Consider the following 57,671-nt stretch of genomic DNA (forward strand, 5'->3'; position numbering starts at 1 on the left):
TTTATATAGGCTGATGTCGTGAATATTCAATTTGAATGGCCCGCGTCGCAGGAAGCGATGAGTATTTCCAGATATCTGACCGCTGACAATGCTGTCACGTTTGATGCGGTCAATGGACATTTTAACTCTCATAATAGTCACTTGGGTCATGATGCCGTTGTTTTCTACTGGCACATGGCCAGGCCCGTAATGCTGAGTTTGTGCGCGGTGCATGTCTGTTATCTGGATGGTATTGAGGTGTCATACGGAAGTGTCCATCCATTACGCGAGGCAAGTAAAATTCAGATTGGGCACTTTAAGTTAGTTATAGTCGGCGAGGGGAATGACGAAATCAATGATCAGCCGTTCATTCGGCTTATTTATCCCAATGATGTTTGGCAGACGAGCAATAAAATTCCTGAAGTTGAGAATATTCTTCCTAACGGTGGGAATTACGTCAATGACCTGCGCTACTTCAATGACGTCATACTCGCTCAGAATAAAGGCGACGACATTCTGAAAATGCTGGAATTGGAATATAAGCGACTCCTGATCTGGCAGGAGCAGGATAGCGGGTTCTTTGACGGAACGTCTCATCAGACTAATCACATTATTAAAACGGACTATCGTTTTGAGGAAACTAGAGAGCAGCTCAAAGATAAAACGCTGACTGAATGTGTTGTTGACCGGAATTTTATGATGGAGAAAGTATGGCCGGAGCTGGAGCAGGGTGAGCAGTGGGATGAACTCTTCGGAGAAGAAGAAAAAACCGATCTTCTCCGCTCTTTATCTCCTGAACACATTGTTGCGAAAAGTAAATATAAAGTTCCTGAACTGGTATTTCAGGACTTCTACAAAGTGGGTCTGGACACTTATTATTAATCGAAGGAATCGATACTATGCAAAATTTTACATCTCTTACTCAAATGCTCAAAACTTCATCGTTGAACGAGCTGCAGGAACAGATTCTGGAGCAAGTTAAATCGCAGCCCCAGGATCTGAAAGCGCGAGAAGTGCTGTTCAAACTCTATTGTGTTAATGGCGCCTGGGATAAAGCGTTACTGCAGCTTCAAACGCTGGCTCTGATAGATGATGGGTTAAAAAGACAGACTGAACTTTACAAAAACCTGGTATTCAGTGAAATGCAGCGTCAGCAGGTATTAACCGGCGGGCGTCTGGCCGCAACCTTGCAGAATGATATGCCAGCATGGATGTTAAAATTACATGAAGCGAACGTGGAGCATTATCAGGGCAACACGGAGCAGGCAGTTATATTGCGCGAAGAAGCGTTTGGACTGGCACCTGAAAGCGCCGGAAAAAGCGAAACCTTAGGGAATTTTTCATGGATAGCCGACAGTGATGGTCGTCTTGGTCCGATATGTGAGTTTATTTGTGCAGGTGGATACCGTTGGCTGCCTTACTCTTCCATCCAGCAATTGATCGTATCCAAACCTGAAGATCTTCTGGATTTACTATGGCTGCCTGCAACGATAAATGCAGATGGTGAAACATACTCCGGTTATATCCCGGCACGTTATCCCGTTGAAAACGCAGATCCTCAGGATAATAAATTAGGATTAAAAACGGAGTGGCGGCAGTGGTCTGAAGTACTTTCTACAGGGAGCGGCAGGAAAGTTGTCATTACCGATATCAGTGAGCACTCAATTATGGAAGTTGGCGAAATTGTATTCGGATAATAAACGACAATATCTTCCCATCTTACTGGAGCGTCTCCAGGATGATGAGCCCAGAAGTCCTCACGATCGTGTCAAACCAATTGATATCAGAAAGATGCGCAGCATTGTTCAAAAGGATATTACCGATCTGATTAACCATACTAATATTGAAGATACACTGAATAAACGCCAACATAAGTTAGTTATGGAGTCGGTACTCAATTATGGCGTTTCGCCTTTGATCGGTAACATGGAGAATCATCATAACTGGAATGTAATAGAGAAAACTATTCGTGATGCAATTTTACGTTTTGAGCCTCGGATAATTCCTGAGACTTTTCTTGTCCGCTCTTTACAGGACAAAGATGGGCTGGTCCGGCATGCTGTGGTTCTTTTTGAAATCAGAGCGATGATTTATTGGCAGCCCAGACCAATTGATCTATGTATGAATGGTCGTTATGACTTTGAGTCCGAAAAAGTAGATCTGAAATTGCTTTGAGTACTTTTTATTTTCTCTTTTATCAGAATATTTCTGAGTTTTGAGCGATGTGATTAAGATTCTTCTTGATTGTTCATTCCAAAATAATTCTGAACTATATCTTCAGGGGTGATATTCCGAAAGAGATTTTTTCGAAATACACCCTTTACTAAATTTTTAAATTAATTATATGCTTATTGTTTATTTTCTTGGTTATAGTTTAAGATATAGTTATTTTTTATGTATTTATTTTATATATATTTTATCGTTATATATATAAGATGTAAAATAAGAACTATTGGATAAAGTGCCAGGTAGTAACGGTAAAAATAAAGAGATATTTTAAGCCTTTTCTTATAGTGTTTCTTCATCTGTTTTCTTATAATTCTCCTCCGTCTGTTATATATCGTTTCTGACCGTCCATTTTTTGCTGACTGGCTTTTGCTCTGCATGGAGTATTTGCTGTGCATGGAGTAACTGCAAGTCAATGGAAATTATAACGCATGGGTGTGATGTATGTTAAATACACTATTGATGGATTGAAACTTTTATTAGATATCCTAATTGATTTCCTTAAGCTTTAACCAGTCTGATGATGATCGTAAAGGGATGATTATTTTTTTATTGTCGTCAGAGGAAAAAACGTGATATTAGGTGTATCATTTTTCGCAATAACATAGTGACAATTCGTCCTTTTAATAAAAGCACTGTCACAATCTGAATGTTGCTTATTTTATAATTTGTAATTTCCGCTTTTTTATTTTTCTGATATGTTCTATTACTTTCTATGCCAAATGTAAACAGAGGACTATTGGACAGAATGTCAGGTAGTGAGGGTGAGAATAAAGAGGGATTTTGAGCCTTTTCTTATGATTTTCTCCGTCTGTCTCAATGTAATTTATGTCTCGGGCTTATTTAATTCAGTAGGTATGTTTCTGTTTGATGCCATAGTTTACTTTAACTATTTTAATATGTATGGGCCGCCATCATTCGGGGGGGGTAATTTAAATGGCCATTATATCGTGACCAAAAGAAGTTACGTTTGAATGGTTTGACTTAATAATTCGTTTCTGTTTGTTTATTTTAGTTTGCACTGTCTGGTTTTGGCTGTACTTGAGTAATTGTAAGTGGGTTGAATTTACAACGCATGGATGTGATGTATGTTGAATATATTATTGATGGATTCAAACTTTTACCTGAAATCAGGATTGAGTGCCTTAATTTTCAACCAGTTCACCGAAGCCCATAAAGAGGAGGTTCTTTTTTTATTACCATCAGAAGAAAAAAATCGTGATATTGCGGATATTATTTTCCGCGATGACATGGTGACAATCCGGATTTTCAATCAAAGAAGTATCTGCGCTAGCCATGAATCAGGCCGGGAAGGGGATGAAGGGATGACAATTCACGTTCCATTTATAACCAAAAACCTGACCCTGGATGAAATTTCCATAAAGATCGGCAAAATAATTTCCATAGCCAGAGCCGATTATAACTTGTTGGTTAACAGGGAAGAGACGTACTGGAATTTTGGCTTAAAAAAATATGCTCAGCTTTCAGATACTGAAAATGATGTAATGATTTTGGTTGGCCGGGGTTACGACAGTACTGATATATCAAGAATTCTGAATCGTTCACGGAAAACAATCAGTACTCACTACCGTAATGCCAGCCGCAAGATGGGAGCGGTTAACCGGGCGGAGTTTTACCGCTATGCCTCATTTATTGCAAATTGCCGTCGGGATGAAAGAAATACGCTTTGCCTGTAGTTGAACAACTTAAAAGGAATGGACTATGAATAAGGAATTAAATAACAAACGGCATTTGTATCTATCTTTGCATCGCCAACTGTATATTTTACCAGTTTATCTTGTCTCATGTTCATATGTCTGGGCAGTGAATACCGATACAATTATCGCTAATGGGACTGTACGCAAAATTGAAAATTTAACCCTTGGCAATGGCACTAACGGCACTTTTATTATTCAGGCAAAAAACGGCGCAGATTTAACTGCCAAAAATCTTGAACTGAATAGTTCCGGCATTCACGGAGGCGGAGCCTGGATTGATAATAGCAAGCTCACGGCTCAAGGGTTGCAAATGAATGTCACCGGTTCTCGGGGGGCCGGATTATATCTGGCAAACAGCAGTGTCGCCGCGATTGATAATATGACCATCACAGGCCAGGGAAGCGCGGATGGACTGGTGCTTGATGGTAGCTGGTCTGGCATGGGTAGCCTGGCAAAGGCAGATGTCACTGATGGGACGATTAAGATCGATTCTGGCGAAGCCATTCGAGCCAGCGCGGGCGAACTGAACTTAAAGAATGTGTCGGCCAGTACCCAGGGCAATAGCAGCTATGCAGTCAATGTTAACTCAAATGCAAAAGTCGTTATTGAGGGAGGAGATTATTCTACGCAGGGCACATATAGCGATGCAGTTTGGGTCGCCTCATCGGATTCCTCCGTTACAGTGGACAGCGCTACCATTACTACTCAAGGTGACCGTTCTAGTGCGGTTAATGCTCAGCGAGGCACAGCAAGCGTCACGAATAGCACTCTTGAAGCGCAAGGTGAAAATGCCTACGGATTGTATACCGAAAACCAGATTCAGGGTGATGGACTGGCGGTCACAACTTCGGGAACAGGTGGTGCGGGGATGTTTACGGCGCTTGGAGGGCAAGGGAGGCTGAATAACAGCACAATTGCAACGTACGGTAAGCTGGCTCCCGGCCTGCTGGTATACCCTGGTTCAAAAATCACCGCCAATAATGTGGAGGTCAATACCGCAGGCGATGAAAGCTTTGGGGTGTGGAACTACGCCGGCACACTGGATATCAGCAATAGTTTCATCTCCACTTCTGGCTATAGGGCTAGTGGATTGTTTGTGAATGGCTATTCCTCATCGCTGAAAAACGATGTATCGCTGGATAATGTGACACTTCGCGCAGATCAGGCACAGGCGATTCAAGTTGATACCTCCAATCTGTCGCTGGAAGTAAAGCACTCCATACTGACAGGAGGGAATGGTCAATTGATGACGGTCAGTAATTATGAAGACGCGCTCGATCCTGCCAATAATCTCTATAGCAACGTAACCTTTAACGCAGTAAACAGCACGCTAAACGGCGATATCTCTGTGTCAGATCCGGGTAACGCTGTAGTGGTGAGTCTTACATCTGGCTCGGTGCTGACGGGAGCGGTTACTCATACAACTTCTCTCGGGCTTGATGACAGTAGCCGCTGGAACATGAGCAACAGCTCAAGCGTCGGACAACTGATCAATAACGGCACAATTACATTTTCTGACGTAAACAAGTTCGACACCCTTACCGTAACGGGCAATTACGCGGGTGATGGTGGTCTGCTGGTGATGAATAGTGTGTTAGGTGATGACGGTTCACCATCAAACAAACTGATTGTCGGTGGGGATGTTCTCCAGGGAACAACCCGCATTTCCATTAATAATCTTGGTGGAGGTGGCGCGAAAACCATTGAAGGTATTGAAATTGTTGATGTTGGCGGTACTTCCATCGGCAGCTTTGTTAAGTCGGGCCGTATTGTTGCAGGGGCATATGATTACGATCTCGTTCGTAAGGGGGAAAGCTGGTATCTGACCAGCCAGTTAACGCCGGCTGACCCCGCGCCGGCACCAGTTTCCGAGTCGCCGGCTGCTATTCGTCCGGAAGGCGGAAGCTACATCGCAAATCTGGCGGCGGGAAATACCCTGTTTATGATGACGCTGCACGATCGACTTGGGGAGCCGCAATTTAGCGATGCGCTCCTGAGTCAGAGGGAAGTCACCAGCCTGTGGCTACGGCAGGTCGGCGGGCATAACGTGTGGCGCGACGGTAGCGGGCAGTTAAAAACCCAAAGCAATCGTTATGTGGCACAGCTGGGAGGAGATGTCGCGCGCTGGAGTACCGATGGTGCAGATCGCTGGCATGTCGGGTTTATGACAGGCTATGCCAATAGCCACAGCACGACAGATAGCCGCGTAAAAGGTTATCACTCGAAGGGCTCAGTTGAAGGGTATAGCGTTGGGGGTTATGCCACATGGTATGCGAACAAAGAAAACCATACAGGGGCCTGGCTGGATAGCTGGTTGCAATATAGCTGGTTTAATAATGAAGTAAGCGGCGAAGAACTGGCGGCTGAAACTTATAAGTCGCACGGGTTCACCGCTTCGCTGGAAGGCGGTTACACCTGGAAGGCCGGTCAGTTCTCGGGCAGCCATGGCACACTTAATGAGTGGTTTGTTCAGCCGCAGGTTCAGGCGGTGTGGATGGGCGTACGGGCCGACAATCACCGGGAAGCAAATGGCACCCGGATACGGGGCGAGGGCGACGGGAACTGGATGACCCGAGTGGGCATTAAAACCTGGCTTAACGGTCACCATGTGCGCGATAACGGCAAGCAGCGTGAATTCCAGCCTTATCTCGCACTGAACTGGTTGCATAACACGCGAAACTTTGCCACGAAAATGGATGATGTCCGGGTAAGCCAGGATGGTGCGACAAATCTGGCTGAAGTTAAGGTCGGGTTGGAAGGGAAAATTAACCCGCGCATGAATGTCTGGGGTAATGTCGGCGTACAGATAGGCGATGCTGGCTATAGCGACACTGCCGCGCTATTTGGAATGAAATATAACTTTTAACAACCAGCTCTTGTCATGCAGCAGTTTGATGACGATGAAAGGCGGGGCTGTATTCGATTTGAACAAGCACTGTCACCGGCCTGGTACTGGCTACGCTCAGATAGACTGGAATGCGCCTGAATTAGCTGTTGCCTGTTCGTCCGGTGGATATTAACCAGGGCAAAGGCTAATCAATCTGATGTTGAAAGAGAGTAAGACCTACCGCTCAGAGCGTATTTAAACAGCGCTTGCGTTGGCCCGGGGAGGCGAATAATCGAATGCGTTCGATGAGGAGTTCGTACGTAGAAAAGCAAAAACCCGCCTTATGGGCGGGTTCTTTAAATAGTGGTGCCCGGACTCGGAATCGAACCAAGGACACGGGGATTTTCAATCCCCTGCTCTACCGACTGAGCTATCCGGGCAACGGGGCGCATTAAACCGTAAAGGCTGATAAGCGTCAACGGCTTTCTGTGAAAAAGTTACGGAAATGCGGTTGATCGCCTGCTTTTTACCCATCCTGGCGAAAAATTATTAAGTTAATGCGCCATTTCGACGACAAAGCGCGATATGCAGCACATCTTCCGCCAGCCGACGGGCGATAGCCACATCCTGTTGGTTGCGTTTCACCAGCAGTTTGCTCAGACAGCCTTCCAGCACCAGCTCCATCTGGTCGGCCACTAGCGTCGGATTATCGGTGCCCAACAGCGTCAGCAGTTCATGGGTATATTGCCAGGAGGCGCGCTTTTGCTGTTCAGCCAGCTGATGCACCGGATGATCCGGCTGCGGATAAAAACTGCAGGCGGCAATAAATAAACAGCCCGGAAAGCGACCGTTGCCGACCGACTCTTCCAGCACTTTATAACGCGCCAGCAGTTTTTCCTCGGCGCTAAGGGTGTCATCCAGCAGGAGCTGACGACGCCAGCTATCGATCTGTTGACCATGATAGCGCAGTGCGTCATACAGCAACGCCTCACGGTCGGGCCAGAAACGTTTTAGTTGATCATAAGGGACCGCAACCTGACCAGCCAGCTCCTCCAGCGAGACGGTGCCCGCGAGACCATTATGTTCCAGTACGTTTAGTGCGTGGTCGAGTACCTGTTCACGTTGCACGTAAAACCTCTCCTGTAAGCGTTTCTCTGTCGGTAAATCGGCAGTCACGTTCATTGAACCAGACTCCAGTGTCGTTTACCGCGCCAGTTTCTGCAAATGCGCCTGAAACGCGGCGGCGTCCAGATAACCTGTCACGCGCGAGCCAGGGATCTCTTTGCCCTGTGCATCAAAAAACAGAATAGTGGGCAGCCCCAGCACCTGTAAACGCTGCAACAGCGCGCTATCCTGCTGGCTGTTGGCGGTAACGTCCGCCTGCAGCAGCACCATCGACATCAACGCCTGCCGCACGCCGGCGTCGCTGAAGGTATACTTGCTGAACTCTTTACAGGCGACGCACCAGTCGGCATACAGATCCAGCATGGTTATTTTGCCCTGCGCCTGCCGTAGCCGGGCATCCAGCTGTGCGACGCTGCTCACGCGAGTGAAGTTCAGATCCATATGCGCAGCGGCAGGTGTCTGCGTGCCGAAGGCCCATTGCTGCAAAGGCTGTGCGCTGACCAGCGCCGCCGCCAGCAGCAGCACCTGCGCCACGCGTAACCAGCCACGCCGCGCCTGCAGGCTGATAATAAATGCCCAGGCAAAAAAGCTGACTGCCAGCAGGCTCCAGAGCCGCAGCCCCCAGCTATCGCCAAGGATACGCTCCAGCAGAAACACCGGCAGCGCCAGAATGACAAAGCCGAAGCCTTCTTTAACCGTCTGCATCCACGGGCCGCTTTTCGGCAGCAGGCGACTGCCACACAGCGTAACGGCAATCAGCGGCAGGCCCATCCCCAGGGCGTACAGCCACAGCGTACCTGCGCCCGCCAACATATTGCCGCTTTGGGCAATATAAAGCAGGATGGCGCTGAGCGGCGCAGTGGTGCAGGGAGAACAAATCAAGCCCGCCAGCGCGCCCATCAAAAATACGCCGGGCAGGGAACCGCCGCGTTGACGGTTGCTCCACAGCGTCAGGCGCGTTTGCAGGCTGGCAGGCAGCTGCAGAGTAAAGAGGCCGAACATCGAGAGCGCCAGCAGCACAAACAGCAGCGAGAGCGTGATCAGCACATACGGATGCTGCAGCGCCGCCTGAAAGCGTAAGCCTGCGGCAGCAACCACCACGCCCAATAGCGTATAGGTCAGCGCCATGCCCTGTACGTAGACCATCGACAGCGCCAGCAGGCGGCCGCTCGATAGCTGACGGTTGCCGCCAAGAATGATGCCGGAAATCAGTGGATACATCGGCAATACGCAGGGCGTAAAGGCAACGCCAATACCAATCAGCAACGCCCACAAGGGTGAGAAGGGCAGCGGCGTGCTCTCCGTTAGCGACGTCGTGGCGGCAGAAGAGGTAACCGGCGCTGCAGCGTCGAAAGCGGGAGCTGGCTTCGTGGATGCCGCCGCTACCGCCGTCAGTGGAATTTCACGCGTTTCCGGCGGGTAGCAAAAGCCCGCTGCGGCGCAACCCTGATAGCGCAGCGTCACGCTGGCATTATCGCCTGCTTCAGCAATGGTTACCGGGATGGTCAGATCATGCGGATAGATTTCGCTCCTGCCGTAAAACTCATCCTCATGCGGCTGGCCCGTCGGCAACTGCAGCGGAGCCAGCTTCGCCTGCTTTGCGGTCAGGCTGATTTGCTGGCGGTAGAGGTAATAGCCTGGTTTCACCTGCCAGCGCAGCGTTAAACGATCGCCTTGCTGACTGAAATCAAAGGAGAAGGCCTCATTAACCGGCACAAAGCCGCTTTGTGAACCTTTATCAAACAGCCCGGCCTGAGCGGGCAAACAAAGAAAGGCGCTAATGAACAATAATATTATCGAAGCGATGCGCTGAGCCATGACAGGTAATCACTCTCTCCATGTTGTACCGGTAATACCAGCAGTTCAGGCGTATCGTAAGGGTGTTCCACTTTTAACAGGTCGATTAACGCCTGCTGATGGGTGACATCGCTTTTAAGCAGCATCTGCACTTCGCTGGCGCTTTCACGCTCTCCTTGCCATACATAGTATGAAGTGGCTCCCGGTAACACGGTTACGCAGGCGGCAAGCCGCGCCGAGAGCGCTTTATCGGCCAGCTGTTCGGCGGTGGCGCTGTCGGGGGCGGTACAAAGAACAATGACGGCGGTAGATAAAGTCATGGCTCGCTCCTGAGACTAAAAAAGCAATCATAGCATGGGGTGATGCGGATATTTTTGACTGGTGGTAAGCAGAGGTAACCCGGCCTGGGCCAGGTTACCGGGGACGCTACAAAAACAGCTGTCCGAACAGGAAACCAAACGCCACCGACAGCACAATCGCGAGCGTGCCGGGGATCAGAAACGAGTGGTTAAAAACAAACTTGCCGATGCGCGTGGAGCCGGTGTCATCCATCTCAACCGCTGCCAGCAGGGTTGGGTAGGTGGGCAGCACAAACAGCGCGGAAACGGCAGCGAAAGAGGCCACGGCGGTGACCGGCGAGACGCCCAGCATCAGCGCAGCAGGCATCAGAGCTTTCGTGGTTGCCGCCTGGGAATAGAGCAGGGTGGAAGCAAAAAACAGCACCAGCGCCAGCATCCACGGATGATTATTCAGCAGCTCTCCGGCCAGCATCTGAATATCATTAATATGCCCTTTTACAAAGGTATCCCCCAGCCAGGCGACGCCCATCACACAGATACAGGCGCTCATGCCCGATTTAAACGTGCTGGCGCTGAGGATAGCGCTGGTATCCACTTTACAGCTCAGGCAGATCAGCGTGGCGATGGTCAGCATAAACACCACAATCGCTTCGTTGCGCGGCAGCAGCGGATTCTGGATCAGGCCGACATTTTCGCTGATTGCGGTGGCATAAAGCATGACGGCCACAATACCGATTAGAAACAGTAGCACCGAGCGTTTTGCGCCCGGCTTCTCTTCAAAAACCTGCGAGCCGCGCAACGTCACTTCCCCTTTTGCCAGACGCGCCTGATAAATCGGATCGTCCTGCAGCTCTTTGCCGAGAAAGTTTGTTACCAGCGCCGCCACGAAAATCGCCGCCATGGTAGAAGGAATTGCCACGCCCAACAGCGCCAGATAGCCGATACCGCGTGGCTCAAGAATCCCGGCGAAATAGACCACGGCGGCGGAAATCGGTGAGGCGGTAATGGCAATCTGCGACGCGACAACAGCGATAGATAGCGGGCGTGACGGACGCACGCCTTGCTCTTTGGCGACCTCGGCGATAACCGGCAGCGTAGAGAACGCGGTATGGCCGGTACCTGCCAGCAGCGTCATACAATAGGTCACCAGCGGCGCGAGAAAAGTAACGTAGCGGGGATGCTTACGCAGCAGCCGCTCAGCAAGGCTCACCAGGTAATTCATACCGCCCGCTACCTGCATGGCGGCAATAGCGGAAATCACGGCCATAATAATTTCGATGACATCGAAAGGAATGGCCCCCGGCTTCATTTGGCACAATAGCGCCAATACCAGCACGCCCAGACCGCCCGCAAAGCCGATGCCGATACCCCCCAGCCTGGCGCCCAGATAGATCGCCAGCAGGACGATAACCAGCTCTACTCCCACCATAATATGACCCCTTATAAAGATGATAAAAATAATAAAAAAAAGTTAAAAATTTGTATGCTGCGGCAATAAAAAAGGCACGTTGTTCAGCGAACAGACGTGCCTGCAATGCGTTAAGAGTCGGGCTTAATTTTCATTTTCATCGGTATAGCGTTTTGCTTTATAAACAGGACGCATCAGGTTAGGAACGGAAAAGATATCGTCCAGTTCGGCTTCGGTCAGCAGACCGCGCTCCAGCACCACATCTCTGACGCTTTTGCCGGTTTCAGCACAGATTTTACCGACAATATCACCGTTATGGTGACCAATATAAGGGTTGAGATAGGTCACGATACCGATAGAGTTAAACACGTACGCTTCACAAACCGCTTTATTGGCGGTAATGCCGTCAACGCATTTTTCCAGTAGGTTATAGCAGGCATTGGTCAGGATCTGAATAGATTCAAACATCGCCTGGCCGATTACCGGTTCCATCACGTTAAGCTGAAGCTGACCCGCCTCGGAGGCCATGGTCACGGTGGTGTCATTGCCGATCACTTTAAAGCAAACCTGGTTTACTACTTCCGGCACCACCGGGTTCACTTTGGCTGGCATAATAGAAGAACCGGCCTGCAGCTCCGGCAGATTGATTTCATTCAGGCCGGCGCGCGGACCCGAAGAGAGCAGGCGTAAATCGTTGCAGATTTTCGACAGCTTGACCGCCAGGCGTTTCAACGCGGAATGCACCATCACATAGGCGCCGCAGTCGGACGTTGCTTCGATCAGATCCTCAGCGGGCGTAACCGGCAGATTAGTGACCTCGGCCAGTTTTTCTACCGCCAGTTGCTGGTAGCCCTCCGGCGTATTCAGACGCGTGCCGATGGCCGTGGCGCCAAGGTTAACCTCCAGCAGCAGCTCGGCGGTGCGGGTAATGTTTTTAATCTCTTCTTTCAGCAGGACGTTAAAGGCGTGGAATTCCTGACCCAACGTCATCGGCACGGCATCCTGTAGCTGCGTGCGGCCCATCTTCAGAATCGTTTCAAACTCAACGGCTTTACGCTCAAAACCGTCGCCTAACTGAGCGATCGCATCCAGCAGTTTCAGAATGGAAGCGTAAACCGCGATACGAAAGCCGGTAGGATAAGCGTCGTTGGTGGACTGGCATTTATTGACGTGGTCATTCGGGTTCAGAAACTGATATTCCCCTTTCTGGTGCCCCATCAGTTCAAGCCCGATATTAGCCAGCACCTCGTTGGTGTTCATATTTACCGAGGTGCCTGCGCCCCCCTGATAGACATCAACCGGAAACTGGTCCATGCATTTGCCGTTATTCAATACCTCATCACACGCCTGGATAATGGTATTGGCAATATGACGAGGGATGGTCTGCAGCTCTTTATTGGCCAGCGCTGCCGCTTTCTTCACCATTACCATGCCGCGCACAAACTCAGGAATGTCGCTGATTTTATGGCTGCTGATACAGAAATTCTCAATCGCACGCAAAGTATGAACGCCGTAATACGCATCCGCCGGAACTTCACGCATGCCTAACAGGTCTTCTTCGATACGAATGTTATTTGCCATGGGAACCTTCTTGTTAGAGCTACCGGTTACATCGTTACAGGTGATGTGGTTATCGTGTCGAATTAAGCCCGGCAGATAAATTGTCCCTTATCGGCCTGGCCGCACAATCATAGGCTTAAGCGACACAAATATCTGAGTCCAGATCGCGATTCGAAGAAAAGCTGACGCAGAGCCAGCTTTCGGCTGTGATCATAATCCCAAAATCGTCGCAGGTGGGAAAAATCCAGCACCCTGGTTGAAAATTAACGTATGCGCACCCATCTCTGTAGCTTATCTGCGCCATAGTTTGCTATGACGTTAACGCGACAACGCAGGTTGATCGCGTTTGAACCGAAGAATATCGCCGCTGCGCCGCAGGCGTGGCAGCCCGACTAAAGGAGAATACGGTGCGCTGGTTACCGTTATTAATACTGTTTTTATTCGCCTGGATTGAGATCACCCTGTTTATTCAGGTGGCGCACGTAATGGGCGTCTTGCTGACGATGCTGCTGGTGATCTTTACCTCTGCCATCGGCGTGTCGCTGGTAAAAAATCAGGGCGTGAAGAACTTTCTGCTAATGCAGCAGAAGCTGGCGCAGGGCGAGAGCCCGGCGGAAGAGATGATCAAAAGCGTTTCGCTGATTATCGCCGGTTTCCTGCTGCTGTTGCCGGGATTTTTTACCGACTTCCTTGGCCTGCTGTTACTGCTGCCGCCGGTACAAAAACATCTGACCCTGAAGCTGATGCCGCACCTGCGCGTCTGGCGCGGGCCGGGGGCTGGCCCGGACAGCGGCTACACCATGGAAGGCGAATACGAGCGTAAAGACAGCGATCGTATTGGTCACGATAAAGATCGTCAGGATCGTTAAAATTTTACTCTGAAGATGGCGGCAATGAGCCGCCATGTTTTTTTCTGCAGCCGCTTAGCCGGGTCGGCAAATTGATCCCAAACAAAAATTTTTTTTTGTATTGCCCCTTGAAAGCGATGACGGCTGTCCCTATCTCTTGAGCCACGAGGCCGGAAGCCCATAAGCCCGGCATTCATCCCTAAAATGACTGATTGGACTTCTCAAAGGAGAGCTATCAAATGAACATTCGTCCATTGCACGATCGCGTAATCGTCAAGCGTAAAGAAGTTGAATCCAAATCTGCTGGCGGCATCGTTCTGACCGGCTCCGCTGCGGCTAAATCTACCCGTGGCGAAGTGTTGGCTGTGGGCAATGGTCGCATCCTGGAAAACGGCAGCGTGAAGCCGCTGGATGTGAAAGTGGGCGACGTTGTGATTTTTAACGAAGGTTACGGCGCGAAAACCGAGAAGATCGATAACGAAGACGTGTTGATCATCTCTGAAAGCGACATTCTGGCAATCGTTGAAGCCTGATTAGGCAAAAACCACATCGAACATACGAATTTAAGGGAAATTTCAAATGGCAGCTAAAGACGTAAAATTCGGTAATGACGCGCGTGTAAAAATGCTGCGCGGCGTGAACATCCTGGCAGACGCAGTTAAAGTTACTCTGGGCCCGAAAGGCCGTAACGTAGTGCTGGATAAATCTTTCGGTTCGCCGACCATCACTAAAGATGGCGTCTCCGTTGCACGTGAAATCGAACTGGAAGACAAGTTCGAGAATATGGGCGCGCAGATGGTGAAAGAAGTCGCCTCTAAAGCGAATGACACCGCAGGTGACGGTACCACCACCGCAACCGTACTGGCTCAGTCTATCGTTAACGAAGGCCTGAAAGCGGTTGCTGCTGGCATGAACCCGATGGACCTGAAACGCGGTATCGATAAAGCTGTTATCGCCGCTGTTGAAGAGCTGAAAGCACTGTCCGTACCTTGCTCTGACTCTAAAGCTATTGCTCAGGTTGGTACCATCTCCGCGAACTCTGATGAGTCTGTCGGTACCCTGATTGCTCAGGCAATGGAAAAAGTGGGTAAAGAAGGCGTTATCACCGTTGAAGAAGGCACCGGTCTGCAGGACGAGCTGGACGTGGTTGAAGGTATGCAGTTCGATCGCGGCTACCTCTCTCCTTACTTCATCAACAAGCCGGAAACTGGCGCAGTAGAACTGGACAGCCCGTTCATCCTGCTGGTTGATAAGAAAGTCTCTAACATTCGTGAACTGCTGCCGGTACTGGAAGCAGTAGCGAAAGCCAGCAAGCCGCTGCTGATCGTTGCTGAAGACGTTGAAGGCGAAGCGCTGGCTACGCTGGTGGTGAACACCATGCGCGGCATCGTGAAAGTAGCTGCGGTGAAAGCGCCGGGCTTCGGCGACCGTCGTAAAGCGATGCTGCAGGATATCGCTATCCTGACTGGCGGTACCGTTATCTCTGAAGAGATCGGTATGGAGCTGGAAAAAGCAACGCTGGAAGACCTGGGTCAGGCTAAACGCGTTGTGATCAACAAAGACACCACCACCATCATCGATGGCGTGGGTGAAGAAGGCGCTATCCAGGGCCGCGTTTCTCAGATCCGTCAGCAGATCGAAGAAGCAACCTCTGACTACGATAAAGAAAAACTGCAGGAGCGCGTAGCGAAACTGGCAGGCGGCGTAGCCGTACTGAAAGTTGGCGCAGCAACTGAAGTTGAAATGAAAGAGAAAAAAGCACGCGTTGAAGATGCCCTGCACGCAACCCGTGCTGCGGTGGAAGAAGGCGTGGTAGCTGGCGGTGGTGTTGCTCTGGTTCGCGTTGCAGCGAAACTGTCTGAGCTGACTGGCCAGAACGAAGACCAGAACGTGGGTATCAAAGTTGCGCTGCGCGCAATGGAAGCTCCGCTGCGTCAGATCGTTTCCAACGCCGGTGAAGAGCCGTCCGTTGTGGCTAACATGGTTAAAGCTGGCGACGGTAACTACGGTTACAACGCGGCTACCGAAGAGTACGGCAACATGATCGACTTCGGTATCCTGGATCCGACCAAAGTAACCCGTTCTGCGCTGCAGTACGCGGCTTCTGTCGCTGGTCTGATGATCACCACCGAATGTATGGTGACTGACCTGCCGAAAGACGACAAAGGCGACTTAGGTGCTGCTGGTGGTATGGGCGGCATGGGCGGTATGGGCGGCATGATGTAATTGCCCCCAACGGCTTAGGTTGTCTAAACCCCCTGTCAGAAATGGCAGGGGGTTTTTCTTTTGCCGCTGAAAAAGGTATAAGTAAACGCGCAGGTTTATACTGAACGTTTGTGGCAAGGGATGTTTAAGAAAACGCTCTCTTTTCTGATACGCTCAGACCGGATGATACTGACGATAATAAATGAGGAATCACATGCGGATTAAAGTCTTGCTGGGGCTTTCTGCAGCAGCGTTGCTGCTGGCGGGTTGTAGCACCTCCAAAGATCTAAGTGCGGCTGGCCAGCGCGTCACCTTTACCGATCAGCAACCGGGCAGTACCTGCCAGCTCCTGGGTGAACTCACCGGTAGCCAGAGCAACTGGCTGAGCGGCGCTGGTGGTGAAAACAGTTCTCTGCGCGGCGCGGCAAATGATTTACGCAACCGGGCGGCGGAGATGGGCGGCAATGTGATTTATGGCGCAACCAGCCCTACGCAAAATATCTGGTCCAGCTTCGCTCCGCTCGATAGCAAAATGACCGGCCAGGTCTACAAGTGCCCGTAAGCCTTTTTTACCAGCCATAATCTGTAGCGTTAAGCCGGTGCCTGCTGTGATATTTCCGGTTTAACGCTGTTATAAGATTATTTCTTCAGAGCCGCCCGTTCAGCACGTGCCTGTGCCAGTTCTTGCTCAATTTCCCGCAGGTCAGCCTGTTTTTCTTTTAGCTTGCGCTGATATTTTTTTACCTTATCCTGTCGGCCTGATGCCTGCGCTTCATGTAAATCCGTCTGCACTTCTCGCAGCTCATCCTGTTTTTTAGCCCACTTTTTCTCCAGTTTGGCAACATCCTTTTGCGCACTGGCGATAACCCTGTCATGGGTACAGTGGGCTTGAACTTCTGCCAGCGCCTGTTTCAGGCCGTTCACTTTATGGGTATTACCATAATGCCGGGCAATGCCGATCTCCTTCTCAAGTACCGCACGTTTAGTGGCACAGTCATTGTTGCTGGCATAGGCGAAATGAGCCATGCCGGTGAGAATAATGGCGGAAAATAGCGCAAGTTTTTTCATCGTAACTCCTTGTAAAAAATTATTATCCAGAATTTTTCTTTATATTCACAAACAGCAGTAGATTAAACAGTAAATAAATAAGGTAAAATCCGGCAGTGCCTTATCTTCCCGAATAACAGCGTTTATCCTGAACATCTGGCGCTATTTACATAATTATCAGCAAAGATTATTTATCCCTAGAAAGGAAAGGCCCGGCTATTGTCGATTAAAGACAGCTGCGCTGGCTATTTAATTTTCTTTATAGGTTCTTTTATTGAGATTTATCTTTTTCGGCTACAGATAGAACTGGTATTTATTAATATTTTCATTACTTATTTAATAAATAAGTAAAATAGCATTAAATAAGACAGAGTTATTGTCCTTAAAAAAGGTGAGCGACAGTCACATTACTTTTGGCCAGAGAAATATTGTCCGGTAATAAGATCATTACCGGACGTCCAGTCAGGATTGTCTGAGCTGTAAATCAAGCGGTGTTTTGCTCGGCTCGCCACCGATTTCCCTTGCCAGTTTCGGCACCAGATAACCGGAGACCAGCGCCAGCAGCTGTCGCATAATGGCGCGGGCCGTCTCGTCCGGAACATAGAAATGCGCTGCGCCCTGCACTTTATCCAGCACGTGCAGGTAATAAGGCAGTACGCCAGCATCAAACAGCGCATTGCTGAGCGCCGCCAGCGTGTGTGCGTCATCATTGATGCCGCGCAGTAAGACGCTTTGATTAAGCATGGTTACGCCAGCGCGCTTCAGCATGGCGATACCGTGGCGTAGCGCGTCATCAATCTCCTGCGCATGGTTGATATGGGTCACCATAAGCACCTGCAGACGCGAGCTTGCCAGACGCTGGCACAAACTCTCCGTGATCCGTGCCGGGATCACTACCGGCAAACGACTGTGAATACGCAGACGCTTTAAATGCGGGATCGCTTCCAGTTCGCCGATCAGCCAGTCCAGCTCATGATCCTTTGCCATCAGCGGATCGCCGCCGGAGAAAATGATCTCATCCAGCTCCTGATGATCGCGGATATAGTCCAGCGCGCGCTGCCAGTTGCGCTTGTTGCCCTGATTATCCTGATAGGGAAAATGACGGCGGAAGCAGTAGCGGCAGTTCACCGCACAGCCGCCTTTTACCAGCAACAGCGCCCGATTTCTGTATTTATGCAGCAGCCCAGGCACAACGCTGCTCTGCTCATCCAGCGGATCGGTACTGTAGCCGGGCGCATCAATAAACTCCTGGCGATCGGTGATCACCTGCAGCAGCAGGGGATCGTTGGGATCGCCTTTTTTCATGCGTTGCGCAAAGGCACGCGGCACGCGCAGGGCAAAAAGCCGACGAGCATCCTCTCCGGCAGTCAGATGTGGATGGTGATCCAACGCTAAAAAGCGTAGTAATTCATGGGGTTCAGTGATGACGTCTGCAAGTTGTTGCAACCAATCTTCTCTGGATGGGGTATTTAGGGTTACAATGTGTGCCATTTTTTTGGCTAAGTACCAGTATTAATTGTAGAGGGCCTTTATGGCGACTTATTCTAGCAACGATTTTCGCAACGGTCTCAAAATCATGTTCGAAGGCGAGCCTTACGCTATCGAATCCAGTGAGTTTGTTAAACCGGGCAAAGGGCAGGCGTTCGCACGCGTTAAGATGCGTCGTCTGCTGACCGGCAAGCTGATCGAAAAAACTTTTAAATCTACCGACTCCGCCGAAGGCGCTGACGTGGTAGATATGAACCTGACTTACCTCTATAACGACGGTGAGTTCTGGCACTTCATGAACAATGAAACCTTCGAACAGCTGGCTGCTGATGCGAAAGCCGTAGGTGAAAATGCGAAATGGCTGCTGGATCAGGCCGAGTGCATCGTGACCCTGTGGAACGGTAGCCCGATTGCCGTTACGCCGCCGAACTTTGTTGAGTTAGAAATCGTTGATACCGATCCGGGCCTGAAAGGCGATACCGCAGGTACTGGCGGCAAACCGGCCACCCTGACCACCGGCGCGGTGGTAAAAGTTCCGTTATTTGTGCAGATCGGCGAAGTGATCAAAGTCGATACGCGCTCTGGCGAATACGTATCTCGCGTAAAATAAGCTTTTATCAGGCGCATCTCCCGGATGCGCTTTTTTATTGCGGGTCATTTCCTTTGCGGTTACGGGCAAGCTGTTAATTTCCGGCTATGCTTTAGTTGCTGTACTTTCAACTGTAACCAACAAGGAAATGGCTATGTCTAAGAAAAGTATTGTTGCTATCTTTTCCGCTCTGATTCTTACTACTCTGCTCTCCGCTTGTAATACTACGCGCGGCGTAGGCGAAGATGTTGAAGCTGGCGGTGAGGCGATTCAGCGCGGCGCCCAGTAAATTGAACGGTGCGGAACGCTGTTCCGTACCGGCATTTAAGCCTGCCCGCACCGTTAATCTTTGCTCACCACTCTGCTCTAATCACCTGTTTACGGTGCCGTCACGCCGTCCTGTTTTACCCATATCAGCTTATCCACCGGAAAACCGGCCGTGCGCGCCTGTGTGGTGAGCTGCTGTTTAACGGACTCATCCAGTTGCGGAGTTCGCGACAGGATCCACAGATAATTATGGTTCGGCCCGCAGACCAGCGCATAGCGATAGTCGCTGTCGAGCGCAATCACGTTATAACCAGCATAAAAAGGGCCAAAGAAAGAGACTTTCAGGGCCGCACGCTGCGGCGAACCGGTAAAGTAAGCTTTTCCGATGCTCTCTTTCCAGCGCTGTTTCTCAGGGCTGTAACCACGATTAATGACCTTCAGACCGCCGTCGTCCCGTTTGCTGTAAGTGGCAGTGACATGATCAAGACCGCGTTCGAAGCGGTGATCGAGGCGGGCAATTTCATACCAATGTCCCAGATAGCGATCGGCCTCAAAATTTTCCACTACCGTGACATTTTTGGGCGGAGTTGTACTGCAGGCGACCGAGAGCAGGGTGCCTACGCTGGCAATAAAACTTTTCCACAATGACATAATGCTTTCCTTATAAGTTTTAACGGCTTAAGTATAGAACGTCAAAACGTGACGCGCCGTTAACTCAAAAAAAATCATTGGATCTGCAAAAAAGCGCGCCAGGCCTGGCGGTAAGCCTGTGTAAACCCGTTAAAGCCGTGTGTTTCTGCGCCGATAACCTTTCTACTTGAATAACAGTCAGTGAAGAATTTCTTATCATGGCGACCATTAACACCAATCTGTTATCAGCCAACGTGCTGAAAAATCAGGCAAAGGACGCCTCTCAACTTAGTCAGACTATTGCGCGACTTTCATCGGGACTACGTATTAATAACGCGAAAGATGATGCTGCCGGCCAGGCGATTGCTAATCGTATGACTGCCAATCTTGGTGCCGATAAGGTTATTGGCCGTGGGCTGGATGATGGTATCAGCCTGTCGGAAACCGCTGACGGCGGACTGGACTCTATTTCCCAACTGTTGATCCGCGCGAAAGAGCTGGCAATCCGCTCGGTGAACGATGCGTTATCTAACAGCGATCGCCAAAGTTTGCAGGATGAGTTTCAGCAAATCAGCGACACAATCGATCAGATCGCCGGTAACACAGAAATTTTCGGTAAGTATCCGCTGGCTCCGGCACAGGCGGAACTGCCGCTGAAGCTGGGCAATGTGTCGTCGGCAAACAGTAAATTTCCGGTGCCAGGCTCCAACTATAGTTTTACGTCCGGGATCGTTTCACTGACTTATATTCCGGCGGGCGCGACCAATATTAATTTGCGTATCGACTCTTACTCTTACGATGACGATATCCAGATTTTTACCCGTGATGGCAAACATTTGACAGGCACGCCGTTGCAGGGCAGCGATGCTGATTCCACCTGGCTCAGCAAAGGGGTTTCCAGCGCGGCACAGGCTGACAGCAGCGTGATTACCGAAGCGAACGGCTTTTTGCCAGGTGCCAGCTATGATGACAGTCTTCTGATGCAGGGCGGCAGCAGCTATAACATCAACGGCAGCGCCACCCAGACTTATAACGGTATGACTATCACTTATAGCGGCGATGGGGATCGTTATGAAGATGCGAGCACCGGCGGCTACAACGATGGCACCGTTTCCACCGGCAATTCACGGGAAAATATCGCGATTGATAATGTGACCGAAGACCTGCTGATCATGGTGGTGGGTAACGGCTCTTTTGCGGCGCGTATGACCTGGGGAAATATGCCGACGCCGACCTATACGCCCGCAGAACCGGTCAAGGTCAGCACCCCCACGCAAATTGTAACCAGCGCCAATTTTGGCGACGATTTGCAGACCAAAACCATCCCGCCGACGCCTTCCGATAGCGCCTCGTTAGGACTGGCAGCGACGCGCCTTAATCCAAAAGAAGAGGCGACAAAAGCGCTGGGCGCGCTGGATACGGCGCTGCAAACCGTTAGCGGTTATCGTGGCGAATATGGCAGCACGATAAATAGCCTGGAATCAACCCGGGCAACGCTCTCCGCGCAAACGCAGGCGACCACCGCAGCGCGCAGCCGTATCATGGATGCAGACTATGCGCTGGAAGCCAGTAATCTGACGAAAGCGCAGATTATCCAGCAGGCCAGCAATGCGGTGCTGATTCAGGCGAACCAGCAGCCGCAGATGATGCTGTCGTTGTTGAAATAACAGCTTACAGCGTTAAAACGCCGATAGCGGCCACCACCGTAAGGATCGCCGCCAGCCCATAGAACCACCATTTGCTGGCGGGAATAGAAAACTGAAGATCGTGCGCGCCATGATGCAGGCGATGCAGCGCGCACCATAACGGCAGGACGATCGTCAGCAAAATCAGCCCGCAACCGGGAATGGTGGCGGCAAACTGCCGAATACGCTCATAGCTTAGCGCGTCGTCCGGCCACCAGCCCAGCGGCAAAAGCAGACCAATCAGCAGAACCGCAACCGGCGATACCACGGCCGCCCACATTCCCCCCGCGCTAAACAATCCCCAAAACAGCGGCTCATCCGATCGTTGTGGTTGTTGCATCCTTTCCTCCTTATTGTGCCAGAGCCAGCCACAGCGCTGTCAGCGTTACCAGCAGAGTGACGATCCACAGAGCGAAAATAATCGGCTGCGGCTTCAGCTTTTCACCTTTCACTATCACAATGGCTGCTCTGGGCGCCAGCCCGAACCAGGTTTTGCTGTGCAGCAACGCGGCAGCCAGCGTCACCAGGTTGAACAGCAATATCGCCGGATGCTGGAGAAAATCCACAAAATGCGCCCAGGACTCAGGGCCTCCCTTCAGGGCATAGAGGCCGAAAATCAGCTCCAGGCTAAACCAGAGCGCAGGCAGAGCGGTGCCTTCACGCAGCATATACAAGCGATAAAAAGCCAGCTGCCGCCACCAGTTGGTTGATACCGGCGCCAGATAAGGTTTGCGTTTACTTATCATTCACAGCTCCTTAGTGCGGTTTCAGTCGGGCGATCAGATAATCTTTGGCGCTTGCTACCTTGCCCTGCTGGATAGCCGCAGCCGGATCAACATGTTTAGGGCAGACTTCAGAGCAAAAGCCAACAAAGGTACAGGGCCAGACGCCATTGTCGCCGTTTAACAGCGGCATGCGTTCGGCCTTGCCGCGATCGCGACTGTCCAGATTGTAACGATGCGCCAGGGCGATAACGGCCGGGCCGATAAACTGCGGATTAAGAGCAAACTGTGGGCAGGCGGCATAGCACAGGCCGCAGTTAATACAGCCGGAAAACTGATGATAGCGTGCCATCTGCGTCGGGGTTTGCCGGTTGGCACCCTGCGCCGGGACGCGTGGATTGCCAATAATGTAGGGCTTAATCGCCTCCAGACTGGCGATAAAGTGGCTCATATCCACCACTAAATCGCGCTCAACCGGGAAATTAGCCAGCGGCGCGATACGCAGGCCGTCCGGGTAATCACGCAAAAAGGTTTTACAGGCGAGCTTAGGGATACCGTTAACCATCATGCCGCAGGAGCCGCAAATCGCCATGCGGCATGACCAGCGCCAGGCCAAATCCAACGCCAGATTATCTTTGATATAACCCAGCGCATCCAGCAAAGAGGTTTGGTCATCCCACGGCACCGCAAAGTGTTCATCATGCGGTTTAACGTCCTGTTCCGGGTTATAACGCTGGACAGTGATATTCAGAGTCGGCTGTTTATTCATGAGGCGTCTCCTGCGCCTGCGCGGCATCCGCCTGTGCGCCATATAAGCGCTGAGCAGGCTGCAGGCGGGTAATGGTAACAGGGGAGGTTTCGATGCGCGGCGCGCCATCGGCGTTAAAGAAGGTCAGTGTATGATGCAGATAATTTTGATCGTCGCGCTGTCGGCAGCCCTCATCCAGCCGCTGATGAGCGCCACGGGACTCTTTGCGATGCATCGCCGCATGCGCCATACATTCGGCTACGTTCAGGCTATGCTCCAGCTCAAGGCTGTAAAGCAGTTCCGTATTGAAAACGCTGCTGCTGTCGCTGATATGCAGGCGCTGGTAGCGCGTTTTTAAATCCGCCAGCGTATCGATCGTCTGCTGCATTAGCTCAGGGGTGCGATAGATCCCGCAGCCCAGTTCCATACTGCGGCCCATCTCGTCACGCAGCGCGGACCAGCGCTCGGTGCCCGGCTGATTAATACGCGCCAGCAGGCGCTGTTCCACATCTTTCGCCTGCGCGGTTAACGCCCGCTCGCTGCCGACAGGATCCTCCAGCGCCCGTTCCGCCGCCTGTTCGCCAGCCAGACGCCCAAACACCACCAGCTCCGCCAGCGAGTTAGATCCAAGTCGGTTAGCACCATGCAGGCCGATGGCGGCACACTCTCCGGCGGCAAACAGCCCGTTGATACGCGTTTCGCCGCGCGCGTCGGTTTCAATGCCGCCCATGGTGTAGTGTGCCGTCGGACGTACCGGAATTGGGGCGGTAACCGGATCGACGCCAACGTAGGCTTTGCTCAGCTCACAGATAAAAGGCAGCCGCTCATGCAGTTTCCTGGCACCGAGATGACGCAGATCGAGATGAACCACTTCGCCGCGCGGGCTGGACAGGGTGCGGCCCGCCTGCCACTCATGCCAGAACGCCTGCGACACTTTATCGCGTGGCCCCAGCTCCATATATTTGTTTTTGGGCTGGCCGGGCGGCGTTTCCGGCCCCAGGCCGTAATCCTGCAAATAGCGATAGCCATCCTTATTCACCAGAATTCCGCCTTCGCCACGGCAGCCTTCCGTCATCAGAATGCCGGAGCCAGGCAGGCCGGTGGGGTGGTACTGCACAAACTCCATGTCGCGCAGGGGAACGCCGTGACGCAGCGCCATGCCCATGCCGTCACCGGTAACGATGCTGCCGTTGGTGTTATAGCGGTAGACGCGTCCGGCACCGCCGGTGGCCAGCACTACGGCGTTGGCGCGCAGCGTGACCAGCGTGCCTTCCATCATATTCAGCGCCACCAGGCCGCCGACGCGCCCCTCATCCACCAGCAGATCCAAAACAAAATGCTCATCGAAGCGGCGAATTTGAGGATATTTCAGCGAGGTCTGAAACAGCGTATGCAGCATATGGAAGCCGGTTTTATCAGCGGCAAACCAGGTCCGCTCGATTTTCATGCCGCCGAAGCGACGCACGTTAACCGTACCGTCCTGTTTGCGGCTCCATGGGCAGCCCCACTGCTCCAGCTGGATCATTTCTTGCGGGCAGTGCTGCACAAAATAATCCACCACATCCTGCTCACACAGCCAGTCGCCGCCAGCAACCGTGTCGTGGAAATGGGCATCAAAACTGTCATGCTGCTGGGTAACGGCGGCGGAGCCCCCTTCGGCAGCCACGGTATGGCTGCGCATGGGATAGACTTTTGACACAAGGGCAATGGACAGCTGCGGTTGCGCAACGGCAGCGGCAATCGCCGCCCGTATACCTGCGCCGCCCGCGCCGACAATGATTAAATCGGCCTGAATGCTTTGCACTTAAACCTCCCTGCGAACGCGGAGTAACTCTTTCGGGTTAGTCAGTGTAGGGCAGGGTAAGTAAGGCAATTTTGATGTGTTCGATGTTTTAACCGGATAAAAGCGATGCGATTAACCGACCTATTGGCAATGCGCCTTCTGCCGCCGGGCAAAACCAGAGCAGAAGGCGAACGCGGTGAAGAGGGGTCAGACAGCTTCGTTTACCTTAAATACCCGCATCGTTTGCGCCAGCTGAGCGGCCTGCTCCTGCATGGCCTGGGCCGCCGCCGCCGACTGATTAACCAGTGCGGCATTCTGCTGGGTCACCTGGTCCATCTGGGTAATGGCGGCATTAATCTCATCAATACCAGTGCTCTGCTCGGTGCTGGCGATGGAGATTTCCCCCATGATTTCCGTCACGCTTTTTACGCTGGTCAATACTTCATTCATGGTGCTGCCGGCGTTAGCTACCTGCCTGCCGCCTTCATCAACCTTATTAACCGAATCTTCAATCAGCTGTGCGATCTCTTTGGCTGCGGAAGCAGAGCGCTGGGCCAGGCTGCGCACTTCAGCCGCGACCACTGCGAATCCGCGTCCCTGTTCACCGGCACGCGCCGCCTCTACCGCAGCGTTTAGCGCCAGGATATTGGTCTGGAAGGCGATGCCATCGATCACGCTGATAATATCGACAATTTTGCGTGATGAGTTACTGATGGTCTCCATCGTATTGACGACCTGTTTCACCGCATCGCCGCTCTGCACGGCAACTTTTGACGCCAGTGTCGCCAGTTGGTTAGCCTGATGGGCGTTATCGGCGTTCTGCTTAACCGTGGAGGTCATCTGTTCCATTGCGGCGGCGGTTTCCTCCAGCGAGCTGGCCTGCTGCTCGGTGCGTGAGGAGAGATCCATATTTCCGGCGGAGATTTCACTGGAGGCGTTAGCGATCAGATCGGTACCGGCCCGCACTTCAGTAACGATTTTCAGAAGATTATCATTCATCTTTTTCAGCGCCTGCATCAGCTGGCCGGTTTCATCCGATGAGCTGGCTTTGATTATCGTGCGCAGATCGCCAGCCGCTACGTTTTCCGCAATGCTGACGGCGGCGCGTAGCGGCTGCACAATCGAGCGGGTCAGAAAATAGCCAAGGAGCACCGCAGCGACGATGGCCAGCGCAGAGAAGATAAGCGTCATGTTGATTGCCGTGTTGGCGTCCGCCACCGCGTGTGCGCCTTCTCCCTGTAGCTGTAGGGATTGTGAATCAGCAAATTTCACTACGATATCCAGGAAGGCGTTTTGCGCCGGGGTCATTTTGCGCAGTGCATAATCAGCGGCGGCATCAATGTTGCCCCCACGGATCAGGGTAAGCAGCTGCTGGCTGGCTTCAGCAAAATTCTGCGCGGCCTCTTTTACCGCCTTAATTTTTTTCTGGCCAACAGGCGTCACCTGCAGGCGGGAAATTTTTTCAATAGCCTCATTAGTTTGCTGTGTCGCCAGCTCAAGCTGGCCAAACCGCTTTTGGTTCATCTCGGGACGGTTGGTATCAATCACCATGCCGCGCAAGTATTTGATTTGATCGTTAACGCCGTCGCGCACGTCAAATGCCAGCCTGACTTTGATATAGCGATCGTTAACGATATTTTCTACTGCGGTATTAATATTATTTATTTTAATTATTGCTGTGGCACTCACAATTATTAACAGCAAGATTACTAAACTGAATGCCGCGCCGAGGCGAAAGCCAACTTTCATATTCTTTACCGATCTCATAGTCCGTATCCCTTTGCATGGAGTAGATCAATGCAACTAGCTAAAAATATCACTCATCCCAGTGCAATATGCTGGGAATGTCGGGTTGTTACATCTTCGTTAGCGGCTGATGCTATTTCTTTGCAACAGAGCGGCTGATGACACCGCCTTCGCTGGCATTAGATATGAGCCCAGTTTTCGCGCAACGAGTCCCCCCCACCATCGGCAGCATTCGGAAAAACTTGATAAAGCATTGATTAAAAATATGTATGCCCGCGGCACCCAATAATGGGAGGCAGCGGCGGCGTTTATTTTTCGCTGCGGCAAAAAAGAAAAATAGTCGATTTTATTAGCGCAAATTTGTCTGCCAACGGCGTTACGAGTAGACTGCATCCCCTTGTTTGACTGAGGAGTAAACCCCATGAGCGAGACGGCAAGCTGGCAGCCGAGCGCACCCATCTCTAACCTGTTGAAACGCGCGAAAATCCTTGCGGAAATTCGACGTTTCTTTGCCGATCGCGGCGTACTGGAGGTGGAAACCCCGGCGATGAGTCAGGCAACGGTAACCGATATTCATCTGGTCACCTTCCAGACCCGCTTTGTCGGACCCGGCGCGTCGCAGGGGTTAGATCTCTGGTTAATGACCAGCCCGGAATATCATATGAAACGTCTGCTGGCCGCAGGCAGCGGGCCGATCTACCAGATGGGCCGCAGTTTCCGTAATGAAGAAGCGGGACGCCACCATAATCCGGAGTTCACCATGCTGGAGTGGTATCGCCCGCATTATGATATGTACCGCCTGATGAATGAGGTGGACGATCTGCTACAGCAGGTGCTGGAGTGCCAGCCAGCGGAATCGCTCTCTTATCAGCAGGCGTTTATCCGTCATCTGGAGATTGATCCACTCTCAGCGGATAAGGCACAACTGCGTGAAGTGGCCGAGAAGCTGGGCGTAGGCGATTTAGCGAATGCCGAAGAGGATCGCGATACGCTGCTGCAGCTGCTGTTTATGCTGGGCGTGGAAACGAAGATTGGTCAGGATAAACCCACCTTTATTTACCATTTCCCGGCAACGCAGGCTGCGCTGGCGGAAATCAGCACCGAGGACCATCGCGTCGCGGAGCGGTTTGAAGTCTATTTCAAAGGGATCGAGCTGGCGAACGGCTTCCGTGAACTGACCGATGCGCGCGAACAGCGTCAGCGCTTTGAACAGGATAACCGTCGCCGCGCCGCGCGTGGCCTGCCGCAGCAGCCGATTGACAACAATCTGCTGGCCGCGCTGGAACATGGCATGCCCGCCTGTTCCGGCGTCGCGCTTGGCGTTGATCGTCTGGTAATGCTGGCGCTGAAGGCGGAATCCCTGAGCGAAGTGATTGCTTTCCCGGTTGACCGCTGTTAAACCCATCCGGCAGGCGTGCGTTTAACGCCGCCTGCCGTTAAGCCAGCGATCGGCTACAGCCCGCCCGATTTAAAGGTATGCGAGGCGGGTGAGCCGTTACTGGCTGGGTTCCGCTTCGCCGCCGTCTCCATACGTACCTGGAATGGCGGGAACGGCATCTCAATATCGTGCTCACGGAAGCCCTTCAGGATCAGCTGATGCAGCTCATGACGCAGCGGCATGCGATGCACCATCTCCGCCGCGTGAATACGTAGCTCAAACAGCTGGATGCCCTGCTGCAAATCCACCAGGAACACTTCCGGCACGGGCGTATCCAGCACATAGGAACAGCGTTCGCAGGCGCGTTGCAAAATCGTCGTAACCTGTTCGCTGTCTACGCCCGCTGGCGCAGGCACGGTAAGCACCACGCGCGTTACCGAGTCAGAAAGCGACCAGTTAACAAACTGCTCGGTAATAAACGCCTTATTCGGCACGATAATCTCTTTGCGATCCCAGTCGGTAATGGTGGTTGCACGCGTATTAATGCGCGTAATGCTGCCGGTGAGATCGCGGATGGTCACCGTATCGCCAATGCGAATCGGCTTTTCAAACAGAATAATCAGGCCGGAAATAAAGTTGGCGAATATCTCCTGCAGGCCGAATCCCAGCCCTACGCCCAGCGCCGCCACCAGCCACTGCAGTTTCGACCACTCAATACCGATCATGGAGAAGCCCATCAGGCCGCCAATCAGCAGCAGCAGATATTTGGTCAGCGTGGTAATGGCGTAGCCGGTGCCGGGCGTCAGGTTAAGGTGCTGTAACAGCGCCAGCTCCAGCAGAGCGGGCATGTTACGCACCAGCTGCGTGGTCACAATAAAGATCAGAATCGCGATCAGCACCGAACCCAGCGTAATCGGATGCAGGCTCTCCACGCCCTGTACCGTACTACTAACGTCCCACAGCCGAATATTCTCCAGGAAAGCGAAGGCTGAATGGATTTCAGACCACAGTACTATTACCGAGAGCAGCGCTATCAGCGTCAGTATCGAACGCACCAGCCGCAGCGACTGCGCGCTAATGGCATCGAGGTCGATCACCGGTTCGTCAATCTCGACGACGTCCGCCGTTTGTGCCGTGGTTTCTTCTTCACCGCGCGCGCGTTGCGCCAGCATTTCAGCACGACGCTGACGCGCACGATCAAAGGCGATGCGGCGGCGCTGAATCAGCATCCAGCGGCGAATAATATGGTAAATCACCAGTAGCAGGAACCAGATAGCGACGGAGGTTTCCAGCCGCGCCAGCAGCGCCTGAGCCGTAGCCAGGTAACCGGTGCAGGAGGCGAGCGCCGCCGCCAGCGGAATACAGATCAGGAGATTCCAGAAGATCCGGTTAAGAACGTTATCACCGCTGCCTTCATTATCCAGCCAGAGCGGAATACCGGCGCGTTTCAGGCTGACCGTAACCAGGCTCAGCGCCCCGCAGATCAGAATAAAGCACAGCCGTCCCAGCGTGGCAGAAAACTGGCGATCTTCCAGATTCGCGAAGGTGATCAACAGCATAATCAGCGGAACAATCAGACCGATAGAGAGCGAGTAATAGCGCATCGCGCGCGCGACCCGCAGCTGCGGCCAGCGGAAGTGGACGATAAATAAGCCGTTCGAACGCGCAAAGGCGGCGCTGATCATAAAGGCCCACAGCAGCGGCAGCGTGGCGGTAACGCCATCGCCAATGGCGACCGCCACCGGATAAGGCCAGGCATGTTGCAGGCCAAAACCAAAGGCGGCCCACAGTACCGGTAAGGGCAGGGCAACCAGAATGGACCAGAAAACAGTGCGTAGCGTCAGGGTGAAGTGATCCTGCGTTACTTTGCCCACGCGGCTGGCGGCGCGCGCCAGAAAAGCGTTGTAATGACGGCGCGAGCTGATGCTGAAGCCAACCAGCAGCACGGCACCCAGAATCGGCAACACCGTTTCACGGTTGGTTATCATCATCATCAGCGCGCCGCCCAGCTGGCCCAGCGTATCCAGCGACAGCAGCCTGGTCAGGTCACGCGCCACTTCCAGCGGATAGCTCAGGCTCAGAGGATTGACGTCGGCGGTCCAGAAAAGATAGCGGTGGGTGGCCTCTTTGATTTCACCCAGCGCATCCTCCAGCTGGCTGTTGGCGACCTTCAGCTTGGTAACTTCCAGAATCAGGGTGTCGCAGCCGGAAATCAGCGAGCCGAGCAGCTCCCGTTGGGTTTTGATCTGAGCGTCGAGAATACGGTTCTGCTCACTGGTCAGCGGCTGGCCGTTTTCCTGCTTCAGCTGGCGCAACTGCTGCTGATGGCTGAGCAAGTCTTCATAATGCAGGCGCTGTACGCGTAGCTGCCCCATCTCACTATCCAGCTGCTGCGAAATCGGCATTTCCGGCAGGCGCGCCACCTGGGCGCGCAGCGCCTCGCCAAGTAAATTAGACGCGCCAAGCCACTGCGACTGCTCGCGAATAGTGCTGAGCGCCTGACGTACCTGAATGGTTTGGTTGGTGGCCTGCCGCTGTTGCGAAGCGATCAAATCAAGGCGTTGGGCCTGCTGATTGAGCGCGGCGGAAAGCTCACGGTTAACATGAAACTGCTCGGTGATGGACGCGGGCAGATCGCCGCTGTTTTCCGCCAGTTGTTCGGTACGCGCCAGCGCCAGCTCCGCTTCATGCTGGCGCAGACTGTTTAACTGATTGCGCAGCGCCTGTAGGTAATCATCCAGCTGCTCCGCTTTTTTCTGATGCACTTCGGCGCGCATGCGCGCCAGCTCCTGGCGATTGTTCGCCGACAGCTGTGCCAGCTCTAATTCGTCAACGCGCGCTTTTAACGCCGCCGACTCCGCCTGGCGTGCATAACTTTGTGCCTGAGCGAGGGCGCCCGATGCGGCGGAAGGGGCCTGCAGGGCGCGATCGCTTTCGCTTAGCGCACGACGCGCTTCGGTTTGCTGCTGCGGTAGCTGACCAAGCGAATCACTGATCTCTCTGGCACGATCCTGCTCCTGCTGCGCCTGACGTCCTTCCTCCAGCAGCTGGCTGCTGATTTGCAGGATCTCCTGATCCAGCTCAGCGCTGCTCATCCCGTTGCGTAGCGAGCGCGCACTATCGTTCAGACCGGTAAGCTGCTGTCGCAGTTCACGCGCCAGTTTAGGAAAATCATCAATGACTTGCTGATATTGCTTTGCCCGCTCCAGCGACTCGTTGCGGGCTTCAAGAAAGCTCAACGCTGATTCCAGCGTTTGTATCAGTTCAGCCTGAGCAGGCGTAGAGCGGGCAGATTTCGCCTGCTCCAGCTCCTGACGCACCTGCGCCGCATCAGGCGCGCTGGCGGCGAAGGCGGGCAGGGTGAAAAGCGAGAAGAAAATAAAACAGAGGATCAGGCGCACGCTAGAGTCTTATTGGTGATGTAAAACGGTTTCCGCATCGGTACGCGCCAGAGCCATAGCCATCGGCTGGCCAAGACGCGTTTTGCTTTCAGCTTCCAGGCTTTCTGCCAGCTTAATGCGACCCGGTGCGAACAGATTAATAACAGTTGAGCCAAGCTTAAAGCGGCCCATTTCCTGACCTTTCAGCAGCACCACCGCGCCTTCTGCATCAGCGCCCGGCCAGCTCCAGCGTTTAATCACCCCTTCACGCGGTGGCGTAATGGTGCCTGCCCACGCGGTTTCAATACTGCCAACAATGGTAGCACCAACCAGAATCTGCACCATCGGGCCAAACTCGGTATCGAAATAGCAGATAACGCGTTCGTTACGGGCAAACAGGTTGGGAATATTACGGGCAGTAAGTGGATTTACCGAATAGAGATCGCCCGGCACATAAATCATTTCGCGCAGGATACCGTTGCAGGGCATATGTACGCGGTGATAATCACGCGGCGCAAGGTAAATAGTGGCGAATTCGCCGTCGCGGAACTGAGCCGCCATCTGACGATCGCCTGCCAGCAGCGCTTCCAGAGAGTAATAGTGGCCTTTTGCCTGGAAAATGGTTTCGCCTTCAATATGGCCTAACTGGCTGATGGCGCCGTCGGCTGGCAATACCAGCAGGTTCGGATCGGCATCAATCGGACGCGCTTCATCGCGCAGCGGACGGACAAAAAAGTCATTGAAGGTACGATAGCTGGCGGTATCCGGCTTTTGCGCTTCGGACATATCGACCCGGTAGAACCAGACAAAAATATCGATCACTGCTTTAGTCAGCCAACCGGCACGTTTGCCAGCCGCCCAGCCAGCCAGCTCGGTGAGCCACTTTTTAGGGAGCAGATGAGTCAGGCCGAGTTTAATTGAATCCAACACGTTAGCCTCCTGGCTTAATCACAATCACACGACGTTGAAGAAAAAGGGGGCGAATTGTAGCAGCGACAGCCCGTTTAGGCTAACGCGCCGATGATGCCATAATGGCAGCATTAGTCTTCGCTGTTACCAAAGTTTTTACGCGTTTTTACCTGCGCCATGCTCTCCAGAATGCGGTGATAATTTTCGAAGCGGGATGTATGAATCATCCCGTTTTCCACGGCTTCACGGATTGCGCAGCCTGGATCGTTATCATGCTTGCAGTCACGGAATTTGCAGCCGCCTAAAAACGCACGGAATTCGACAAAACCCTGAGTAATTTGTTCCGGCTCCAGATGCCACAGGCCGAACTCGCGCACGCCGGGCGAGTCAATCACGTCGCCGCCATGCGGGAAATGGTACAGGCGCGCGGCGGTGGTGGTGTGCTGGCCTAATCCGGAGACGTCAGAGACATCATTGGTCAGGATCGTTTGATCGATCAATTCCAGACCGAGTAGCGCGTTAAGCAGGCTCGATTTCCCCACGCCCGACTGACCGGCGAAAATACTGATCTGACCGGTTAGCGCGGCTTCAAGATCGGCAAGGCCCGATTTTTCATAGCTGGAAACCATCAGCACGCGATAGCCGATATGGCGATAAATATCCATCTGCTGATTGACAAAGGCGCGGCCTTCATCATCCAGCAGATCGGTTTTATTCAGCACCAGCACCGGTTCAATACCGAGCGTTTCACTGGCGACCAGATAACGATCGATAATATTCAGCGACAGTTCAGGCACGATAGCGGAAACGATAATAATCTGATCAATATTGGCCGCGATGGGTTTGACGCCGTCATAAAAATCGGGACGCGTCAGCACCGTACGCCGCTCATGTACCGCTTCAACAATGCCTTTTACCGTTGCGCCGCCTTCGACGCCAGGACGCCAGAGAACACGATCGCCGGTAACCAGAGAGCGAATGGTGCGGCGAATATTGCAGCGGTGAACCTCTCCCGCGCTATCTTCCACGTCCGCATGCATGCCGAAGCGGCTAATGACAATGCCGTCCTGCGCTTCACCAAACAGGCTGTCATCTGGTTCAGGCTTATCCGCACGCTGTTTTAATCGACGTTCGTGGTTGGCGTTAACGCGACGCTGCTGGCCTTTAGACAGTTTATTTTTACTCACTCTTCCTCACAGGGATTCCGACGGTTTCGCCTTGTCAGGCAAAACGTCTATGATACACCCTGGGCTGAATTACGGCGAGCGACGCGGCGCGGCTTTGCGCGGTCTCTTGCCGTTCAGCCTGATAAACCAGACTGAGACTGCCAACTGCGGGATAAAACATGGGAAATGAAAACAACCTTATCTGGATCGACCTGGAAATGACCGGGCTGGATCCGGAACGCGATCGTATTATTGAAATTGCGACGCTGGTAACGGATGCCAATTTAAATATCCTGGCGGAAGGGCCAGTGCTGGCGGTGCATCAGAGCGCGGAGCAACTGGCGCTGATGGATGAATGGAATGTGCGCACCCATACGCAAAGCGGGCTGGTGGAGCGCGTCAAGGCAAGTGAATATGGCGATCGCGAGGCGGAGCTGGCTACGCTTGAGTTTCTGCGTCAGTGGGTACCAGCTAACGCTTCGCCGATTTGCGGCAACAGCATTGGGCAGGATCGTCGCTTCCTGTTTAAATATATGCCAGAGCTGGAAGCCTATTTTCACTACCGTTATCTGGATGTCAGCACGCTGAAAGAGCTGGCGCGACGCTGGAAGCCAGAAATTCTGGCGGGCTTTAAAAAAGCAGGCACCCATCAGGCGCTGGAAGACATTCGTGAATCAGTAGCGGAACTGGCCTACTACCGCAGCCATTTTTTACAGCTGTAGCGCCAGGATCGGATAAAAAAGCGGCATTTCGCCGCTAAAATCAGCAAATGCATCGAAAGCGCAAATTTTTGCCCTCAAGGGCTTGCAGGGCAAAAGTTTTCTCGTATAATGCGCTCCCCGTACCGATGAAGATTTTAATCGGCTACGCAGGCGGGAATAGCTCAGTTGGTAGAGCACGACCTTGCCAAGGTCGGGGTCGCGAGTTCGAGTCTCGTTTCCCGCTCCAGATTTGAAGGGTGTTGAAAAAACACAACGTATCCTGGTCAGGATTTTGGGTTGCAGCAGAACGGCAACGGAACGAACTCAGGAACTTACTGAAGTAAGGGACTGTGGTAAGTGAAGAGAGCCAGCGCAGCCTGAAGAAAAAGATTATGCGGGAATAGCTCAGTTGGTAGAGCACGACCTTGCCAAGGTCGGGGTCGCGAGTTCGAGTCTCGTTTCCCGCTCCAGTTTTGAAAGGTGTTGAAAAAACACAACGTATTCTGGTCAGTATTTTGGGTTGCAGCAGAGCGGCTACGGAACAAACCATCAGAAACTTACTGAAGTAAGCGACTGTGGTAAGTGAAGAGAGCCAGCACAGCCTGAAAAAAAAGATTATGCGGGAATAGCTCAGTTGGTAGAGCACGACCTTGCCAAGGTCGGGGTCGCGAGTTCGAGTCTCGTTTCCCGCTCCAGATTTGAAAGGTGTTGAAAAAACACAACGTATCCTGGTCAGTATTTTGGGTTGCAGCAGGGCGGCTACGGAACAAACCATCAGAAACTTACTGAAGTAAGCAATCGGGGTAAGTGAAGAGAGCCAGCACAGCCTGAAAAAAAAGATTATGCGGGAATAGCTCAGTTGGTAGAGCACGACCTTGCCAAGGTCGGGGTCGCGAGTTCGAGTCTCGTTTCCCGCTCCAGTTTCATCATCGGTTTACCTCCTTTTATCCTTATCTTCCCTGCTATTGTCTTATCCCTGTTTTGTCGTTGTGTTTCCGTCACCGTTTCTCCTGTACGATTTCATCTGCTTTAAAGCACATCTCACGTCTCTTTTTGCTGCCGCCGTGCATGGTTCGCGCTGAAAAACGTTATGCGTTATCCCGGCCGCATCGCATAAAACATACCGTTTACGCACTGATTGTCCCTTAAGCCAGCGCAGCCGTCTTCAGGCAAACCGGCTGCCACGCAGCCAGCAAGAAGGGATTCTAAACGGTTCGCCAGATCCTGGCCGACGGTTCAGCCAAACACCCCTGCTGTAACCAGCATGGGATTATCCAGCGGCTCGGGGCTTTTCAACGGCTAAAAAACCACAACATCAACGGCGAATTCGGCCAGGAAAGTGGAGAATGTATCCACAGTGAAGCGGGAAAAAATAATTTTTAAACGCTGGTTTTTTATTTTGATACAGGCATTTTTTTAACGGAAGTATCCTGGAGTAATAAGGGATCTCCTGTCTGGCAATGGAAAAAATGGCAGGTTGAATATTGCCAGGGAAAAGGGCTTGTATTTGCCTGGCAATACGTCCATAATCCGTGCCCTCTTCAGTACCAGCGAAGAGCACGGATTCATTTTCACCAGTGCTATACCGCCGCCTTTGGGTGAGATTCATTCGCAGTGAAAGGGTATCAGGCTACTCACTATCCTTATCTGTAAGAATGATGGTTTCCTCATTCATAAGGGATAATGTTATCCACAGCGGTAAGCGGCGTCAGGCAAGCCACAACGCAAGAAGTCAAATCTGTTTAAACAGACTTATCCACAGGATAGGTTTCTCTTCACTTACATGAAGCTATTATTGTTTGCTTACAATATTCTCATAACTATTTGAAATACAGGAATATGATAATATTTCAATTTGTTATGTTGGCCGCTTGCGCTTCTTGTTTCAGTTGAATGACAACGACTTTTTATTTTTATTCACAGCTTGTGGAAAAGTCATTGCGCTTAACGTGGGTGATTATATAAGCAGTTATGCATCACGCGGCAATCCCTTTTCAATGGCGCGCACCAGGCGTTTTTGCTGCGGTCGCTGCACTTCAATAGCATTTTCTGCCCGTTTAATCTTTTGCTGCTCCAGCGCCCAGTGAATATGCTCATCCAGCATAGGATTTTCGCCCAGACGGCTGGAAAGCGCCGCGATATTTTCCGTATCCCAGGGCGCATTGCCCAGCGCGACGGCGATATTACGTAGCCAGCGTAGATGCCCGATACGGCGAATTGCCGAGCCTTCCGTAACACGCAAAAATTTTGCCTCATCCCAGGCAAAAAGCTCGGTTAACGGCGGCGCATGCAATGCGGCGCGCGGGCTAAAGTCATCCTCATCGCTTAACTGACCGAAACGATTCCACGGACAAATCAGCTGGCAATCATCGCAGCCGTAAATACGATTGCCGATAAGTGGGCGAAACGCTTCCGGGATCGCACCTTCCAGCTCAATGGTCAGGTAAGAGATGCAGCGGCGCGCATCGACCACGTAAGGTTCAACAATCGCGCCGGTTGGGCAAGTGGTGATGCAGGCGACGCAGCGGCCACACTGTTCTTCCTGAGGGCGATCGACCGGCAGCGGCAAATCGATCAGCAGCTCGCCAAGGAAAAACCAGGAGCCCGCTTCGCGGTTAAGAATAAGTGAGTGCTTACCTGTCCAGCCGAGCCCTGCTTTGGCCGCCAGCGGGCGTTCCAGAATTGGTGCTGAATCAACAAACGGGCGAAAATTAACCGTTTCGCAGCGTTCACGTATTAAATCGCCAAGCTTTTTCAGTCGATTGCGTAATACTTTGTGATAGTCGCGGCCTAAAGCGTAGCGGCTGACATAACCCAGACGGGGATTTTTTAGCGTGCTGGCAAAGGCGGCTTTTGCCGGCAAATAATTCATCCGCACGCTAATTACGCGCAGGGTGCCAGGCAGCAGTTCATGCGGGCGGGCGCGCATCATGCCATGCCGCGCCATCCATTCCATCTCGCCATGATACTGCTTATCCAGCCAGGCCTGCAGACGCGGCTCTTCCAGGCTGAGATCGGTATCGCAAATGCCGACCTGCTGAAAGCCGAGCGACAGTCCCCACTGTTTTATATCCTGAGCAAGCTGTTGAAGATCGAGAGGGTGTGACATGACTGACCATACTGAGAGAGAAAACGTCCACAGTTTACCACACTCCGTCTGGCCTGCGCAGGCGCTGCGTCAGCTGGAAACCGAAGGCGCTGATCATCTTGGGATCACGCTTTATGAACTGATGCTGCGCGCCGGTAGCGCCGCTTTTGATACGGTTCGCCAACGGTGGCCGCACGCCAGACACTGGCTAATATTATGCGGGCAGGGGAATAACGGCGGCGATGGCTATGTTATTGCGCGACTGGCGCAGGCGGCAGGCTGTCAGGTGACGCTGCTGGCCTGCGAAAGCAGCCGTCCGCTGCCGGAAGAGGCACAAAGTGCGCGAGCCGGCTGGCTGGAAGCGGGCGGGGAAATTCATGCGGCGGAGGCTATCTGGCCAGAGCAGGTGGATATTATTGTTGATGCGCTGCTTGGTACCGGACTGAATCGTGCGCCCGCTGCGCCTTACGATGCGTTGATTGAGAAGGCGAACCGGCATCCGGCACCGATATTTTCTGTGGATATGCCTTCCGGGCTGGTCGCGACCAATGGCAGCGCGCCGGGCGCAGTGATTGAAGCCGCCATGACGCTGACGCTGGTGGCGCTTAAGCCCGGCCTGCTTACCGGCAAAGCGCGCGACTATGTCGGTGAATTGCATTATCACGCGCTGGGGCTGGAAGAGTGGCTTAGCGGCCAGCAGGCGCCAATGGCACGCTACGATGCGCCATTCCTGCCCCACTGGCTCCAGCCGCGTCGTCCAACATCCCATAAAGGCGACCATGGACGCCTGCTCATCGTGGGCGGCGATCGTGGAACGGCAGGAGCGATTCGCATGACCGCAGAAGCGGCTTTACGCACCGGCGCGGGTTTAGTGCGAGTACTTACTCACAAGGACAATATTATTCCCATTCTTGGCGCACGCCCGGAGATTATGGTTGATGAGCTAACGGATGAGGCGCTACAGCAACAGCTGGAATGGGCCGATGTCATTGTTATCGGACCTGGTCTGGGCCAGAAAGAGTGGGGTAAAAAAGCCCTCAGCCAGGTAGAAAATTCTCAGAAACCGATGCTGTGGGATGCTGACGCACTTAACCTGCTGGCATTCAATCCCGATAAACGTCAGAATCGCATCATTACGCCTCACCCCGGTGAAGCAGCGCGGTTGCTGAATCTGAAAACCACAGAAATTGAAAGTGACCGCTTACTTGCAGCTCAGCGTCTGGTGAAACGCTATGGCGGTGTCGTGGTCCTGAAAGGCGCAGGCACCATTATTGCCAGCGAGAGCGGAGAAATGGCGTTTGCCGATGTGGGAAATGCCGGCATGGCTTCGGGCGGTATGGGCGATGTTTTGTCGGGCATTATTGGCGCACTGTGCGGGCAGCATTTGACGCTGTATGATGCTGCCTGTGCGGGCTGTGTCGTACATGGAGCGGCAGCGGATGCTGTGGCGGCGCGCGTTGGCACGCGCGGTATGTTAGCCACTGACCTGTTTTCCGAGCTGTATCAATTCGTTAATCCTGAGATGTTAAACAATAAAGCATGAATACCTGTGTTATCACATTGCCTGACGAGGCGGCAACCCTCGCTCTGGGCGCCCATCTGGCCCGCGCCTGCGACAGCGCGGCGGTCATCTATCTTTATGGCGATTTAGGGGCAGGGAAAACCACCTTTAGTCGCGGCTTTTTACAGGCGTCAGGTCATCAGGGTAATGTCAAAAGCCCTACCTATACGCTGGTTGAGCCTTATCAGCAGCTTGTCCGGCCGGTTTATCATTTCGATCTTTATCGTCTGGCCGATCCGGAAGAACTGGAGTTTATGGGCATTCGCGACTATTTCGCAGGCGATGCCATCTGTCTGGTGGAGTGGCCACAGCAGGGCGCTGGCGTGTTGCCTGAGCCCGATCTCTCTTTGACGTTAAGCTACGTTAATCAGGCGCGCGAGGCGGCGCTGGTGGCGCATTCACCGCTGGGAGAACGCCTGATTTCACAGGTGTTAAACCATAAGGATCCCGCATAATGGCACGCATCAAGGTTATGCTGTTGATGCTGCTGTGCCTGTTATCCTGTACCACGCTGGCAGCTAACCTGTCCGATATTCAGGTATCGAACGGTAACACTCAGGCCACGATAACCCTTAGCTTTAACGGGCAGCCGGTCTACGGCTTTTTCCCGCTGCATAACCCGGATCGCGTGGTGCTGGATATTCGTCAGTCCGGCGTGATCAAAGGTTTGCCGCTTAATTTTAGTGGCGATAACCTGGTCAGGCGCATCCGCACCAGCCAGCCCAAAGATAACCAGAGCATTCGGCTGGTATTTGAATTGACGCAGCGCGGCAAAACCCGCGCATCCACGCAGCGCGACGGCAATAATTATAAAGTGGTATTTACCATTACCGGCAAGCCAGTCGCCGTTACGCCTGCGCCGGTCAGCAGCGCCTCACGATCTCGCCCTCAGCCAACCGCACCGGCGCATAATCCCTTTGACGGCAATAAAGTAACGGCGGTATCCAACTCCAACAGTCGCGTTTCGCCGGGCCAGAGCAACAGCGTTTCCAGCGATACGGTGATTGTCGCCATTGATGCCGGACATGGCGGTCAGGATCCGGGCGCTATTGGCATGAACGGCCTGAAAGAGAAAAACGTTACTATCGCTATCGCCCGCAAACTAAAAGCGATGCTTAATGACGATCCGATGTTTAAGGGCGTGTTAACCCGTGATGGCGACTACTTTATCTCGGTGATGGGGCGTTCCGACGTGGCGCGTAAGCAAAACGCCAATCTGTTGGTATCCATTCACGCGGATGCCGCACCGAACCGCAGCGCACGCGGCGCTTCAGTTTGGGTGCTGTCAAACCGACGTGCCAACAGCGAAATGGCCAACTGGCTGGAGCAGCATGAGAAGCAGTCGGAACTGTTGGGCGGAGCGGGCGATTTGCTGGCCAACAGCCAGGCAGATCCCTATCTGAGCCAGGCGGTGCTGGATCTGCAGTTCGGCCATTCGCAGCGCGTTGGTTACGATGCGGCGACCAAAGTGATTCAACAGCTACAGCAGGTAGGGGCGCTGCATAAACGCCGCCCTGAGCATGCCAGCCTTGGTGTACTGCGCTCGCCGGATATTCCGTCACTGCTGGTTGAGACGGGCTTTATCAGTAACCCTTCGGAGGAACGCCTGCTGGGCAGCAGTGCGTATCAGGAGAAGATTGCCAGGTCGATTTACCGTGGCCTGCGTAATTATTTCCTGGCGCATCCGTTACAATCTGTCCCAAAGCAGGAAAACCGACCGTTGGTGTCCTCAACGGCGGTTGAAGCAGAAGCGAACAGCAGCTCCCCGTTAAGCTATAGCGGCCCGGTAATGCGTCATGTGGTAAAGCGTGGCGAGACCTTGTCCGGTATTGCGGCGCACTATGGCGTTTCGATGAGCACGTTGACGCAGCTGAACAAGCTTAAAAAACAGAGCGTTTGGGTAGGGCAGCGGCTTAAAGTACCGGCCAGCGGTACGGTAAGCGCAGCGGCAAACCGTGGTCCGCTGCGTCATAAAGTGGTGCGCGGTGACTCTCTGACCGCTATCGCGGTACACTATGGCGTCAGCGCGCAGGCTATTATGCAGGCCAACAATATGAAGTCGACTAACGTTATGCTGGGGCAAACGCTGAAAATCCCCGCCTCCTGATAACAGCCTTGCCGCCGCAACTTTGTTTCTCGCCAGCCTCTACGGAGGCTGGCACCATTTCCGCCCGATTAAGGATACTGCGCTATGCCCATTCAGATCCTGCCTCCTCAGTTGGCTAACCAGATTGCCGCCGGTGAAGTGGTTGAACGCCCTGCGTCGGTGGTGAAAGAACTGGTGGAGAACAGCCTTGATGCTGGCGCCACGCGCATTGATATTGATATAGAAAAAGGCGGCGCAAAGCTGATCCGCATCCGTGATAATGGCTGCGGCATCGATAAGGAAGAGCTGGCTATGGCGCTGGCGCGTCACGCCACCAGTAAAATTACTTCGCTGGATGATTTAGAAGCGATCATGAGCCTCGGCTTTCGCGGCGAGGCGCTGGCCAGTATTAGCTCGGTGTCACGTCTGACGCTAACCTCGCGCACCGCCGATCAAAACGAAGCCTGGCAGGCGTATGCGGAAGGGCGTGATATGACGGTAACGGTAAAACCGGCAGCGCATCCGGTCGGTACTACGCTGGAAGTGCTCGATCTCTTCTACAATACGCCCGCCCGACGCAAGTTCCTGCGTACAGAGAAAACCGAGTTTACCCATATCGATGAAGTGGTGCGCCGGATTGCGCTGGCGCGCTTTGATATCGCCATTTCCCTGACGCACAACGGTAAACTGGTGCGACAGTATCGTGCGGCGACCCAGGAGAGCCAGCAGCTGCGGCGTCTGGGCGCAATCTGCGGCGCAACCTTTATGGAACATGCGCTGAAAATAGAGTGGCAGCATGACGATTTAATTCTGCGCGGCTGGGTTGCCGATCCGGCTGGCGCACGTCAGATCAGCGAGCTGCAGTACTGTTATGTAAATGGCCGCATGATGCGCGATAAGCTAATCAATCATGCGATCCGCCAGGCCTATCAGGAAAAGATAAGCGGAGAGCACCAGCCCGCCTATGTGCTCTATCTGCATATCGATCCTCATCAGGTTGATGTGAATGTGCATCCTGCCAAGCATGAGGTACGTTTCCACCAGTCACGCCTGGTACATGATTTTATCTATCAGGGCGTGATTTGCGCTTTACAGGAAAGCGGGGCGGAAAGTCTGCCGTTAGCTGCAGAATCAGAGACGCAGCCGCGCTGGCAGCCGGAGAATCGCCCGGCAGCGGGCGGTAACCATTTCTCCAGCCCGCCTGCGACGCCAGTGACAGTACGTCCGCCAACACAGCTGTCGTCGCGTCACCTTGCTCCCCCGGCGGAGCACCACGCCGGGCAACCGGCAGGGGCCGCTGCGCGTGAGACCAGCGGCGGCGGAACAGCGCACGCCGGCGGCGGCCCGTCAGGCTGGCCGCAGCAGCAGCCGGGCTATCAAAAGCGCGAAGGCGCGCTTTACCAGCAACTGCTGCAAACGCCAGCACCCCGGACAGAAGACGCCGCGCCTGTCACATCGCCTGCGGCGGGCCCGGCACCCTTACCCGCGCATAGCCAAAGCCTGGGACGACTACTCACCGTGCTGCATGATTGCTATGCGGTGGTGGAGCGTCAGGGCGGGCTGGCTCTGGTGGCATTGCCCGTTGCGGCGCGCTGGCTAAGGCAGGCTCAGCTGGAGCCGGGAACGGAAGGATTGAAACCGCAGCCGCTGCTGATTCCGGTGCGGCTAAAGCTGGCTGCGCCAGAGCGTCAGGCGATGCAGCAGCGTACCGAATTGTTGCAACAGTTTGGTATTGATTTGCAAAGTGATGGACAGCATGTGACTCTGCGCGCGGTGCCTTTACCTTTGCGCCAACAAAATTTACAAAACTTGATTCCAGAACTGTTAGGCTATCTCGCCCGTCAGCAGGTAATTTCTTCAGGCCAGCTTGCACAATGGCTGGCACGACAGGCTGAAGCAGAGCTTACGCCCTGGAATCACTCGCGGGCGATTGCGCTGCTGGCGGAAGTCGAACGGCTTTGTCCGGCGCTATTAAAATCGCCGCCTCCGGGTTTATTACAACCGATCGACACAGAAACGGCGTTAAGCGCTCTGAAGCATGAGTGAAAGTGAAATGGCGGGCCGGCCTAAGGCTATTTTTCTGATGGGGCCAACGGCCTCTGGCAAGACAGCGTTAGCGATGTCGCTACGTCAACGCTTGCCGGTTGAGCTGATTAGCGTGGATTCTGCTCTGATTTACCGTGGTATGGATATTGGCACTGCCAAGCCCACTGCGGAAGAGCTGGCACTGGCGCCTCATCGTCTGCTGGACATTCGCGATCCGTTGGAGGCCTACTCGGCTGCTGACTTTCGGCGTGATGCGCTGGCGGAAATGGCGGATATCGTTTCAAAAGGACGAATTCCGTTGCTTGTTGGTGGAACCATGCTCTATTTCAAAGCGCTACTGGAAGGATTGTCGCCGTTGCCCTCGGCCGATCCGGAAGTACGCGAACGCATAGAGCAAGCGGCGCGTGAACAGGGTTGGGACACACTGCATCGTCAGTTATGTGAGATCGATCCCGTTGCTGGTGCTCGTATTCATCCGAATGATCCCCAGAGACTCTCGCGAGCACTGGAAGTTTTTTTCATTTCGGGTAAAACTTTAACGGAACTGACGAAAACTGCGGGTGAGGCCTTGCCTTACGATGTGGTTCAGTTTGCTATCGCTCCGGCGAGCCGTGAATTATTGCATCAGCGTATTGCGTTACGTTTTGAGCAAATGCTGGCTTCAGGTTTTGAAGCGGAAGCGCGTGCGCTGTTTGCACGAGGAGATTTGCATACGGATTTGCCTTCCATTCGTTGTGTTGGTTATCGCCAGATGTGGTCATACCTTGAAGGCGACATTAATTACGACGAAATGGTTTATCGGGGAATTTGCGCCACCCGGCAACTCGCGAAGCGCCAGATTACCTGGCTTAGAGGCTGGCAGAATGTTCACTGGCTTGACAGCGAACATCCAGAGCTGGCTCTCAGCAAGGTATTACAGGTTCTTGGTGCGAAGCTTGGGTGAATGTGTACAATTGAACCGTTATCGTGCGCAAATTTTTTTACGCAGTATTTAGAGCCGTAGGGTTCTCAGTAATAAACAACAAGCATATAAGGAAAAGATAGAATGGCTAAGGGGCAATCATTACAAGACCCGTTCCTGAACGCACTGCGTCGCGAGCGTGTTCCGGTTTCAATTTATTTGGTGAATGGTATCAAACTGCAAGGTCAAATTGAGTCTTTCGATCAGTTTGTTATTTTGTTGAAAAATACGGTAAGCCAGATGGTGTATAAGCACGCTATCTCCACCGTTGTCCCGTCCCGTGCAGTCTCCCATCATAGCAACAATGCAGGTGGCAGCAGCAGCAACTATCATCACGGCGGCAATAATCAGGCAGCGCAACCGCAGCCACAACAGCAAGACGGTGACAGCGCTGAGTAAGCATTTTCATCGTTCTGCCAAAACGGGGAATGCATTAATGACCTTCCCCGTTTTGGTCAATCTATTAGAGAGGTTTAAGCTTGTTTGACCGTTATGATGCCGGTGAGCAGGCCGTACTGGTACACATCTGGTTCTCGCAAGACAAAGAGACGGAAGACCTGCAAGAATTTGAAACGCTGGTCTCTTCCTCAGGCGTCGAAGCGCTGCGCGTGATAACCGGTAGCCGCAAAGCGCCACATCCCAAATATTTTGTCGGTGAAGGTAAAGCTGTCGAAATTGCTGAAGCGGTGAAAGAGACCGGAGCGTCAGTGGTGCTGTTCGATCATGCTTTGTCACCCGCTCAGGAACGTAATCTTGAGCGTCTATGCGAATGCCGTGTGCTGGACCGCACGGGATTGATTCTGGATATTTTTGCCCAGCGCGCCCGCACTCACGAAGGTAAATTACAGGTAGAGCTGGCTCAGCTTCGCCATCTCGCTACGCGTCTGGTACGTGGCTGGACCCACCTTGAACGTCAAAAAGGGGGGATAGGCCTGCGCGGACCGGGTGAAACCCAATTAGAAACTGACCGTCGGTTGCTACGTAATCGTATCAGTCAGATTTTGTCGCGCCTGGAACGCGTAGAAAAACAGCGTGAACAGGGGCGTCAGGCACGTGCCAAAGCGGATATTCCAACGGTTTCGTTGGTGGGCTATACCAACGCCGGAAAATCCACGCTGTTTAATATCGTCACCTCTGCGAATGTTTATGCCGCCGACCAGCTATTCGCTACTCTCGATCCAACGCTGCGCCGTATCGACGTTGCCGATGTGGGCGAGGTGGTTCTGGCCGATACGGTAGGCTTTATCCGTCATCTGCCGCATGACCTGGTCGCAGCCTTTAAAGCGACGCTGCAGGAAACGCGCGAAGCAACGCTACTGCTGCATGTTATCGATGCTGCCGATGTCCGGCTCGATGAAAATATCGAAGCGGTAGTGGCGGTGCTGGAAGAGATCGAAGCCGATGATATTCCCGTACTGCAGGTAATGAACAAGATCGATATGCTGGACGGCTTTGAGCCGCGCATCGATCGCAACGATGAAAACCAGCCGGTTCGGGTCTGGCTCTCTGCCCAAACGGGCGTAGGTTTGCCGCTGCTGTTTCAGGCGCTGACCGAACGGCTCTCTGGTGAAATCGTACAGCAGCAGCTGCGTTTGCCTCCTGAACTGGGACGTTTGCGTAGCCGTTTTTACCAGCTGCAGGCAATTGAGAAAGAATGGAATGAAGAGGATGGCAGCGTAAGTATAATGATACGCATGCCCATTGTTGACTGGCGCCGCCTGTGCAAACAGGAACCGACGCTGGTGGATTATATTGTTTGAATGATGTTGCCTGAGAGGCGTATCCCGGACTGGGATACCACCGCACACACAATAAATGGAGTATAAACATGGCGTGGAATCAGCCCGGGAATAACGGACAAGACCGCGACCCGTGGGGAAGCAGCAATAATAAAGGCGGCAACTCTGGGGGTAATAAAGGAGGACGCGATCAGGGACCTCCCGATCTCGACGATATCTTCCGTAAGCTGAGCAAAAAGCTTGGCGGTCTGGGCGGCGGCAACAAGGGCGGCGATAGCTCGCGCAGCTCAGGTAACGGCGGTAAGCTGGTTGGTATTGTGGCCGTAGCGGCCGTGGTTATCTGGGCCGCAAGCGGCTTCTATACCATCAAAGAAGCGGAGCGAGGCGTGGTGACGCGCTTTGGTCAGTTTAGCCATCTGGTTGAGCCGGGCCTGAACTGGAAACCGACTTTTATCGATCAGGTTCGTGCGGTTAACGTTGAAGCGGTGCGTGAACTGGCTGCTTCTGGCGTAATGCTGACGTCGGACGAAAACGTGGTGCGCGTTGAGATGAACGTGCAGTATCGCGTAACCGATCCGGAACGCTATCTGTTTGCGGTCACCAGTGCTGATGACAGCCTGCGTCAGGCAACCGACAGCGCGCTACGTGGCGTAATCGGCCGCTCCAGCATGGATCGTATTTTGACTGAAGGACGTACCGTGGTGCGTAGCGAAACGCAGCGCGAAATCGATGAGACCATTCGTCCTTACAACATGGGTATTACCGTGCTGGACGTAAACTTCCAGGCGGCGCGTCCGCCAGAAGAAGTTAAGGCTGCGTTTGATGATGCGATTGCTGCCCGTGAAAACCGTGAGCAGTACGTTCGTGAAGCAGAAGCCTATGCAAATGAAGTTCAGCCGCGCGCTAACGGTCAGGCGCAGCGTATTCTGGAAGAGGCGCGCGCGTATAAATCCCGCACCGTGTTAGAGGCGCAGGGTGAAGTCGCGCGTTTCGCTAAAATTCTGCCGGAATACAAAGCCGCACCGGAAATTACCAAAGAACGTTTGTATATCGAAACCATGGAGCGCGTGCTGAGCGGTACACGTAAGGTTTTGGTAAACAGCAACAACAATAACCTGATGGTGTTGCCGCTGGATCAACTGATGCGGGGCACGGGTTCAACCAATGCCGCTGGCAGCCAGGAGAGTAGCAGTCTGATGCGTCTGCCGCCGGCGACCGGCAGCAACGATCGCGCCAACAGCGGTTCGTCCTTCTCACAGGATGACATTATGCAAAGCCGCCGTGCTAATGCACAGCGCAATGACACCCAGCGCGAAGGGAGAGAGTAAGCGATGCGTAAGCCATTAATCGTATTAATTATCGTTGTGCTGGTGGTGCTTTACGCGTCATTGTTTGTGGTTCAGGAAGGTCAGCGTGGAATCGTGCTGCGTTTCGGCAAAGTTCTGCGTGATGATGAAAACAAGCCGCAGGTTTTTGAACCAGGCCTTCATTTCAAAATTCCGTTCCTGGAGTCAGTGAAGACGCTCGACGCGCGTATCCAGACCATGAATAACCAGGCCGATCGCTTTGTGACCAAAGAGAAAAAGGATCTGATTGTGGATTCTTATATCAAGTGGCGCATCAGTGACTTTAGCCGTTACTACCTGGCGACCGGCGGCGGCGACATTTCACAAGCCGAAGTGCTGCTGAAGCGTAAATTCAGTGACCGTTTGCGTTCAGAAATGGGCCGTCTTGATGTTAAAGACATTGTGACCGATTCCCGTGGACGCCTGACGACTGACGTACGCGACGCGCTGAACACCGGTAGCGCCGGAAGTGATGATGAAGTCCAGACGCCAGCAGCGGATGATGCTATTGCCAGTGCGGCAGCGCGCGTAGAGCGTGAAACCAACAGCAGCGGACCGGCAATCAACCCGAACAGCATGGCTGCGTTGGGTATTGAGGTCGTTGATGTGCGCATTAAGCAGATCAACCTGCCAACTGAGGTTTCCGATGCGATTTACAACCGTATGCGCGCTGAGCGTGAAGCGGTAGCGCGTAGTCAGCGTTCGCAAGGTCAGGAAGAGGCGGAAAAATTGCGTGCTCAGGCGGACTATCAGGTCACTCGCACTCTGGCAGAAGCGCAGCGTGAAGCTTTAATCACGCGTGGTGAAGGCGATGCCGAAACGGCTAAGCTGTATGCCGATGCGTTTAGTCAGGATCCCGATTTCTACGCCTTTATTCGTAGCCTGCGCGCCTATGAGAAGAGCTTCAATAACAATCAGGATGTGATGGTGTTAAGCCCGGACAGTGATTTCTTCCGTTATATGAAATCGCCTTCTGGTGCCGCAACACGCTAAACCTGTGAAAAGAGCCGACAGCCTGTCGGCTCTTTTTTTGCCTCTTGTTCGGCTCCCTCTTCTTTATCGCACAGCCTGATTCTCCCTGATTCTCCTGATAAAATTCAGCGGATGATGCCATGATATATCCCGTCACTCTTTTTACATCCGCTTCAGCTAACCCTGTATTTACTGATTCTCTATCCGTGTGCATAATCGCCTGCTTCTGCCCGTTTGCTACTGAGAAATAATGAATACAACCATTTGGATGGCGCTGGCGTTAGTGCTGGTATTAGAAGGCCTTGGGCCGATGCTGTGGCCGCGTGTCTGGCGGCGTATGATCCTTGCAATGGCACAACTACCGGATCGTCTGCTGCATCGCTTTGGTGGTGGCATTGTGGTGGCCGGCGCGGTGGTTTACTACATGTTGAGTGTTCACGGCGGCAGTTAATGCCATATCCAGGAATGGCTTCTGACAGAGGCAAAATGGCAGGGAACGCCTGGTGAAATTAGCCGTAAAAAACTGCGCAATCGTATGCTAAAAGTGCTGAAAGTGGAAAATCATGGTGGTAGAATCCTTTTTTAAGCAATCGGTGGTTTCAAAAAAATGGGTAAGAACGTTGTCGTACTGGGCACCCAATGGGGTGACGAAGGCAAAGGTAAGATTGTTGACCTTCTGACAGAGCGCGCTAAATACGTTGTGCGCTATCAAGGCGGCCATAATGCGGGTCATACGCTTGTCATCAACGGTGAAAAAACCGTTCTCCACTTAATTCCTTCTGGCATCCTGCGTGAAAACGTCACCAGCATCATCGGCAACGGTGTTGTGCTGTCTCCGGCTGCGCTGATGAAAGAGATGAAGGGTCTGGAAGAACGTGGCGTCCCGGTACGTGAACGTCTGTTAATTTCTGAAGCTTGCCCGTTGATCCTGCAATATCATGTTGCGATGGATGTGGCGCGTGAAAAAGCGCGTGGCGCGAAGGCGATCGGCACCACCGGACGCGGCATCGGCCCCGCTTATGAAGATAAAGTTGCCCGCCGTGGCCTGCGCGTAGGCGATCTGTTTAACAAAGAAACCTTCGCCGTGAAGCTGAAAGAGATCGTTGATTTCTACAATTTCCAGCTGGTTCACTACTACAAAACAGATGCGGTCGATTATGACACCGTGTTGAAAGATGTCATGGAAGTCGCTGATATTCTGACCAGCATGGTTGTTGATGTCTCCGACCTGCTGGATAACGCGCGCAAGCGTGGCGACCTGATCATGTTTGAAGGCGCTCAGGGTACGCTGTTGGATATCGACCACGGCACCTACCCCTACGTCACTTCTTCTAATACTACCGCAGGCGGCGTGGCTACCGGCTCTGGTATTGGCCCGCGTTACGTTGATTATGTGCTGGGTATTATCAAAGCCTATTCAACCCGCGTTGGCGCAGGTCCGTTCCCGACCGAGCTTTTTGATGAAACCGGCGAGTTCCTGTGTGAAAAAGGTAATGAGTTTGGTGCCACCACCGGACGTCGTCGCCGCACCGGCTGGCTGGATATCGTTGCCGTGCGCCGTGCAGTGCAGATTAACTCGCTGTCTGGCTTCTGCATGACCAAACTGGATGTGCTGGACGGGCTGAAAGAGGTTAAAATCTGCATTGGCTATCGTATGCCGGATGGCCGTGAAGTTACCACGACACCGCTGGCTGCAGAAGGTTGGGAAGGCATTGAGCCGATCTATGAAACCCTGCCAGGCTGGAGCGAAAGCACTTTTGGCGCGAAGTCCGTTGATGCGCTGCCGCAAACGGCACGTGATTACATCAAGCGTGTTGAAGAACTGACGGGCGTACCGGTTGATATCATCTCTACCGGCCCGGACCGCAGCGAAACCATGATCCTGCGTCATCCATTTGACGCCTGATTATGTAAAAGGCCGGACACGCTCCGGCCTTTATCTTCTGACTTACTGCAGACGCACCGCGCTTTATTCCCATCCTTTTGCTTACCGCTTTTTCCTGAAATCCGACTTGCTTAAAAAAATGCCCTTAATCTTATGGGCTGGTTTATCATCATTAGATAATAATTATGCTAAACGGATGAAATTCACCGGAAATTCACCGAGGTTATTGTGCAACTGACGAGTTTTACCGATTTTGGCCTGCGTGCGCTGATTTACATGGCGACTTTACCTGCCGGGCAAATGACAAATATTACCCAGGTTACCGACACTTATGGCGTGTCGCGCAACCATATGGTCAAAATCATTAACCAACTGAGTCGTCTGGGCTATGTGGCTGCCGTTCGTGGCAAAAATGGTGGCATTCGCCTCGGAAAACCCGCATCAGAAATTGTAATTGGGCATGTTATTCGGCAGATGGAGCCGCTACAGCTGGTGAACTGTGATGTTTGCGCTATCACGCCCGCCTGTCGTCTACGTCAGGCGTTGAAAACCGCCACCGAGCAATTTTTGCGTGAGCTGGACAACTACACGTTGGCCGATCTGGTGAAGGATAACCATCCGCTTTATAAAATTTTATTGCCGGAGCCTGGGATCCCCACGCTAACCGGCTACTGACAACGGAGGAACCGCTATGTCAAAAGATCCTTTTCAGGAAAGAGAAGCTGAAAAATATGAAAACCCTATTCCCAGCCGCGAATTCATCCTCGCCCATTTAGAAAAACGTGAAAAACCTGCCAGCCGGGAAGAGTTGGCTGTTGAAATGAACATTAGCGGTGAAGAGCAGCTTGAAGCGCTGCGCCGCCGCCTGCGTGCCATGGAGCGTGACGGGCAACTGGTGTTCACTCGTCGTCAATGTTATGTCCTGCCTGAACGCCTGGATCTGCTGCGCGGTAAAGTCATTGGTCACCGCGATGGCTACGGCTTCCTGCGCGTGGAAGGGCAAAAAGATGATCTCTATCTCTCCGCTGAACAGATGAAGTTCTGCATGCACGGCGACGTTATCCTGGCGCAACCGTTGGGTGCCGATCGTAAAGGCCGCCGTGAGGCACGTGTGGTCCGCGTGCTTGAGCCGCGTAACAGCCAGATTGTTGGCCGCTATTTTACCGAAGCTGGCGTGGGCTTTGTGGTACCGGATGACAGTCGTCTGAGCTTCGATATTTTGATCCCGCCAGAAGAGATCATGAATGCGCGTATGGGCTCGGTGGTAGTGGTCGAGCTGGTGCAGCGCTCAACGCGTCGTACCAAAGCCATTGGTAAGATTACCGAAGTGCTGGGTGACAATATGGGCACCGGGCTGGCAGTGGATATGGCGCTGCGTACGCATGAAATCCCGCACGTCTGGCCGGCAGAGGTAGAAGAGCAGGTCGCTAAACTACGTGAAGAGGTGCCGGAAGAGGCGAAGCAGGGCCGCGTGGATTTACGCCAGCTGCCGCTGGTAACCATCGACGGTGAAGATGCCCGTGACTTTGATGATGCGGTTTACTGCGAGAAAAAACGTGGCGGCGGCTGGCGTTTATGGGTCGCGATTGCTGACGTCAGCTATTACGTGCGCCCCGGCACGCCGCTGGACAACGAAGCGCATAATCGCGGCACCTCGGTTTATTTCCCGTCGCAGGTCGTCCCGATGCTGCCGGAAGTGCTCTCTAACGGCCTCTGTTCTCTGAACCCGCAGGTAGATCGTCTCTGCATGGTCTGCGAAATGACCATCTCCTCCAGCGGTAAGCTGACCGGCTATAAGCACTATGAAGCGGTAATGAATTCCCATGCGCGTCTGACCTACACCAAAGTCTGGTCGATTTTGCAGGGCAATCCGGAGCTGCGTGAACAGTATGCGCCGCTGGTGGGTCATCTCGAAGAGCTGCATCGTATGTATGAAGTGCTGGAAAAAGCGCGTGAGCAGCGCGGCGGCATCTCTTTCGAAACGGACGAAGCGAAATTTATTTTCAACGCCGAACGTCGTATTGAGCGCGTGGAGCGCACCGTACGCAACGATGCCCATAAGTTGATTGAAGAGTGCATGATCCTCGCCAACATCGCCTCGGCTCGTTTCGTTGAGAAGCATAACGAGCCTGCGCTGTTCCGCGATCACGATCGCCCCAGCGATGAGAGCATCAAAAGCTTCCGCTCGGTGCTGGCCGAACTGGGCCTGTCGCTGCCTGGCGGCAACAAGCCGCAGCCGCTGGACTATGCCGAACTGCTGGAAACCATCGCTGACCGTCCCGATCACGAAATGCTGCAAACCATGCTGCTGCGCTCCATGAAGCAGGCGGTTTACGATCCGGAAAATCGCGGTCACTTCGGCCTGGCGCTCGCCTCCTATGCGCACTTTACGTCACCGATCCGCCGCTATCCCGATCTGCTGCTGCATCGGGCGATTAAGTATCTGCTGGCGCAACAGCAGGGCACGCTGCAGGGCAACAGCACGCCGACCGGCGGCTACCACTATGAAATGCAGCAGATGCTGCAGCTGGGCCTGCACTGCTCCTTAACCGAACGCCGCGCTGATGAGGCCACGCGTGACGTCGCTGACTGGCTGAAGTGCGACTTTATGCAGGATCAGGTGGGCAACACCTTTACCGGCGTGATTGCCAGCGTAACCGGCTTTGGCTTCTTTGTCCGTCTGAACGATCTGTTTATCGATGGGCTGGTGCATGTGTCGACGCTGGATAACGACTATTACCGCTTTGATGCGGTAGGGCAGCGCCTGATTGGCGAATCTGGCGGACGCACTTATCGTCTCGGCGATACCGTAGAAGTGCGCGTTGAGGCGGTGCATATGGACGAGCGTAAAATCGACTTTGCGCTGATCTCCAGCCAGCGCAGCCCGCGCGGCGAAGGCAAAACCGCGCGTGAGAAGGCGAAGAAAGGCGCTTCCGGCAGCCATAACAAGCGCCGCCGCGAAATGCGGAAAACCGCTAATTTCGAGCCGGATGCGGCGTTCCGCGGCGAAAAAAAACCGGCGAAGCCAAAAGGCGAGAAAAAAGCGAAAAAACCGTCGGAAAAAACGCGTAAAATCGCCGCCGCAACCAAAGCAAAGCGTGCATCGAAGAAAAAAGAGGCATAAGCGGTAACAGGCGATCCCTGTCGCGCCGCAGGCCAAAGGGCGGCTGGGCCGCCCGTAACCAGCATCGGATAACATATGAGTGAAGTAGTTTTCGGCATTCACGCCGTACAGGCGCTTTTAGAGCGCGATCCGCAACGTTTCCAGCAGGTCTGGATCCTGAAAGGCCGTGACGATCGCCGTCTGCAGTCGCTGATTACTGCGCTGGAAGCGCAGGGGATTGTGATTCAGGTTGCTACGCGCCAGTGGCTCGACAGTAAATCAGAAGGCGCTGTGCATCAGGGCATCGTGGCGCAGGTAAAACCGGGAAGGCAGTATCAGGAAGGCGATCTGCCGGATCTGCTGGCGTCGATTGAATCGCCGCTGCTGTTGATCCTGGATGGCGTCACCGATCCCCATAACCTTGGCGCCTGCCTGCGCAGCGCGGATGCAGCTGGTGTACATGCGGTTATCGTACCGAAAGATCGTTCTGCTGCGCTGAACGCCACGGCGAAAAAAGTTGCCAGCGGCGCGGCGGAAAATGTCCCGCTGATTCGGGTGACCAACCTGGCGCGCACCATGCGTCTGCTGCAGGAGTACCATGTCTGGATTGTCGGCACTGCAGGCGAAGCGACCCATGAAATATGGGAAAGCAAAATGACCGGCCCGCTGGCACTGGTGATGGGCGCGGAAGGTGAAGGCATGCGCCGTTTGACGCGTGAACACTGTGATGATCTGATCAAACTGCCTATGGCGGGCAGCGTCTCTTCACTGAACGTTTCGGTTGCGACCGGCATCTGCCTGTTTGAAGCGGTACGTCAGCGTCGCGGCTGATCGTTGCGGGGCGTGATGAGCGCCCCGAATATCCTCTCTGTTACGGGCATCTTCTGCAGCTTTCTGCATAATGACTCTACTGCTGGATAATTCAAAGCCCTGGCCGCTGGCTCATCGGGCTTTCCGCATGGAGATCCCCGCTTATGCCCGTTACCCATACCGTTTTTAATCAGCCTCGCCCACTCAGCAATAGCAACCTGTTTCTTTCCGATACGCCGCTGCGTGAAGCCGTGGCGCGCTTTGGCGCGGACTGGGACCAGGATCTGCTGGCATCGGTAGGGCAGCAGCTTGGCAGCAGCGAGTCGCTGGAGCTGGGAAGGCTGGCTAACGCTTTTCCGCCTGAGCTGCTGCGCTACGACGCGCGCGGCGAACGGCAGGATGATTTACGCTTTCATCCTGCCTGGCACCTGTTGATGCAGGGGCTGTGCGCTAACCGCGTGCATAATCTGCCCTGGCAGGCCGGGGCGCGCTCAGGCGCGTTTGTGGCCCGCGCTGCGCGTTTTATCCTGCATGGGCAGGTAGAAGCTGGCACGCTTTGTCCTGTTACCATGACTTTTGGCGCGATGCCGCTGTTGCAGGCCAGCCTGCCGTCTCTGTTTGCCGACTGGCTGCCGCCGTTATTAAGCGACCGTTACGATGCACACCTCCACGCTGCGCCGCAAAAGCGCGGGCTGCTGATCGGCATGGGCATGACGGAAAAGCAGGGCGGTACCGATGTCCTGAGCAATACCACGCGCGCAGAACCTGTTGCAGCGCGCGGCAACGGCGAGAGTTATCGTGTTACCGGCCATAAATGGTTCTTTTCTGTACCGCAGAGTGATGCGCATCTGGTGCTGGCTCAGGCGCCGGGCGGCATCAGCTGTTTTTTCCTGCCGCGCCTGCTGCCGGACGGCACGCGCAACGCGGTATGCATTGAACGTCTGAAAGATAAACTGGGCAACCGCTCTAACGCCAGCAGTGAGGTAGAGTTTGACGGCGCAACAGGCTGGCTGTTAGGCGAAGAAGGCGACGGCGTGCGTCAGATTTTAAAAATGGGCGGCTATACCCGTTTTGACTGTGCGCTGGGCAGCCATAGCCTGATGCGGCGCGCCTTCTCAGTGGCGCTCTATCATGCGCATCAGCGTCAGGTGATGGGAAAAACGCTGGTTGAGCAACCGCTAATGCGTCAGCAGCTGTGCCAGCAGGCGCTGCAGCTGGAAGGGCAGACCGCCCTGTTGATGCGTATCGCTCATGCCTTTTCGCAACCGGCGGATGAACAGCAGCGTGCTTATGTGCGTCTGTTTACGCCTGCCGCAAAGTTTGCAGTCTGCAAAAACGCGACGCCTTTCATCGCTCAGGCGATGGAGATATTAGGCGGCATCGGCTATTGCGAAGAGAGTGAGCTACCGCGTCTTTATCGCGAAGCGCCGGTAAATAGCATCTGGGAAGGCGCGGGTAATGTTATGTGTCTGGATGTGCTGCGGGTGTTGAGAAAGCAGCCAGCGGTGACGGAGATGCTGGCTGCTCAGTTTGATGAGGTTAAAGGCCTTAACCGCCATTTCGATAGCTGCTGGCGTCAACTCAAACTACGGCTGCGTAAGCCGCAGGAGGCGCAGGCGCACGAGATAAGCAGTCAGCTGGTGTTATTAGCGACCGGCCAACAGCTTTTGACTACCCTGGAACCGCCGTTGGCGGATGCCTGGTGTCAGCACTGTTTAGATACGCGCGGCGCGGTATCTGTTACAAACGCTGTCAGCGAACGTTTATTGCTGCGCGCCAGCGGCGGATGAGCCCGCCGGGCCATACAGCACCGCTGAGGCGTACCACATTCCCGGCATCACCGTTTCGCTGAGCGCCACTATCTGATAATAGGTGGCACCAGCCTGATTGGCCTTTTGCGCAATTTCGCGCTGGGCATCATCCGGCGAGCCGCGCGTGGTGCTGGTAATGCTGCCCAGCCTTGGCAGGTTAGTGGTCTGCGCCCGGTGAATCTCTTGTGCCTGCGGCAACGGCGGCGGCGGCGCTTCCGGCGTTGAACGCAGCGTACTGCAGGCGCTTAAAGTCAGAGTTAACAGCAGTAAAGGCCAGTAACGCATCGTAAATTCCTCACGGTAGGGGGATCGCTTAAGTGTATGCGATCCCCACTGTTCCGTTAGCCTTTCAGCGTAAAAACGCTTACCAGCTCGGTCAGATGATGCCCTTTTTTGCTTAGCGCATGCGCGGTCTCTTCCGACTGGGCAACCAGCTCGGTATTTTGATGCGTCGCCTGGCCGATCTGCGTCATCGCGATATTGACCTGACCAATTCCCGCGGACTGCTCCTGAGAGGCGATGTTAATTTCGCCCATCAGCGCTTTAACCTGTTCAATGCGCGTAACAATATTTTCCATCGCGCTGCGCGTCTGTTCGGAAAGGATATGGCCCTGATTCACGCTGTTAATGGAGTTACTGATTAGCCCATCGATCTCCTTCGCTGCCTGCGCGCTACGGCTCGCCAGCGCGCGGACTTCAGCCGCAACGACCGCAAACCCTTTACCATGCTCGCCTGCGCGTGCCGCTTCTACCGCTGCGTTCAGCGCCAGGATATTGGTCTGGAAGGCAATGGATTCAATGACGTGGGTGATATCAGCAATACTCTGTGAGGAGACTTTGATCGCCGACATGGTACTGACCGAGTGCGCGACCGTTTCACCGCCTTGCTGCACGGCGCTTGCGGCTTCCGCTACCAGCTGTAGCGCTTGTGCAACGTTCTCCGCATTCTGTTCAACGGTGGCGCCCAGCTGTTCCATACTGGCGGAGGTCTCTTCTACGCTGCTGGCCTGGCGGGTAATCTGCTCGCTGATATTTTCACTGCTGACGGCAATCGCGTCGGTACCCTGACTAATATCCTGCGCGGCGGTACGCACCTGGGAAACGATACGTTCCAGCCCGTCACCGATGCCGTTAATGGCGGTAATCAGCTGGCCTACCTCATCTTTACGCTGCGTTTGCAACGTTGCCTGCAGGTTGCCGTCCGCATACTGTTCAGCCAGGTGGATTACCTTCTGTAGCGGAACGCTGACCCAGCGGCGCGTGATAACGACAAAACCTACGGCAAACAGGATCACCAGTCCCATCCCAAGCAGCAGGAAAGTATTACGGGCCGAAGTAATGGGCGCCAGCAGGCTGTCTTTATCCACATCGCCAAGGATGATCCAGTTCCAGCCAGGCAGATGCTGCCAGGCAACGATACGCGGTTCGCCATCCTGTATCGTTTCCAGCGTGCCGCTCTGCTGGGTGGTGAGCTGCTGCATGGTTTCCGGCGACCAGTGTGCCATTTTCCCCTCTTCCTGCGGATGGAACAGCCAGGTACCGCGAGAACTTCCTGCCGCGCCGTTCATCACCATAAAGCGGCCGGTATCGCTGAAGGACTTATTCAGCACTTTATCGCGCATCAGCGCGATCTGCTTACCTATCTCCACGCCGACAAACAGAATGCCAACAACCGTCCCGCTGGCATCTTTTACCGGTTGGTACTGGGTGATGTAGCGTTTGCCGAACAGGGAGGCCAGCCCGCGATACGCTTCACCTTTACTCACCAGGGCGAAGGCCGGGCTTTGGCGATCGAGCTGGGTTCCCATCGCACGTGAGCCATCTTCCTTCAGCAATGAGGTGGCAACACGCACGTAGTTATCGCCGTCACGGACAAAAATCGTCGAAATAGCACCGGTACGTGCTAAAAAGTCATCAACAACGGTTTCATCCAGATTCAGCGTTTTTAACCCGGCGCGTAAAGTTGGCGTAGAGAAGTCGCCTACCGTGATACGCGCGCTTTCATCACGGCTAAACTCTTTCGGCAAGAAGC

Annotated in this window: 49 protein-coding genes and 5 tRNA genes (2 of these 54 cut by a window edge); 34 read left to right on the forward strand and 20 right to left on the reverse strand. The window is 53.5% G+C overall.

All coding sequences use genetic code 11. The annotated features are described in order from the left end of the window. The 6 genes from B1H58_RS09660 to B1H58_RS09685 form a co-directional block, all read left to right on the forward strand. Positions 1-14, forward strand: the 3' end of a protein-coding gene (locus tag B1H58_RS09660) for a PAAR domain-containing protein (protein ID WP_085069800.1). 250 nt of this gene lie to the left of the window's left edge; 14 of the gene's 264 nt are visible here — the last part of the coding sequence; its start codon lies beyond the left edge, outside the window; it ends in the stop codon at positions 12-14. A 4-nt stretch (positions 15-18) separates the two neighbouring features. Further along, a complete protein-coding gene (locus B1H58_RS09665; protein ID WP_085069802.1) occupies positions 19-861 on the forward strand; it encodes a TagK domain-containing protein in 843 nt (280 codons plus the stop codon). A 17-nt stretch (positions 862-878) separates the two neighbouring features. Beyond that, the gene (locus B1H58_RS09670; protein ID WP_085069804.1) at positions 879-1,676 is read left to right on the forward strand and encodes a type VI secretion system accessory protein TagJ; all 798 of its coding nucleotides are present in this window, start codon (positions 879-881) and stop codon (positions 1,674-1,676) included. Further along, complete coding sequence (locus tag B1H58_RS09675; protein ID WP_085069806.1) at positions 1,663-2,154, forward strand: type VI secretion system baseplate subunit TssE; 492 nt, start codon at positions 1,663-1,665, stop codon at positions 2,152-2,154. Before B1H58_RS09670 ends, B1H58_RS09675 begins: the two co-directional genes overlap by 14 nt. Before the next feature lie 1,139 nt (positions 2,155-3,293). Then, positions 3,294-3,902, forward strand: a complete 609-nt coding sequence (locus B1H58_RS09680; protein WP_085069808.1) for a helix-turn-helix domain-containing protein — start codon at positions 3,294-3,296, stop codon at positions 3,900-3,902. Between the two features lie 25 nt (positions 3,903-3,927). After that, a complete protein-coding gene (locus B1H58_RS09685) occupies positions 3,928-6,789 on the forward strand; it encodes an autotransporter outer membrane beta-barrel domain-containing protein (protein ID WP_085069810.1) in 2,862 nt (953 codons plus the stop codon). Positions 6,790-7,114: 325 nt separating this feature from the next. On the opposite strand, the gene B1H58_RS09690 is transcribed toward B1H58_RS09685, so the two are convergent. From B1H58_RS09690 to aspA, 6 genes are all read right to left on the reverse strand, one after another. Further along, positions 7,115-7,190, reverse strand: a tRNA-Phe gene (locus B1H58_RS09690). Positions 7,191-7,299: 109 nt separating this feature from the next. After that, positions 7,300-7,878, reverse strand: a complete 579-nt coding sequence (gene dicD, locus B1H58_RS09695) for a division control transcriptional repressor DicD (RefSeq protein WP_085072279.1) — start codon at positions 7,876-7,878, stop codon at positions 7,300-7,302. A 75-nt stretch (positions 7,879-7,953) separates the two neighbouring features. After that, positions 7,954-9,693, reverse strand: a complete 1,740-nt coding sequence (locus tag B1H58_RS09700; RefSeq protein ID WP_085069812.1) for a protein-disulfide reductase DsbD — start codon at positions 9,691-9,693, stop codon at positions 7,954-7,956. Next, a complete protein-coding gene (gene cutA, locus B1H58_RS09705) occupies positions 9,669-9,992 on the reverse strand; it encodes a divalent cation tolerance protein CutA (RefSeq protein WP_085069814.1) in 324 nt (107 codons plus the stop codon). The genes B1H58_RS09700 and cutA overlap by 25 nt, the downstream gene beginning before the upstream one ends. 106 nt (positions 9,993-10,098) lie before the next feature. After that, complete coding sequence (locus B1H58_RS09710; RefSeq protein ID WP_085069816.1) at positions 10,099-11,400, reverse strand: anaerobic C4-dicarboxylate transporter; 1,302 nt, start codon at positions 11,398-11,400, stop codon at positions 10,099-10,101. A gap of 123 nt (positions 11,401-11,523) precedes the next feature. Beyond that, positions 11,524-12,960, reverse strand: a complete 1,437-nt coding sequence (gene aspA / locus B1H58_RS09715) for an aspartate ammonia-lyase (protein WP_085069818.1) — start codon at positions 12,958-12,960, stop codon at positions 11,524-11,526. 386 nt (positions 12,961-13,346) lie between these two features. Between aspA and B1H58_RS09720 the strand changes: the two genes are divergently transcribed. From B1H58_RS09720 to B1H58_RS09740, 4 genes are all read left to right on the forward strand, one after another. Further along, positions 13,347-13,808, forward strand: coding sequence for an FxsA family protein (locus tag B1H58_RS09720; protein ID WP_085069820.1), 462 nt, complete (start codon positions 13,347-13,349; stop codon positions 13,806-13,808). Positions 13,809-14,026: 218 nt separating this feature from the next. Then, positions 14,027-14,320, forward strand: a complete 294-nt coding sequence (locus tag B1H58_RS09730) for a co-chaperone GroES (protein ID WP_103059132.1) — start codon at positions 14,027-14,029, stop codon at positions 14,318-14,320. A gap of 46 nt (positions 14,321-14,366) precedes the next feature. Next, entirely contained in the window at positions 14,367-16,013 is a 1,647-nt protein-coding gene (groL, locus tag B1H58_RS09735; RefSeq protein WP_085069825.1) for a chaperonin GroEL, read from the forward strand. 193 nt (positions 16,014-16,206) lie between these two features. Further along, entirely contained in the window at positions 16,207-16,554 is a 348-nt protein-coding gene (locus B1H58_RS09740) for a DUF4156 domain-containing protein (RefSeq protein WP_085069827.1), read from the forward strand. A gap of 77 nt (positions 16,555-16,631) precedes the next feature. Here the strand turns inward: B1H58_RS09740 and B1H58_RS09745 are convergent, their stop codons facing one another. Beyond that, positions 16,632-17,060 carry a DUF1090 domain-containing protein gene (locus B1H58_RS09745; protein WP_085069829.1) on the reverse strand — a complete coding sequence of 143 codons (429 nt, stop codon included), beginning with the start codon at positions 17,058-17,060 and terminating at the stop codon, positions 16,632-16,634. Positions 17,061-17,501: 441 nt separating this feature from the next. Next, on the reverse strand, positions 17,502-18,530 hold the full coding sequence (gene epmB, locus B1H58_RS09750; RefSeq protein WP_085069831.1) for an EF-P beta-lysylation protein EpmB: 1,029 nt from the start codon (positions 18,528-18,530) through the stop codon (positions 17,502-17,504). A gap of 40 nt (positions 18,531-18,570) precedes the next feature. Between epmB and efp the strand changes: the two genes are divergently transcribed. Together efp and B1H58_RS09760 are read left to right on the forward strand one after the other, a co-directional pair. Then, positions 18,571-19,137, forward strand: a complete 567-nt coding sequence (gene efp, locus B1H58_RS09755) for an elongation factor P (RefSeq protein WP_085069833.1) — start codon at positions 18,571-18,573, stop codon at positions 19,135-19,137. A 133-nt stretch (positions 19,138-19,270) separates the two neighbouring features. Continuing rightward, complete coding sequence (locus B1H58_RS09760; RefSeq protein ID WP_085069835.1) at positions 19,271-19,405, forward strand: entericidin A/B family lipoprotein; 135 nt, start codon at positions 19,271-19,273, stop codon at positions 19,403-19,405. 89 nt (positions 19,406-19,494) lie between these two features. Here the strand turns inward: B1H58_RS09760 and B1H58_RS09765 are convergent, their stop codons facing one another. Continuing rightward, a complete protein-coding gene (locus tag B1H58_RS09765) occupies positions 19,495-20,034 on the reverse strand; it encodes a lipocalin family protein (RefSeq protein WP_085069837.1) in 540 nt (179 codons plus the stop codon). Positions 20,035-20,231: 197 nt separating this feature from the next. Between B1H58_RS09765 and B1H58_RS09770 the strand changes: the two genes are divergently transcribed. Then, a complete protein-coding gene (locus B1H58_RS09770; RefSeq protein WP_085069839.1) occupies positions 20,232-21,680 on the forward strand; it encodes a flagellin N-terminal helical domain-containing protein in 1,449 nt (482 codons plus the stop codon). A 4-nt stretch (positions 21,681-21,684) separates the two neighbouring features. Here the strand turns inward: B1H58_RS09770 and frdD are convergent, their stop codons facing one another. The 5 genes from frdD to B1H58_RS09795 form a co-directional block, all read right to left on the reverse strand. Continuing rightward, complete coding sequence (gene frdD / locus B1H58_RS09775) at positions 21,685-22,038, reverse strand: fumarate reductase subunit FrdD (protein WP_085069841.1); 354 nt, start codon at positions 22,036-22,038, stop codon at positions 21,685-21,687. A gap of 10 nt (positions 22,039-22,048) precedes the next feature. After that, on the reverse strand, positions 22,049-22,444 hold the full coding sequence (frdC, locus tag B1H58_RS09780; RefSeq protein WP_085069843.1) for a fumarate reductase subunit FrdC: 396 nt from the start codon (positions 22,442-22,444) through the stop codon (positions 22,049-22,051). Positions 22,445-22,454: 10 nt separating this feature from the next. Then, a complete protein-coding gene (locus B1H58_RS09785; protein ID WP_085069845.1) occupies positions 22,455-23,189 on the reverse strand; it encodes a succinate dehydrogenase/fumarate reductase iron-sulfur subunit in 735 nt (244 codons plus the stop codon). After that, entirely contained in the window at positions 23,182-24,972 is a 1,791-nt protein-coding gene (gene frdA / locus B1H58_RS09790; RefSeq protein ID WP_085069846.1) for a fumarate reductase (quinol) flavoprotein subunit, read from the reverse strand. Before frdA ends, B1H58_RS09785 begins: the two co-directional genes overlap by 8 nt. A 186-nt stretch (positions 24,973-25,158) precedes the next feature. Continuing rightward, positions 25,159-26,718, reverse strand: coding sequence for a methyl-accepting chemotaxis protein (locus tag B1H58_RS09795; RefSeq protein ID WP_085069848.1), 1,560 nt, complete (start codon positions 26,716-26,718; stop codon positions 25,159-25,161). Positions 26,719-27,118: 400 nt separating this feature from the next. Here B1H58_RS09795 and epmA point away from each other — a divergent pair, with 400 nt between their 5' ends. Then, positions 27,119-28,096 (forward strand): elongation factor P--(R)-beta-lysine ligase, encoded by a 978-nt coding sequence (epmA, locus tag B1H58_RS09800; RefSeq protein WP_085069850.1) that lies wholly within the window; start codon positions 27,119-27,121, stop codon positions 28,094-28,096. A 53-nt stretch (positions 28,097-28,149) separates the two neighbouring features. On the opposite strand, the gene mscM is transcribed toward epmA, so the two are convergent. The 3 genes from mscM to rsgA form a co-directional block, all read right to left on the reverse strand. Continuing rightward, a complete protein-coding gene (mscM, locus tag B1H58_RS09805; RefSeq protein ID WP_085069852.1) occupies positions 28,150-31,476 on the reverse strand; it encodes a miniconductance mechanosensitive channel MscM in 3,327 nt (1,108 codons plus the stop codon). Positions 31,477-31,485: 9 nt separating this feature from the next. Further along, positions 31,486-32,385, reverse strand: a complete 900-nt coding sequence (asd, locus tag B1H58_RS09810) for an archaetidylserine decarboxylase (protein WP_085069855.1) — start codon at positions 32,383-32,385, stop codon at positions 31,486-31,488. Between the two features lie 110 nt (positions 32,386-32,495). Then, positions 32,496-33,551 (reverse strand): small ribosomal subunit biogenesis GTPase RsgA, encoded by a 1,056-nt coding sequence (gene rsgA, locus B1H58_RS09815; RefSeq protein ID WP_085069856.1) that lies wholly within the window; start codon positions 33,549-33,551, stop codon positions 32,496-32,498. A gap of 158 nt (positions 33,552-33,709) precedes the next feature. Between rsgA and orn the strand changes: the two genes are divergently transcribed. The 5 genes from orn (at position 33,710) to B1H58_RS09840 (ending at position 35,151) form a co-directional block, all read left to right on the forward strand. Beyond that, the gene (orn, locus tag B1H58_RS09820; RefSeq protein ID WP_085069857.1) at positions 33,710-34,252 is read left to right on the forward strand and encodes an oligoribonuclease; all 543 of its coding nucleotides are present in this window, start codon (positions 33,710-33,712) and stop codon (positions 34,250-34,252) included. 150 nt (positions 34,253-34,402) lie between these two features. Then, positions 34,403-34,478, forward strand: a tRNA-Gly gene (locus tag B1H58_RS09825). A 147-nt stretch (positions 34,479-34,625) separates the two neighbouring features. Then, a tRNA-Gly gene (locus B1H58_RS09830) sits at positions 34,626-34,701 on the forward strand. Positions 34,702-34,850: 149 nt separating this feature from the next. Further along, positions 34,851-34,926, forward strand: a tRNA-Gly gene (locus B1H58_RS09835). A 149-nt stretch (positions 34,927-35,075) separates the two neighbouring features. Beyond that, positions 35,076-35,151: transfer RNA gene (locus tag B1H58_RS09840), tRNA-Gly, on the forward strand. A 1,049-nt stretch (positions 35,152-36,200) separates the two neighbouring features. On the opposite strand, the gene queG is transcribed toward B1H58_RS09840, so the two are convergent. After that, the gene (gene queG, locus B1H58_RS09850) at positions 36,201-37,340 is read right to left on the reverse strand and encodes a tRNA epoxyqueuosine(34) reductase QueG (protein ID WP_085069859.1); all 1,140 of its coding nucleotides are present in this window, start codon (positions 37,338-37,340) and stop codon (positions 36,201-36,203) included. Here queG and nnr point away from each other — a divergent pair. From nnr to B1H58_RS09925, 15 genes are all read left to right on the forward strand, one after another. Further along, entirely contained in the window at positions 37,339-38,862 is a 1,524-nt protein-coding gene (gene nnr / locus B1H58_RS09855) for a bifunctional ADP-dependent NAD(P)H-hydrate dehydratase/NAD(P)H-hydrate epimerase (RefSeq protein ID WP_085069860.1), read from the forward strand. The two genes, queG and nnr, sit on opposite strands and share 2 nt — an antisense overlap. After that, positions 38,859-39,335 (forward strand): tRNA (adenosine(37)-N6)-threonylcarbamoyltransferase complex ATPase subunit type 1 TsaE, encoded by a 477-nt coding sequence (tsaE, locus tag B1H58_RS09860; RefSeq protein ID WP_085069861.1) that lies wholly within the window; start codon positions 38,859-38,861, stop codon positions 39,333-39,335. Before nnr ends, tsaE begins: the two co-directional genes overlap by 4 nt. Then, positions 39,335-40,987 carry an N-acetylmuramoyl-L-alanine amidase AmiB gene (gene amiB / locus B1H58_RS09865; RefSeq protein ID WP_418304143.1) on the forward strand — a complete coding sequence of 551 codons (1,653 nt, stop codon included), beginning with the start codon at positions 39,335-39,337 and terminating at the stop codon, positions 40,985-40,987. The genes tsaE and amiB overlap by 1 nt, the downstream gene beginning before the upstream one ends. Before the next feature lie 84 nt (positions 40,988-41,071). Continuing rightward, positions 41,072-43,012: a DNA mismatch repair endonuclease MutL gene (gene mutL / locus B1H58_RS09870; RefSeq protein ID WP_085069863.1), complete on the forward strand. Its 1,941-nt coding sequence runs from the start codon at positions 41,072-41,074 to the stop codon at positions 43,010-43,012. Further along, complete coding sequence (miaA, locus tag B1H58_RS09875) at positions 43,005-43,955, forward strand: tRNA (adenosine(37)-N6)-dimethylallyltransferase MiaA (protein ID WP_085069864.1); 951 nt, start codon at positions 43,005-43,007, stop codon at positions 43,953-43,955. Before mutL ends, miaA begins: the two co-directional genes overlap by 8 nt. A gap of 102 nt (positions 43,956-44,057) precedes the next feature. Then, a complete protein-coding gene (hfq, locus tag B1H58_RS09880) occupies positions 44,058-44,372 on the forward strand; it encodes an RNA chaperone Hfq (RefSeq protein ID WP_085069865.1) in 315 nt (104 codons plus the stop codon). Between the two features lie 80 nt (positions 44,373-44,452). Further along, positions 44,453-45,733, forward strand: coding sequence for a ribosome rescue GTPase HflX (gene hflX, locus B1H58_RS09885; RefSeq protein ID WP_085069866.1), 1,281 nt, complete (start codon positions 44,453-44,455; stop codon positions 45,731-45,733). A 68-nt stretch (positions 45,734-45,801) separates the two neighbouring features. Further along, complete coding sequence (hflK, locus tag B1H58_RS09890; protein WP_085069867.1) at positions 45,802-47,040, forward strand: FtsH protease activity modulator HflK; 1,239 nt, start codon at positions 45,802-45,804, stop codon at positions 47,038-47,040. Between the two features lie 3 nt (positions 47,041-47,043). After that, positions 47,044-48,051 (forward strand): protease modulator HflC, encoded by a 1,008-nt coding sequence (hflC, locus tag B1H58_RS09895; RefSeq protein ID WP_085069868.1) that lies wholly within the window; start codon positions 47,044-47,046, stop codon positions 48,049-48,051. 229 nt (positions 48,052-48,280) lie between these two features. Continuing rightward, a complete protein-coding gene (locus B1H58_RS09900) occupies positions 48,281-48,481 on the forward strand; it encodes a DUF2065 domain-containing protein (RefSeq protein WP_085069869.1) in 201 nt (66 codons plus the stop codon). 156 nt (positions 48,482-48,637) lie between these two features. Next, entirely contained in the window at positions 48,638-49,936 is a 1,299-nt protein-coding gene (locus B1H58_RS09905) for an adenylosuccinate synthase (protein WP_085069870.1), read from the forward strand. Between the two features lie 207 nt (positions 49,937-50,143). Further along, positions 50,144-50,590, forward strand: coding sequence for a nitric oxide-sensing transcriptional repressor NsrR (gene nsrR, locus B1H58_RS09910; protein ID WP_085069871.1), 447 nt, complete (start codon positions 50,144-50,146; stop codon positions 50,588-50,590). A gap of 16 nt (positions 50,591-50,606) precedes the next feature. Then, the gene (gene rnr / locus B1H58_RS09915; protein ID WP_085069872.1) at positions 50,607-53,039 is read left to right on the forward strand and encodes a ribonuclease R; all 2,433 of its coding nucleotides are present in this window, start codon (positions 50,607-50,609) and stop codon (positions 53,037-53,039) included. Between the two features lie 75 nt (positions 53,040-53,114). Beyond that, positions 53,115-53,849: a 23S rRNA (guanosine(2251)-2'-O)-methyltransferase RlmB gene (gene rlmB, locus B1H58_RS09920; RefSeq protein WP_085069873.1), complete on the forward strand. Its 735-nt coding sequence runs from the start codon at positions 53,115-53,117 to the stop codon at positions 53,847-53,849. A 143-nt stretch (positions 53,850-53,992) separates the two neighbouring features. Continuing rightward, positions 53,993-55,618, forward strand: coding sequence for an isovaleryl-CoA dehydrogenase (locus tag B1H58_RS09925; protein ID WP_085069874.1), 1,626 nt, complete (start codon positions 53,993-53,995; stop codon positions 55,616-55,618). Here the strand turns inward: B1H58_RS09925 and bsmA are convergent. Both bsmA and B1H58_RS09935 read right to left on the reverse strand, forming a co-directional pair. Then, positions 55,592-55,924, reverse strand: coding sequence for a biofilm peroxide resistance protein BsmA (bsmA, locus tag B1H58_RS09930; RefSeq protein ID WP_085069875.1), 333 nt, complete (start codon positions 55,922-55,924; stop codon positions 55,592-55,594). The two genes, B1H58_RS09925 and bsmA, sit on opposite strands and share 27 nt — an antisense overlap. 56 nt (positions 55,925-55,980) lie before the next feature. After that, positions 55,981-57,671, reverse strand: partial view of a methyl-accepting chemotaxis protein gene (locus B1H58_RS09935; RefSeq protein ID WP_085069876.1) — the 3' portion only. 241 nt of this gene lie beyond the right edge of the window; 1,691 of the gene's 1,932 nt are visible here — the last part of the coding sequence; its start codon lies off the right edge, out of view — the gene reads right to left on this strand; the stop codon is at positions 55,981-55,983.

The sequence above is a fragment of the Pantoea alhagi genome (assembly GCF_002101395.1).
In the GTDB taxonomy this organism is placed as follows: domain Bacteria; phylum Pseudomonadota; class Gammaproteobacteria; order Enterobacterales; family Enterobacteriaceae; genus Mixta; species Mixta alhagi.

What these genes read in the sequence shown, in the direction of transcription:
- mutL (WP_085069863.1), top strand. Translation starts at nt 41,072, where the DNA reads ATGCCCATTCAGATCCTGCCTCCTCAGTTGGCTAACCAGATTGCCGCC.
- B1H58_RS09730 (WP_103059132.1), top strand. Translation starts at nt 14,027, where the DNA reads ATGAACATTCGTCCATTGCACGATCGCGTAATCGTCAAGCGTAAAGAA.
- frdC (WP_085069843.1), bottom strand. Translation starts at nt 22,444, where the DNA reads ATGATAAGTAAACGCAAACCTTATCTGGCGCCGGTATCAACCAACTGG.
- B1H58_RS09795 (WP_085069848.1), bottom strand. Translation starts at nt 26,718, where the DNA reads ATGAGATCGGTAAAGAATATGAAAGTTGGCTTTCGCCTCGGCGCGGCA.
- groL (WP_085069825.1), top strand. Translation starts at nt 14,367, where the DNA reads ATGGCAGCTAAAGACGTAAAATTCGGTAATGACGCGCGTGTAAAAATG.
- B1H58_RS09765 (WP_085069837.1), bottom strand. Translation starts at nt 20,034, where the DNA reads ATGTCATTGTGGAAAAGTTTTATTGCCAGCGTAGGCACCCTGCTCTCG.
- miaA (WP_085069864.1), top strand. Translation starts at nt 43,005, where the DNA reads ATGAGTGAAAGTGAAATGGCGGGCCGGCCTAAGGCTATTTTTCTGATG.
- B1H58_RS09700 (WP_085069812.1), bottom strand. Translation starts at nt 9,693, where the DNA reads ATGGCTCAGCGCATCGCTTCGATAATATTATTGTTCATTAGCGCCTTT.
- cutA (WP_085069814.1), bottom strand. Translation starts at nt 9,992, where the DNA reads ATGACTTTATCTACCGCCGTCATTGTTCTTTGTACCGCCCCCGACAGC.
- B1H58_RS09710 (WP_085069816.1), bottom strand. Translation starts at nt 11,400, where the DNA reads ATGGTGGGAGTAGAGCTGGTTATCGTCCTGCTGGCGATCTATCTGGGC.
- rlmB (WP_085069873.1), top strand. Translation starts at nt 53,115, where the DNA reads ATGAGTGAAGTAGTTTTCGGCATTCACGCCGTACAGGCGCTTTTAGAG.
- epmA (WP_085069850.1), top strand. Translation starts at nt 27,119, where the DNA reads ATGAGCGAGACGGCAAGCTGGCAGCCGAGCGCACCCATCTCTAACCTG.
- hflC (WP_085069868.1), top strand. Translation starts at nt 47,044, where the DNA reads ATGCGTAAGCCATTAATCGTATTAATTATCGTTGTGCTGGTGGTGCTT.
- nnr (WP_085069860.1), top strand. Translation starts at nt 37,339, where the DNA reads ATGACTGACCATACTGAGAGAGAAAACGTCCACAGTTTACCACACTCC.
- aspA (WP_085069818.1), bottom strand. Translation starts at nt 12,960, where the DNA reads ATGGCAAATAACATTCGTATCGAAGAAGACCTGTTAGGCATGCGTGAA.
- B1H58_RS09685 (WP_085069810.1), top strand. Translation starts at nt 3,928, where the DNA reads ATGAATAAGGAATTAAATAACAAACGGCATTTGTATCTATCTTTGCAT.
- orn (WP_085069857.1), top strand. Translation starts at nt 33,710, where the DNA reads ATGGGAAATGAAAACAACCTTATCTGGATCGACCTGGAAATGACCGGG.
- efp (WP_085069833.1), top strand. Translation starts at nt 18,571, where the DNA reads ATGGCGACTTATTCTAGCAACGATTTTCGCAACGGTCTCAAAATCATG.
- amiB (WP_418304143.1), top strand. Translation starts at nt 39,335, where the DNA reads ATGGCACGCATCAAGGTTATGCTGTTGATGCTGCTGTGCCTGTTATCC.
- tsaE (WP_085069861.1), top strand. Translation starts at nt 38,859, where the DNA reads ATGAATACCTGTGTTATCACATTGCCTGACGAGGCGGCAACCCTCGCT.
- hfq (WP_085069865.1), top strand. Translation starts at nt 44,058, where the DNA reads ATGGCTAAGGGGCAATCATTACAAGACCCGTTCCTGAACGCACTGCGT.
- B1H58_RS09680 (WP_085069808.1), top strand. Translation starts at nt 3,294, where the DNA reads ATGTTGAATATATTATTGATGGATTCAAACTTTTACCTGAAATCAGGA.
- B1H58_RS09745 (WP_085069829.1), bottom strand. Translation starts at nt 17,060, where the DNA reads ATGAAAAAACTTGCGCTATTTTCCGCCATTATTCTCACCGGCATGGCT.
- B1H58_RS09760 (WP_085069835.1), top strand. Translation starts at nt 19,271, where the DNA reads ATGTCTAAGAAAAGTATTGTTGCTATCTTTTCCGCTCTGATTCTTACT.
- B1H58_RS09670 (WP_085069804.1), top strand. Translation starts at nt 879, where the DNA reads ATGCAAAATTTTACATCTCTTACTCAAATGCTCAAAACTTCATCGTTG.
- rnr (WP_085069872.1), top strand. Translation starts at nt 50,607, where the DNA reads ATGTCAAAAGATCCTTTTCAGGAAAGAGAAGCTGAAAAATATGAAAAC.
- frdD (WP_085069841.1), bottom strand. Translation starts at nt 22,038, where the DNA reads ATGCAACAACCACAACGATCGGATGAGCCGCTGTTTTGGGGATTGTTT.
- B1H58_RS09740 (WP_085069827.1), top strand. Translation starts at nt 16,207, where the DNA reads ATGCGGATTAAAGTCTTGCTGGGGCTTTCTGCAGCAGCGTTGCTGCTG.
- B1H58_RS09905 (WP_085069870.1), top strand. Translation starts at nt 48,638, where the DNA reads ATGGGTAAGAACGTTGTCGTACTGGGCACCCAATGGGGTGACGAAGGC.
- hflK (WP_085069867.1), top strand. Translation starts at nt 45,802, where the DNA reads ATGGCGTGGAATCAGCCCGGGAATAACGGACAAGACCGCGACCCGTGG.
- queG (WP_085069859.1), bottom strand. Translation starts at nt 37,340, where the DNA reads ATGTCACACCCTCTCGATCTTCAACAGCTTGCTCAGGATATAAAACAG.
- B1H58_RS09925 (WP_085069874.1), top strand. Translation starts at nt 53,993, where the DNA reads ATGCCCGTTACCCATACCGTTTTTAATCAGCCTCGCCCACTCAGCAAT.
- B1H58_RS09785 (WP_085069845.1), bottom strand. Translation starts at nt 23,189, where the DNA reads ATGAATAAACAGCCGACTCTGAATATCACTGTCCAGCGTTATAACCCG.
- B1H58_RS09770 (WP_085069839.1), top strand. Translation starts at nt 20,232, where the DNA reads ATGGCGACCATTAACACCAATCTGTTATCAGCCAACGTGCTGAAAAAT.
- B1H58_RS09900 (WP_085069869.1), top strand. Translation starts at nt 48,281, where the DNA reads ATGAATACAACCATTTGGATGGCGCTGGCGTTAGTGCTGGTATTAGAA.
- epmB (WP_085069831.1), bottom strand. Translation starts at nt 18,530, where the DNA reads ATGGCACACATTGTAACCCTAAATACCCCATCCAGAGAAGATTGGTTG.
- bsmA (WP_085069875.1), bottom strand. Translation starts at nt 55,924, where the DNA reads ATGCGTTACTGGCCTTTACTGCTGTTAACTCTGACTTTAAGCGCCTGC.